The sequence below is a fragment of the Latilactobacillus graminis DSM 20719 genome (assembly GCF_001436415.1).
Taxonomy (GTDB): domain Bacteria; phylum Bacillota; class Bacilli; order Lactobacillales; family Lactobacillaceae; genus Latilactobacillus; species Latilactobacillus graminis.
Genome location: NZ_AYZB01000003.1, coordinates 1 through 57,671 on the forward strand (window position 1 = coordinate 1; position 57,671 = coordinate 57,671).

Here is a 57,671-nt window from a genome sequence, read left to right on the forward strand (position 1 = left end):
AGGGCGACCCTACACATTTGGTTTGTCGAAACTTTGTTCAGTTTTCAAAGGTCTACCTCGGATATAAATCGCTTGTCTACTGCGTTAGAAGTCCACAAGCAACAGAAAATATCTTATCATGCACAAAATTAAATGTCAATAATTATTTCAAACAATAATTATTCAATATTTTGCAACATTCTCATCTCTCGACGACATAAAATATCTTACCATCCTAGTAGGACAACGTCAATCATTAATTTCAAAAAATTAGGAATACTGTATAAATATTGAAAATCCAATTAAGATTAGCCAAACTTTCCGACTTATATTCGCCTTTGACTGTTCTTTATAATACTTTTAAGCTAAGCTTTATTCCACTTTTTTTAAAATCGGTATAGATAAAAAATGCTGCATTATTCTGCAACATTCTTATACTTAATAGAAATCTTCTAAATATTCATAGTCTAATAACCTAATTTTTCGCCCTTGTCGTTCAATTAAACCATCACTTTCCAAATGTTTCAACTTTCGTGATAAAGTTTCTGGTGTTGTTCCAATATAAGTAGCCAATTCTTTTAGCTTCATTGGAATTGTTACATGTGTTTCACCGTTCGCCTTTGTTAGATCAATTAAATACGTAACGATTCGCGATTCAATCGACTCAATATTGATTAGATTCGCCTGCTTTTCTAAACGAGCCATCTTATCAGTAATGGCTTCCAGCAATTTTAAGCTGATTGCTGGATAAGTCAACAGTAACTTCTGAAAGGCCGCCCGTGACAAGGTACAGATTACACTATCTTGTAAAGCTTCCCCGTACAACGGTTCATCTTGTGCCTTAAAAAGTAATTTCTCACCTTCAAAATCACCCGGTTCCATAATGCGCAATAGTTGTTCTTTACCAGCTGATGAAAGCTGATAAACCTTCACCTTACCCTGTGCTAGAATCACCAACCGTTTTTGATCGGTCGGGCTCATCACCAATGCACCCTTGCTAACTTGTTCATGGCGTGTGATTGCTGAGATTTTAACCAAACTATCTTGATCTAAATAACTAAAAATCGGTACTATTTCGGCACAAATATGTTGTTCAGCAACCACTTCAACCACTTCCTTCTATATTAATCGTCGTCTTCCTCTAAGCCTTCACGAGCATCTTTACCAAGTTGACTCTGCCATACGCGGATTTGGTGTTGTTGATATCCCATTAGCGCCACCATATCAGCCGCCAACGCGAACCGCTCTTCTTTTTGGGCTAGCTTGATTGCCCGTGAAACAAACAAGTTTGCTGTATTGAAATCAGTAATCAGCTCCGCAATCATCGCTGATATATCCCAATATTTAATCCGAGGATCTTCAGTCAACATCCCATACTCGGTGTACTCTGCTTGCGTCGTTGGGATCACTTCATCTTCGTCCAAAAGACGTTCGGCCGTCTTTTCCAACAGCATATCATTTTCCACCAATAATGTGGCTAATTGTGCCTTAAAATCTTGATTATTGCTTCCTTTAGCGTACCACTTCATTTGTTGTAATTTGCGCCGCTGAATGGTTAAGTTAGCCATAATATGGCCAGTCATCGCACCTGCGGTTGGTACATGATGATCGATATCCGCTTGTTTGATTTCCGCTTGATAGCGATGTTCAATTGATTCGTTTGTTAACATTTAATGATCCTCCTATTTCACTTTAAAGCTTTGCACGTTGTAACCTAAATCGGTCACCACTTGTGTCAGTTGCTCTGGATCGGTAACGAGCGCATCATATTCCGCTTTAACTTTGCTAGCATTAAAGAGAACTTTAACCGATTCGACTCCAGTTTGTTGACTAACACCTGCTTGAATTTTTTGCATACATGATGGACATGATAATTCATCCAATTGCATAACTAATTTTGCCATTTTAATAACCACCTTTTAATTGATTAACCTTATTATACTGCCTAGCAAATCGTTAAAAATTGATGACTGTCAATTTTTAACGTATTTTAAATCGCATTAAACGCATTGCGTTGAATATCACAGCTAAAATACTAATTTCATGCACAAACATTCCACTGGCCATCTGAACATAGCCTAAAATTAAGCCTAATAGAAGTAACACAACTGTCCCGACTGCAATGACAATATTTTGTACCGTATTACGGGCCGTCGCCTTGGCGAGGTAATCAGCGTATACGACTTCTGAAAGGGTTGAGCGCATCAACACAATATCCGACGTTTCAATTGCGACGTCTGTCCCCGACCCCATCGCAATCCCAATATTCGCTAAAGCCAGTGCGGGACTATCATTAATGCCATCACCAATAAAAGCAACTTTTTGACCTTGTGCCTGATAATCCTGAATGAAATCGACTTTCTCTGCCGGTAAAAGATTGGCATGAAACTCAGTAATTCCCACTTCATGTGCAATTGCGTTGGCCGCTTGTTCATTATCACCGGTTAACATGACTAGCTGTTTAATACCATTCTTTTTTAAACTGGCGATAGCAGTTTTTGCTTCCGGCTTAACTGTATCGGCAATCCCAATAATAAGCACAATTTGTTGCTCAACGGCGACTAACACCGTTGATTGACCAGCGATTTGGTTTTTCGTGACGGTTGCAGCTTGCTCATCTGTTAGTTGGAGACCTGCGTCAGTCATCAACTTCGCCCGACCAACACGGATTGTTTGACCATCAATCACCGCTTGCACCCCTAACCCCTTAAGCGTTTCAATATGCGTAACGGTTGGCAAATCATGCAACCCTTGTTCTCCTGCGTAGCGGCTAATCGCCTTACCCAAAGGATGATCTGATTGTGCTTCAACGGCAGCAGTACGCGCAAGCACTTCGCGCTGTGCTGGTGTATAAAATTTGACGTGTGATACTGCAGTATCACCTTTAGTTAACGTTCCTGTTTTATCAAAGACCACCGTGTCGATACCAGCCATTGTATTGACGACTTCGCCACCTTTTATCAGGACCCCATTTTTGGCGCCATTTCCAATACCCGCAACAATCGAAACTGGTGCGCCAATCACTAAAGCCCCAGGACAACCGAGCACAAGAATTGTAATAGCTAGTTTAAAATCATGGGTCATGAGGCCAATTATGACTGCCAATCCCAAAACAGCTGGCGTGTAATACGTCGCAAACCGATCAATAAATTTTTCCGCCGATGATTTACTGTCTTGGGCCTCTTCTACCAGTTCAACAATTTGGGCAAACGTCGTGTCATCTCCCACTTTTGCTGCCATAACAGTTAATGTCCCATTATCAACAAGCGTCCCGGAATAAACTGCATCTCCAATTTCTTTGGCGACCAACTGCGCTTCGCCTGTGATACTAGCTTCATTGACATAAGCGCGACCTCGGGTGACTTGTCCATCAACTGGTACCTGAGCGCCTGCTTTGACCAATATTTGTGCACCAATTGTAACTTCATCAACAGCAACTTCAGTTATGGTTCCATCTACATTCAATACTTGTGCTGTTTGAGGTGCCATTTCTGATAATGATCGAATCGATTCACGTGTTTTCCTCAATGTCCGTTGTTCAAGATAACTACCAAATAAAAAGAGGAACGTAACAATCGCCGATTCATTAAATTCACCAATAATAAATGCGCCAATCACGGCAATTGTCACTAATAAATCAATACTAATAACTTTTACTTTTAACGCTTGGTAAGCTTGCACAAAAATCGGTGCGATACCCAGTATAGAAGCCACCAATAATAAACCACGCATCACAATTGGTACCCCACCAAGCCATTGCCAACCATATGCGGCGGCAATCAGTATCCCAACAATTAAGGCAATTTGATTCTTAACGGATTGAATCCATCTTTGCAATTTCAATTAACAACCTTCTTTCCAAATACTTGATCATGCTTCCTATTATAAAAAGAAGGCCATCAAAAGAACTTGATGCGTGTCAAGTCCACAAAAAAAGATGACTCACTCGAGTCATCTTTTTAGATTACGCTTCAAAGCCGTTCTGGTCAGCAACTTGTTTAAACCAATACCCTGATTTCTTGATAGTCCGTTGACAATCATGGTCCAAATCGATTGCAATTAAGCCATACCGATTCTTGTAAGCATTCGTCCATGACCAGTTATCCATACATGTCCACATGTGATATCCCAGACAGTTGCTACCTTCTTGAAGTGCTTGGTACACGTATTTCAAATGATCCTGTACAAATTCAATCCGATAGTCATCTTCAATTTGGCCAGCTGGATTACGATACCGTTCCTCACCTTCAACCCCCATTCCGTTTTCAGAGATAAAGCAGGGCAGATTTCCATAGTTTTCACGAACGTTGGTTAAAATATCGTAAATCCCTCGTGCATAGATTTCCCAACCACGGTACGGATTAACTTTCTTACCTGGCATATCATAATTATCAAAGAAATCATCTGGCATCGGTCCATTGGTATGATCGATTGGTGTTTCCTTAGCTTTCACTCGTCGTGGTTGGTAATAATTAATTCCTAATAAATCTACAGTATTAGCTTTTATGAGCGCTAAATCGGTTGGTTGGTACGTTGGCAGTATTGCTAGATCTTTCAAAATCGCCACTAAATCTGCTGGAAATTCACCTTTTACCGCTGGATCTAAAAATGATCGATTGAAAAAAGCATCGGCAATTCGGGCCGCCTTCACATCCGCTGGATTCGTGGCATCTCTTGGATAACTGGGGGTTAAGTTGAGGATAATCCCAATTTGACCATCTAGGTTGAGCGCGTGATATTTTTGAATTGCTAACGCACTTGCTAATGTCTCATGATAACCAACTTGCACAGCATGGGCTAGGTTGACTTCAGCCGGATAGTGGAATTGATATAAGTATCCACCTTCCACTGGTACAATTGGTTCATTGTGCGTAAACCATTTTTTAACCCGATCACCGAACAGCTTAAAACACGTTTCTGCATAATGGCTGTAAGCGTCAACTGTCTCCCGGTTGCGCCAACCACCCTTTGCTTGGAGTGCTAGGGGCATGTCAAAGTGGTATAAATTCATAAATGGTTCAATGCCATTTGCAATTAGTTCATCGATATATACATTATAAAAATCAACCGCCTGTTGATTAATCGCCCCCGTACCTTGTGGAAACAACCGGCTCCATTGAATTGATGTTCGAAAACTATTGTGACCGGTTTGTTTCATTAGTTGGACGTCACTTTTGAATTGCTGATAAACATCCGAGGTGCGCCCTGGCCCCACTTGATTAAAAAATTTCTCTGGTGCTTGTTGATACCAATAGTCCCAAATATTATCACCCTTACCATCACCATCAGTGCGGCCTTCTGTTTGAGGACCACTGGCCGCTGAACCCCACCAAAAGTTTTGGGGAAAATTATAAAAAGTCATCACTAGCACTCCTTGTCGTTTGAATAATCTCAGTATATCAACTCCACTAATAAAAACCAACTCTTTTATTTAAATGTCTAGACTTTTTAAAAAAAGCGTGCTATATTTGGGATGTAATCGATTGCAAACACATTTAAAGGACGGTGCTCTACGTGAATACTTTTATGGACACGCTTAGCAAGAAAATCATGCCTTTTGCAAACAAACTGGGACAAAATCGTTACCTAACTGTTCTGCGAGACGCATTTATGCTTTCATTCCCATTGACAATGTTTGGCTCAATCATCGTCGTCATTACTAACCTGCCATTTTTCAACGATGCCACCAAAACAACCCTGACGCAACTGCTTGGTAACGGTCAAAACGCCACTATGTCAATTATGACAGTCTTCGTTACTTTCGGAATTGGTTATTATCTATCTAATTCTTATGATGTAGACGGTATTTTCGGCGGTGCAGTTGCATTCGCAAGTTTCCTAATTCTCACCCCATTTATGATGACTACCGATAAAGGCGTGGCAGTCAGCGGGGTTTTAAGTCTTGATCGTCTCGGTGCCAAAGGGATGTTTATCGGCATGATTGCCGCGTTTATCGCAACAGAAATTTACTGCCGAATTACTAAAAAAGGTTGGCAAATTAAAATGCCCGATGGTGTTCCACCTGCAGTTGCTAAATCATTTGCAGCCTTAATTCCCTCAATTTTAACGTTAACTATTTTCTTAGCCGTGCAGGCCGCTGTTACTGGATTGTTCCACGTTAACTTACACGACGTCATTTATGAAATTATTCAAAAACCATTAGTCGGATTAGGCGGCAGTCTACCAGCAACTTTAATTGCATTATTCTTCGTTCAATTGCTTTGGTTCTTTGGCCTTCACGGGCAAATTATCGTCAACTCTGTAATGGATCCCATCTGGAATACTTTGATGCTTGAAAACTTAGAAGCTTATAAAGCCGGTCATGCATTGCCACACATTGTTACCAAGCCATTTATGGAAACCTTCACCGTTGGTCTTGGTGGCTCTGGGATGACATTAGCAGTCGTCTTATTGATGGCCTTTGTCATGAAGAAAAAGCAATACCGAGATGTTGGTCGTTTAGCTTTGGCCCCAGCGGTCTTTAACGTTAACGAGCCAGTCATCTTTGGATTCCCGATTGTTTTGAATGCCACAATTTTCATTCCTTGGCTGATTGCTCCTTTGATTGTCACGGCAATTAACTACACCGTAATGGCCATTGGCTTAGTTCCTGCACCAACCGGGGTTTCCGTACCATGGACGGTGCCTATCTTCTTTAGTGGTATGCTCGCAACTAACTCAGTTCTCGGTGGAATCTTACAACTTGTAGATGTTGTGCTAGTTGGCCTCATCTGGTTCCCATTCATTAAACTACTTGATCGCCAAAAAGATCCATTAGCAAACTAAAGATTGTTTTACCCTGCTATTTCTACTAAACTATAAATAGAAAGCGGGGTATTTTTTTGCCAAAATACGAAGAAATTGCCAATATTATTCGACAACGGATTAAACAAGGACGCTACCCTGCCAATACGTTGTTACCCAATCAAACAGACTTAGTTCAAGAATTCAATGCCAGCCGAATGACCATTAAAAAAGCGATGACCATTCTCACGATGGAAGGCCTTGTACTATCACGGCGGGGAGCCGGCACAAAAGTATTAGATCATTCATTTTGGGACAAATCAACGGCCCCTGCAGACCAGTATCACGGGATGTCGCATGATTTAGCCGATATCGGCAAAACCCTTTCGAGTAAAATTATTATGTTCGAGGTTATTTTTCCAACTCCGGAAGTTAAGGCGCGTTTAATGCTTACTGAACAACAACCCGTCTATCAAATTATTCGCCTCCGGATTATCGATGGCATTAACAGTGTTTTGGAACACACCTACATGCCAGTAAGTCTTGTCCCTGGATTAACCGACGAAGTCCTCAAAAATTCAATCTACACGTATCTTAAAGAATCCCTGCATCTCACCTTTGCCGGAGCCTTTCGGAATATCCAAGCCGACAAAGCTGACGAATATGATCAAGCGTATCTCGATTGTGCACCGACTGACCCAGTCTTGGAAGTCGAACAAGTCGTCTATCTTGATAATGGTCAACCAATTGAATATTCTAAAAGTCGCAATCGTTATGATCGCCGCGGATATACTTTTTTAGACGTTAAAAATACCTAAACATACAAAAAAAGAGCCCGTTAGCTACATGCTAACGGGCTCTTTACTTACTTATTTTTCGACAGCTTGTAATTCTTGATTGTTATCAATCTGTGAACGACCAGCGTTGCCGATTTTTTGTAAATGATTCATCCCTAACCATAATAGAACTAATGCAACAACAATGATGGCCAAGAGAATCAAGAATGATTGCACAATCTGGCCTGAACCTAGCCCAGATGTAATGGCCTCTCTGAAGCCCAAGATTGAGTAGGTCATTGGCAAGAATGGATGGATGACATTATAGAAATGGTTCGTAATTTCCATTGGGAAGGTCCCACCTGAACCCCCTAATTGTAACATCAAAAGAACCATCGCGACAAATCGACCTGGATTGTCAAACGTCATTGATAAGAACATGATAATCGACATCGATGCAAGCGAGAAGGTGATCGACATTAAGAAAAATTCTCCTGGGTGATCGACCGACAAACCAGCAACCATCATCAATGCTGGTTCAATAATTGCCATTCCGGTAGCGACTAAAGCGCCCACCGTAATTTTACTTAAGAACCATGCTGTTGATGATTGACCAGTCATTGAGATCTTCCGAATTGGATAAGCAAAGTTGAAGACGATTGCGCCCACAAACAATGCCACTGAAAGAACATATGGTGCTAGAGCATGACCATAGTTTGGTACATAACTGTAATTTGCATGTTTTAATTCCGCAGGGGCAGCAAACATATCAGCAGTCTTATTCGTTAATTTAATATTATTGACCTGGTTAGCCCCCGATTTTAATGCAGATGCCAAAGTCTGATTACCATCAGTTAATTGACCAGCACCGTCAGTTAATTGACCAGAGTTATCGGTCAACTGATTAGTTCCGTTAGCTAACTGATCGACACCACTTGTTAACGTTGGAATTTGACCATTTAATTGACCAAGACCATTGTTCAAGGCTGTTGAACCAGTCGCTAATTGACCAACACCACTCGTTAATTGCGGCACTTGGGCATTTAAAGCACCAGTCCCAGCAGCAAGTGCAGACGAACCATTTGCTAATTGACTCACACCACCTGTTAAGGCAGGAATTTGACCATTTAATTGGTTTGTACCAGCAGCAAGTTGTGAACTACCTGAAACAAGTTGTCCATTCATACTTGTTAGCTTATTAGCCCCAGCTGCGGCTGTTGCAACACCGGTTGTATATTCGTTCAATCCTGTAACGATGGCTTGTGAGCCTGTTTCTAACTCACCAATTCCGGCATCTATTTGTTGGATACCCACTACTAATCCAGGGTTAGCACTATCTTGATAGTTTAAGCCTGTTTGAATTTGTTTTAAGTTAGAAAGCATTGATAATGAGCCGTTAACAGCTTTGGTTAACTTAGCATATTCATCAGCAGTTGGTTTTTGAGCGTCAATCTTAGCGTTAATACCACCAACAATTTGTTGTGCTTCGTCTTTAGCAGATACTTTAAGTTGTTCTGACAATTTGGCTTTAATGCCGGCTTCTTGTTGTGCCGTAAAGACAATTCCAGCTTGCTTTTCAGTATCAATGATGCCTTGTGCTTTTGCGTCGAAATCGGTCGTTGTAGCAACTTGATCTGGAATAGCATTCAAATCACTTTGTAAAGCTGGAATTGTAGCTTCTACCTGTGAAATGAGTCCATTGATTGATGAATATTGGGCCACAGCCTCGTTATATGTTGCTTCATTTTCAAATGTTGGATTCTCATTTAATTTCTTTTGCATAGTTTGTAAACCAGCAGAAATTTTTTGACTACCAGCTTTTAATGCTGTGACACCAGCAGGTAATCCACTAATTTCTTCATTTATTTTACTATTACTATCCGCCAATTTCTTCAAACCAGCATTTAAATCAGATGTCCCATTCGTATATCCTGTTACGCCCGCATTCAACTTATTGGCACCGTCGTTTAATTGGCCAGCACCTGATGCTAACGCACCTGTCTTACTGTTTAATGTTTGTAGACCAGCGTTTAATTGACTAGCACCATTATCTAATTGGCTTGCGCCTGATGCGAGTGCACCCGTCTTGCTATCTAATAATAGTAAGCCGTTGTTAAGTGTGTTTGAGCCATCAGCTAACTGCTTAACCCCGTCTGACAATGGGACAACGCTGGTTTTCATCGTCATGATACCATCGTTAACTTGGGCAACACCGGCTGTATAAACGTTCAAACCATCTGACAAGGTTACCGAGCCGTCCGTTAATTGTTTAGCACCCTTGGCAGCCGTACTGAACCCTTTACCGGCAGTTTTCACTTGTTTGAACATCACTTTAGCGTAAGCATTCGTGACAGTTTCCCGAACTTGGGTGTTCAATTCCTTAGCACCCATTTCACTAATTACTTCACCGATAAAATTCAATGAATCGTTAGTTTTGTATTGGATCTGCATCTTCTTAGGATTCTTGTCCAAAACCGTAGCAGCGTTAGCAGAGAAATTCTTCGGTAAGGTAACAACCGTATAGTATTCCTTATCTTTAAGTCCTTGTTGTGCTTTTTTAGCTGAAACAAAGCGCCAACCAAGTTGGTCATTTTTCTTTAATTCTTTAACCATATCGTCACCAGCGCTTAACGTTTCACCGTTGTAAGTGGCTGGTTGATCGTTATTAACAACAGCAACTGGCAGCTCACCAGTACTACCATATGGATCCCAGACAGACTTGAGGAAAAAGATACTATACAGGAATGGAATAAACACGATTGCGATTAACGAAATCATGATTAACCGATTCTTAGCAATGAACTTAAATTCATTTTGGATCATTTTCATGATAAAATCTCCCTTTTTCAAATAGCTTATTTAATCAATTACATTTAATATCCATGATAACTGAATTAGTTTAACCTTTTTCCGGCTAAAATTCAAGTCTTCTAGAGCAAACTATTCTTTATTCACAACTATTTTTAATTTAACAAAAAAAGAGTAATGATTAAAACTCATCATTACTCTTTTTAGATAATTTATTTTTAGAGGGTTGCCCCATTGCTAGCAATGACTTTCTGATACCAATCAAAAGAACGTTTCTTGTAACGATTGAGCGTCCCATGTCCAGCATCATCTAAATCGACATAGATAAAGCCATAGCGTTTCGACATTTGCCCAGTTGAGGCACTCACTAAATCGATACAACCCCAAGGCGTATAGCCCATCACATCAACACCATCGGCAATTGCTGAGCGCATCGCTTCAATATGTTCCCGTAAATAATCAATTCGATAGTCATCATTAACTTCATGCTGATCGTTAATTTGATCGATTGCACCTAACCCATTTTCGACGATGAATAGTGGCTTTTCATAGCGATTATATAATTCGTTAAGTGCGATTCTTAAACCGATCGGATCAATCTGCCAACCCCATTCACTAGCCTTTAAAAATGGATTCTTGACACCACCAATTAAATTACCTGATGCTAATTCAGCATCAGCCGCAGTTTCGTTAATCGTTGACGACATATAATAACTAAAGCCAATGTAATCAACCGGATTTTGTTTAAGTAATGCTAATTCTTCATCGGTCCAATCCAAATCATTGAATTCAAATCCAAAATGATTCATTAAGCGATTGGTATAAGCCGGATACTCACCACGCACTTGAACATCCCCACAAAAGAAGTTGAAATCTTGATTATGCTGCAAAGTTGCTAGTTGATTAACTGGATTGGCGTCATAGCTATAGGCCGTTGCATACAATATCATGCACCCAATCTGTAACTTTTCGTCTAATGCATGACCCATTTTTACTGCTAAGGCACTCGCCACAAATTGGTTATGCCATGCTTGATAAATATTTTGCATTTCATTAGCCCCATTTGCAGGAACCAATCCTTGACCCATTACTGGAAAATGAAACGCACTATTAATTTCATTAAAGGTCATCCAATATTTCACTTGTTTGTGATAACGTGTCAAAACAACATCAGCAAATCGTTCGTAAAACTTAATCAGTGCCTTATTTTTCCAACCACCGTAATGTTGTGCCAAATAAAGGGGCATTTCATAATGCGAAATGGTAATCACTGGCTCAATGTTGTATTTCAAACATTCTGCAATAAGCGCATCGTAAAATGCCAACCCCGCTTGATTGGGTTCCGTTTCATCCCCTTTTGGGAAAATTCGCGACCATGCAATTGAAAAACGATAGCATTTAAAGCCCATTTCAGCAAAGAGCGCGATGTCTTCCTTAAAACGATGATAATGATCAATCCCGTTGTGGTTCGGATAGGTATATTGTTTTTCATCCAATGTCCAATTGAAGTCAGGTTGGTTCACAATTTTGAAGCGCTCTGGGCCACCGGGTAAAGCGTCCGCAATTGATAAACCTTTGCCACCTTCTTGATAGCCGCCTTCTAGTTGATTAGCGGCTGTTGCGCCACCCCATAAAAAGCCTTTTGGAAATTCTGTCATTTAAATCAGCCTCCTTAAACAGTATAGATAACTGTATCTTGATTTGAAACAGTTGTCTTTTCACTTGGAACAACTTCTACAAATTCATTGGTGTTCGTAACAATCACTAAGGTTGTTGGATCATACCCAGCCGATTTAATCGCCTTAAAATCGACCGTCATCAACGGTTGGCCCTTTTTGATAACTTGCTGATCCGTAACATGCATCGTGAATGGCTTACCCTTTAATTCTACTGTATCTAACCCCACATGTACCAACAATTCGATTCCAGAATTACTGGTTAATCCAATCGCATGCTTCGTAGGAAAAATAGTTGTTACTTTACCATCAAATGGTGCATAGACTTGGTTATCTTGTGGAATAATGGCGACCCCTTCACCCAACATCTTTTGCGCAAAAGTTTCGTCATTCACACTTTCTAAGCCAATCAGCTCACCACTAATTGGACTGGCAACCCGTTTAGTGTCCTTAGCCCCTGATTCAATTGGCGTTTCAACTGGCACTGCTGGTGCTGATTCTGGTGCCACCACTTCTTCGTCAAATCCCAAAATATAGGTTAAGATAAACGTCAAAATAAATGCGACTACTAATACAATGATAGCATTGATTAAATTTTGCCCATCGGCGGGGTTAACAAACTGTGGCATCGCAATCACAGACGGTACTGCAAACGCAAATGATTTTAGATTAACAATTCCCATAAAAATTCCGGTTAATCCTCCTGAAATCATGGCTGCGTATAACGGCTTCTTCAATTTAAGGGTCACCCCATATAATGCCGGTTCAGTGACACCCGCTAATAACGCTGAAATACTTGCAGCACTGGCAACTTGACGAGTTGTTTTATTCTTAGTTTTAACAGCTACGGCAATACTTGCTGCGCCTTGGGCAATATTAGCGGCTAGCATTGCTGGTAAGATTAGCGTATCTGGTGAACTGATCGAAGCAGCTAGAAAAATCGGAGCAAACGCCCAGTGCATCCCAGTCATAACAATTAATGGCATAAATGCTGCCATCAAGCCCATTGCTAACCAGCCAGCTTTACCTTGAATGAAGAGGATAATATCTGAAAGTAATTTACCCGCGTAAGTGCCAATTGGTCCTACAATCACTAAAGCCAATACTCCCGAAATGAAAATCACTAATAACGGCTTTAAAATACTTTTGATTGAAGCCGGGCAAAACTTGTCAACGCCGCGTTCAATGTATTGCATCACCCAGACCATCATTAAGATCGGAATTACCGATGACGAATAAGTCGCTAAAGTCACTGGTAATCCCATGAAAGTCACACTCTTCCCCGCTGCGACCATTGCCGTAAAATTCGGGTGAATCATAATACCAGCAACTGTAATCGCAAGCATTGGGTTGACTTTAAAATACTTAGCAGCAGTAAAGGCTAACATCATGGATAAGAAATAAAATGGTGCATCACCAAAAGTACTTAACAACGTGTAAGTTTGACTTTTATCACTTAACCAACCGAACAATGGTAATAAAATCAAAATTACTTTAATCATTCCACCACCGATTAGCGCCGGAATTAATGGTGACATACATGACGAAATAAAATTAGCAAAACGATCAAAAAGATTCATTTTTTCAGTTGTTTCCGGAACCTCTTCCTCAACATCAAAGTGACCTAATTTCACTACTTCTTGATAATAATTGGCAACTTCATTGCCCATAATCACTTGATATTGGCCAGATTGATGATTAACTCCGATGACGCCGGGAATAACTTTAACAGCCTGATCGTCAACTTGCCCTTCATCTTTTAATCTGAATCGTAATCTTGTCATACAATGCGTTAATGAATTAATGTTGGCTTCACCACCAACCGCTTGATAAATTGATTTTGCAGTTTTTTGATAGTCCATTTTTATGCTCCTTTTCAATAAAAAAATGACCTGAATAGTCTGAATCAACTACTCCGGTCATGCTCCCATAGGATAACACCCTGTTTTATAAATTTTTAACGAGCCGCTTAATGTGCACCGTTAAATATAATAATTCCGTTCCACTAATTTCATAATGATACTTCTGATCAATAAAAGTTTTGACTTCCTCCGTACAACGGTAGGCATCTGCATAGCGTTTTTGTAATGTCTTCAACAAATCATCGTCTTCGTCATCGTAATGTTTTCCCAACAATAGCCGCTGTGCAAAAAATTTCAAATGTGTAATAAATCGATAATAATTCAAGGATGATTCATCAAACTCAGTATGATAATAAGCCTTGACGATTCCTTCAATTTCTTTAACGATATCTGTTATTTCATACGCTAAATTTTGATCCGCTGCCGTTTCTGATTCAGCATTCACAAAGTGTAACGCGATAAAGGCCATCTCGTCATCTGCGAGTTGTGTGCCTAATTCATTTTTAATCACTTCCACCGCTTTTTCACCGATCTCATATTCATCGGGATAGAAACGTTTAATATCCCATTTAAGCGGATTTCTCAAAATAACGCCCTCTTGGTACCGTCGAATGGCGGTGTGGATATGGTCCGTTAGATTGACATAAATAATATCACTAAATTTTTTGCCTAATTTAATTTTAGCAAAATTAATAATTTTTTCGGCGACCGAAATTTCAGACAAAGGCACATCAATCACTAGATCTGTAAATTTATTGAGGGTTTCCTTATCTTTTATGATGAAAGTTTTTTCAACTTTGTCCATATCAATCGGTTGGCCTTGTTTCTTACCAAATGCGATACCAGCACCCATCAATAGGACGTCAATCCCATTATGATTCGTTGAAATTGCTGTATTATTATTTAAAACGCGTTTAATTTCCATGAGATCCCACCTACAAAAAAAGACTCATTGTTAAATAGGATTGTCCTATCCATCAATCAGTCATGCTCAAAATTTTGATAACACCTTGCTTGATTCGTATTCAATTAACCCCCACACATGCTTACCATTATGTAATAACATTGTGGCTACGAGTATTAGAATAGCAGTCAATGTATCCGCTGTCAAGCTTATATCAATTAATTCCAGATAAAAAAAGACGATGTTCCCATCGTCTATCACCCTTATTTTACATCAATCTTTGTCATTCCACCCATATACGGTACCAATGGTGCTGGGATTGTGACACTGCCGTCTGCATTTTGATAGTTTTCCAAAATCGCAGCGACTGTGCGGCCAACCGCTAGACCTGAACCATTCAATGTATGAACCAAGTTGACATGCCCGTCTTCATCCCGGTAGCGGATTTGTGCGCGCCGTGCTTGGAAATCAGTGCAATCAGAACAGCTTGAAATTTCGCGGTAGGTGTTTTGAGCAGGTAACCAAACTTCAATATCATACGTCTTGGCTGATGTGAAGCTGGCATCGCCAGTTGCCAATGTAATGACATGATATGGTAATTTCAATGCTTTTAAAATATTTTCAGCATCAGCGGTCATTTTTTCTAGTTCTTTAAATGATTCTTCTGGTTTGGTAAATTTCACCATTTCAACTTTATTAAACTGGTGCATCCGAATCAAACCGCGGGTATCACGACCGGCACTGCCTGCTTCAGAACGGAAAGCCGGTGATAAGGCGGTGAAATAAATTGGTAATTGCGCGCCATCTAAGATTTCATCACGGTAGAAATTCGTCAATGGCACTTCAGCAGTTGGAATTAGGGTCATTGGTTCACCTTCATTAGTCATCGTGTAAACATCCTCGGTAAACTTAGGAAATTGACCAGTGCCAAACATCGATTCGTTATTCACCAGATATGGCGTAATCATTTCTTCGTAACCTTCTTGGGCATGTTGATCGAGCATGAAATTATATACAGCGCGTTCTAAGCGTGCACCGGCACCTTTGTAATAAACAAAGCGACTACCTGCAACTTTAGCAGCACGTTCAAAATCTAAGATACCTAATTTTTCGCCGATATCCCAGTGCGCTAAGGGTTCAAAATCAAATTCACGCGGTGTTGCCCACTGGCGTTCCTCACGACTGAAACTTTCGTCTGGGCCAACAGGCGCTGAGTCATCCGGAAAGTTTGGTAAGCGCACCAAAATATAGTTGACCTTTTCTTTTACTGTCGCTAGTTCACTATCCAAAGTCTTGATTTGCGTCCCCACATTTTTCATGGCAGCAATTTGTTCGGTAGCATCTTTTTTATTCCGCTTAGCAATGGCAATTGCTTCGGAAGCGGTATTCCGTTTTTTTCTTAATTCTTCAGTTTTGACAATCAACGCACGCCGTTGTTCGTCCAATGCGATAACCTCATCAATTTCTGTCGCTTGTACGCCACGGCTGGCTAGCTTATCCTTTGCCCATTGAACATTTTCACGGATGACTTTAATATCTAACATTGCACGCTCTCCTTTTAAAATGACTTTATTTAACAACAACCAAAAAAGTCTTCGCATCCCTCAATTGGGACGAAAAGACTTCAATTCGCGGTACCACCCAAGTTCACCCACTACAAATAATAGGTGCCCTCAATTACTGATAACGGCCAGGAACCGTGTAGCTCATCACTACCCACTATTGCGCTGGAATTTTGGACTCAATACCTTCCACCAACCGATATCTCTCTGTCAATCCAGATAGGCGCTTATTCACGTGTTTAATTCTTAAAATAAGAATACCGCATTTAACCTTTAAATTCAAACAACAATAACTGATTTTTGGTATTCACGGCTAAAATGGTCTGCCTATGTTTTGATTGTCTAAAATCTAAGATTGCTTTTTACCATAGAAATGCTAGAATATTTAAGTGATGTTTCGACGACAAAACACCATATATTGTATATCGATGCTACTTTAAATACATTTTATAGTCAAAAGAGGGAGATTGATGACATTGCTCGTACTTGCTGGCACAATTGGTGCAGGAAAAACTAGTTTAACCAAATATCTATCTGATCACTTAGGAACTGAAGCTTTTTATGAATCAGTCGATGATAATGAAGTATTACCCCTATTTTACAAGGATCCAACTAAATATGCTTTTTTACTGCAGATTTACTTTTTAAATAAACGATTTGCCAGTATCAAACAAGCCTATACAGACGATAATAACGTCTTGGACCGCTCCATCTTTGAAGATTCATTACTTTTCCACCTGAACGCTGATCTTGGTCGTGCCACGGACACTGAAGTGCGTGTTTATGACGAATTATTAGCTAACATGATGCAAGAATTACCCTTTGCTGCCCATAAGAAACGGCCCGATTTATTAATCCACGTGCGTGTGAGCTTCGAAACAATGCTCTCACGGATTCAAAAACGTGGCCGTTCTTACGAACAATTAGATGCTGATCCAACCCTCTACGACTATTACAAAGAATTAAACAGTCGTTACGATGCCTGGTACGAAGCCTACGATGAAAGTCCTAAGATGCAAATCGACGGTGACGTCCTCGATTTTGTTGAAAACGACGCTGATCGTCAAAAAGTTATCGAAATGATTGATGATCGAGTTAAAGAACTGAACTTACAACATTCTAAAACTATGTAATCAAAGAGCAGCCCACTTTTAAGTTTTAAAAGTGGGCTGCTCTTTGATTTGGTGATCCTCTCATTATTAACACAGTGTTTAGTTGGCTTCAGAATTTTCGATATGGGATTTTTGAATCCATAGTTCGCGGATAATTCCGTAAAGTCGCGCAAAGTGATCACTGTTAGCATTCAAACGCCAAATAAATGGGACTGCTGCCGGATTGGTATAATCCGGTAAAGCGATACTTGAGGTAGTTACCACTAAATCAGCATCCCGTAGCGCATCATCACTAGTACTAAAATCGACATATTGAATATTTTCCAAAGCTGCTAAAAGATCCATATAACCTAAATAATCTTGTTCAACAACTAAAGCAACCTTGACTCGATTCACCGGACGATATTGTTGGACCAATTGGCGAATCAAATTATAATAGGCCTTTACCAGTGCATCCCGATTAGCGGCAAATATCCGCGCCTCAGGTTCAAATAATAAATAATCAATAGTTTGACTGATATCAGCATGTAACTGTTCGTTCGGTCGTAAAAGTTTGACGCGCTCCATTAATTGATGCGATACCACAGAAGTCATATCGTTGCCCAATACATGAATATTAGTCGTCACTACAGATAACGCATTTTTAAGTTCATGGTAAACCCTTTCGGAAATATTCAAATAGCATTGAATATCAACCGGTGTCCGTTCAAGAAAATGATTAACAAACCAATAAACTTCTGGTACATAGCGTTTATAGATTTGGCATTCATCAATTTCAAACCGGCCTTTTGATTTTAGCGGTACGGGGCCATATTTCAAAATAAAATAGAGTCCTGCTGATTCTGACCGCGATTGAGTGGGTGACAATTGCGCTAATTTGGCGCGCAAGTCACTTGAGCCCTGCGTAAAATCAGCGACTAGATAAGCATGCGTTAGATCTGGATAAGGATAACGGATTAACTCCATTCGATCATCTGCTTCAATCGTCTTACCTTGCATCACTCGATAATAAGAGATAGCAATCATATAAGCCCCAATTTCACGTGTTAATAAGTTGGGTGTCTGCAATTGATAGGCTTCAACCGCATAATCAAACGCTTCATGTGCCGCTTGTTGATCGATCTCATCAAAAACCCAAGTATGACCACCGGCCGCTAACCAGTATAACATCACTAGTACGATCCGAATTGCTTTTTCGTCGCCTTCCAAATGAATCGGATCATAGGCAATCCGCACATTAAATGCCCGAATTAAATCCCGAACCTGTTTTAAATGTCGTAAGGCAGTTGCCTTACTACTATGATGTTGCTCCCAAAATGATTGAAAAGAAACTTGTCCACCATGTAATAAGATCTGAACAAAATCGTAGACATCTGAATTTTTAACCATATAAAAATGATAGACATCACTCGGAATTTTAAAGAGTTGGCGGGTATCATCCGTTTTCTTACCTAATACACTCTGCAAGTCGCTGACCATACTCATATACATATTGTATAAACTTCCGTAACTACGATCCAAAAGGGCCGCAACCTGCTTTAAGTTCACATCATCAATCAAATAGTCAACCTGTCGGGCCATACTAATCCGCTTTTTTACTGGAAGTTCGTCCCATTTAACATTCGTAACATCCAAGAATAATGCATATTTTTCTTTCTCGGCTTGCGTCAAATAAACACTATTCGTATTCACCTTAACCATCCTCCAATCTAATCAAACACCACTAAAGAAACTGATGTATTAGAATTTATTTTATATTAATTTGAGACTATTTATTATGTAGTTTCATTATACGCTTATCAAAATATAATTAAAGTTTATTATAATAAACCATATTTCAAGTTATTAGAATAATGTTCACACCATTAACTAACAGCTAGCATTATTTGCCGAATTTATATCATCAGTTGTCAAAAAGACAACAAAAAAGAACTTAGGCACACATTGCTTGGCCTAAGTTCCATTAATTTTTTATAAATCTAATTGCCACCCCATTGGCGCTTCATACACCTCCGATGACACTTTGTAAGTATCACTATACGGCAAATGAAGCTGTAGCGAACTACTTTCAAGAGAGATATCACTGATTTTAGTGATTAAACTCTGTGGTGTCGAATCACGTTTTAAGACACCATCGATCCACTCACCATCCGCTTGATCTGGTGCTAGCGGAAGTGGTACTGCATCATTAACGTTATATTTAAAATTATTAGTGATATAAAACGGATTTTGCTTCGTATCATTAGCATCCAGATAAGCTAATTTTAAATTAAAACCGCTTAATAACGGATTGTAAACCACTACTTTCGGCGCTTCCGGCGTACCGGTATCAGCAATCGTCTTTTGCGCAGTTTGAATCTCGTTGATTGCAACAGTCCTTTTGGCTTCTCCAACAGATTGGCCTAAGGTTTCTGTTCCAAACGAAATTCTAGCTGGGACAGTCACTTCAAGGGATGCAACTACTTCCAACGTAAATTTAAATGTCGCTGTGGTTTCAATTTCATCAGCGCCAATCGTCGCTGCATTAGCGTCAGCTGTCGTCGCAAATTCGATACTACTTGTTTTAGTGAGTGGGTAGCTAATCTGCTGGGCTTCAGATTTTACGGCCCCCACATTAAGCTTACTTTGATTGTTTAAATCAGCCAACAACGTCTCATTTAACGCGACGGTATTCTTAGTTTGGACACCATCAGAGTACCGATGCCAGTCACCCTGACCGTTAAACCGGTAATACAAGCCATATTGAGCAGGCATATTGGTTAGCTGTAACGTCCCCGTAATCCCAAGGTTGGGCGCGGGGGTTAAAGCCCCATCAGCGTAATCGAACTTCGCGGTTTCATTATTAGCAATCTGTTGATGGTTCGCTTTTTGATCAACCAAGTCAACTGCATCAATGGCCGGCTGTTTACCACCACCACCACCTTCATTCATGTCTGGAAAATCATGGTCGCGGCCATAAACTGATTTATCATGATCGGGTGAAATAATTGCATTGTCTAACGTAATATTATTGGCTGCAACCACCCCACCAATATAAAGGCCCCCTGAAGCGCTACCTGCATAATATGATCCATGCGGAATCAACATTGTGCCAAACAACATTGTCCCTGGGCTACGATTAGTATAACTAACCGCTGCCGTTTGACCCGTTATCCCCGCATTATCCTGTATCTCTTGATTATATGATTCTGGATAGTTGTCAGAATCATAAGTATCTGTAAAATTATTTACTAAATGGGCCCCAAATTTTAAAACATCACGATTATTCCAATCTTCTGGGCTGTTGCCCCCCACTTCAGTTGCAATACTTTTTACATAGTTTCCGGTTCCGGTCGGGTTGGCCGTAAATACGTGATGATCAAGATCGCCAATATAAAAACCGTCCCCTGATTTAAAATCAAAGCGTTTATCACCAAAGCCACTATAATTTAAAACAATATACGGAATCTTATCTGCATCCAAAACCTTCTTACCCGCCTTTTCCGTATAAAAGCTATCCGAAAAATGGAAGTCAATATTCATATGTTGGGCGTTGGGATTATAATCCAAGACTTTCGCGCGATCAATCGAAACAGCCACCACTGGCTTTTTCCCATCAACTTTAACAGCATAGGGTTTCGTTTTATCGCGAACTGTTTGATTAACGGTTGGATCGTCTTTTTTAGCCACGATATTAATCACGATATCAGACACCGCATCCCATGGATCAGTAATATAAATTGGATTAGACTTCTCTCTAACCGTCGTATTGGGCCAAGCATCGGTATATGATTGCTTTAAATTCATAATATCATCTGTACTCGACCAAAAATCAGCGTCCCCAGTTAAGCTAGCATAGAAATGACTGATATCTTGGATATTTTGTTGTAAACTATACTCATTACTAGCTGGATCCTCACTGATTTCATATTTATTAATCCCATTATCAACATATTGAGGTAAGTTGACCAAGTTTCCGTTGGTCCCTGGCACCGATTTGTTAGCCCATAAATTCGTAAACTCCTCAGGAGCAATATAATCCGGTTGGCCTTTATCGGCATCCTTAGAATATTCAGCAATAACATCTTTCAGCGGAGTATCTGTTGCAAACTCGGCATTTTTCGAAAGCCCTCCCCCCGTAAGATCATTACGTTGCCACATCTTACTCAGATTCGATAACTGATTTTTCATCCCAGTCGTCTTATCCAGTATTTTGCCATTACTTTTATTGAAATCATTAATAATCACGGCTGGATTTTCTAAACTCGTAAAATAGTCATCATAATCTGTATCATCAGCTGCTAGACTTGAACCATTTAACCCTGGTGTCCCAATATCCTTGCTTTTTAAAACAATCGAATTGGCCATAATCCGGCCACTAAATGGCGACGTATTATGGATGAATTGATTCCCAGTAACCATCATAAAATTAGAGGCACCACTCATTGGATATTCTGTATCGATACGGGCCTTGTTCTCAATGACTGTATCAGCTGCCTGTACAGCTTGATGATTAACAAAAATACTCGTTATCACACAACAACTGATTAAAAATGCTATTAGCAGATGCTTTCTTTTAATCATTTATTTGCCTCCAGGCCCTATTGGTCATAGTAAATTCGATAAGACCGTCTCTGAGTTAGTCTTTTTCTAGCGTTTTAATTTGTTGGGCATCTTGTTTCTGGCGACGATGATACCCTAGATAATACATTACTAGTAATAAGATAATGAAAATAATAATTAATAACACAATCAGCCAAATCCACCATAAAGACTTGTTCTGTTGATTTAATTTCATTGCTTGACTGACTGTAATCTCGAAATCACGATCAAATGACCAAGTTTTATGCGCCGATTTAGCCACTAGGTGTAGGTGATGCTTCCCAGGATTAATCCAGGTATCCCCTAGCGGAATCCCATATTCAAAACTAGAATTGGTCGCCATCGTAATTCCTTCACGCCGATTACCAAAAAGCGGCTTATCACCTTTGTGTTTTGAAACAGTTGCCCTAATCGTCATTGCTCCCGGTGTCGCGGGGGCGGTATTTTCTAATTTTACCAAAACTGCAGGCACATTTAAATAATTTGTCTTGCTCACGCGGATTCGCCGTAATTTCAATTCTGCCGGTACATGAGTATCGGGATGCTCACGCAAAATCACCCCGAGCGCCATTGCATAGTAATTATCGATACTAAAGCCCTGCTGATTGGTTTCTTGCCGACTTTTGGCTTTCGTATCTTTAAAGTATAACGCGCCTTTTAAAACGCCATCATAAAGTTTGGGTGGCATTGTTACTTTAAAATTAACGGTCTTTGTTTCACGCGGTTTTAAAGCCACCATCTGCGGTTGGTCAAAAATTTGACTAAATTGATATTCAGCCTGTGATAAATGTCCTGGATGATGTTTATCAAAAGCTTCTGCCCCGGCGATCGTCGTGTAACCAGTGTTGGCAGTGGCACTGATCGTTTTGGGCGTATCTTCTAAGTTTTCAAGGGTGACTGCTAACGTTTCCGTTTGACTAGGTTTCATGACCAAATCAAAACTCGTTTGTTCTTCATCATATTGATTATCCGGAATATTAGCGCTTACCGTAAACCCAGCGCTAGCACCATGAACCATTTGGCTGTTAGTGACCATTATTAATAGCAATAAAACTCCCATTAACGGCCATATAAATAATGTTCTTTTTTTCATATACGCTCCTTCACGAAAAAAAGCTGGGTCCCCCCAACTTTTGCTTGTTATTCACAAATGTCTATGTTTAACCAGCTGCTACCTCTGATGCAATTCCGTCAGATAATGTCCAAGTAATTGCCGCATTATAAGTACCAGCTTGAATATTTTTTAAATCAGCGGTATTCAACTTTAAGGTTGAACCAGCAGCCAACGTATCACTTACCGTTGAAAGACCTTCAACGTTTTTTTCACTGGCAGCTGCAGCCGCTGCAGAGGTGAGCAGATCAGCTGATGCGTTCGTTGAGATTGTTTTAGCGTTCAGGCCTAGTTGACTACCACCTAGCGTAATGACTCCACCAACAGCGGTCTTTGTCGTCGCGTTTGTAAATTGGCTCATGTTAGCTGATAATGTCCAATGATTTCCTGCACCACGATAGTCACTAACTTGCAGTGTATCAACAGCAGCTTTATCAATGCTACCATCAGCATTATGGCTATCGTCATGTGTCCCTGATACTTTGTTGTCAACTTGTTTCAACGCATCGCCTTTGATAATCGCTTGCATGCTCGTTTCGCCAAAATTAAAATCAGGGGCGGCATCCAAAGTTAATTGGCCAGCTTTAACTGAAAATTCAGCAGTAGTTGTCGCTTCGGCTGCCTGATCAGCTGTTGCTGCGACTCCTGAACCTGATTCGACTGCGGCTTGAGCCACAGCAACATTCATTAAAGTTGTGCTTGCTAAAGTAACGGCTGCTAATAATACGAATTTTGATTGTTTCATGCTAATTTTCTCCTAATAGTTCATTATTTAGTGGTCATTAATTCCCTAATCCATTGACTGCTTGAAGCTTATTTTAGTTTATAAAACCCCAAATAACAAGTTTCCAGATTACCACGCACCCAATAAATTGCTTATCAATTTATTGGTTAAAAAGTATTTAATAGATGTTTTGTTTTATACTATTCACCATATTCAAAAATATGTATTATTTAAAATTTTATAACTTAGAACACTGATTATCCGGTATTCTGAGTTGCTAATAAATCCAGCAATTCTGTATAAAACGCCAGACCTATTTATTACAAAAATTACATGATAGCTAATTTCAATATAATTATTCTATTTTTTTGAACTAGCATTTGTTTGTGTATGCTGCCGCGCGCTCTAATTAGCAAGGTTAGCGCCTGGTCAGCGCAGTCAATTATTATCGTCTATTAGCAGCTAGTTCTACGATTTAAACCACCATCATCACTAATTTTATTCAACCATAACTTTATGCGACACTTTTTATTAAAAATTTTTTCATCTTTTTTCAAAAAGCGTTCAGCGATGTTAACTTTTATTATACTATCATTAATTATTTTAATGTTTATTGAACTGAACTGTTTTTATTCATGATTTATCGGCCGAACATTGCTTTCAAAGTTCATCTAAATTCAGTATACTAATTCTAGATCAACAAATTTACCGGAGGAAATCATCCATGCGGACTTGGCAAAAATGGACTTTAATTATTTTAACACTCTTATTAATTCCGATTATGTATTTTGAAAATCGCTATTTTATGCAAGAACAGTTTAAACTGACCAAACACAATATGCAACAAACCGCATTAAGCAATTTCAATGACCAAGCCCGCAGTCAATATGCAGCATTTAAAATTTACGCGGCCACTAAAACGCACGGAAAAATCTACTACTTTATCCCACAAAATCAAAATGGTGACGATATTGATTTACAAAAGCAAGCCGTCACCCTTGGCAACCAGCTCTATCAAAAAGTGCGCCAAGAATCTCCTGATATTAGCCGTGTCACATTATATATTAGTTATACTGCAAAAAATTTACAAGATAATACCTATGCCTTTAAACCAACTGCTGAAGCTTACGGTTTTGTAAAATCGCGATTTAATATTCGTTATCAACGCTTGTTTACCCAAACTGGTGCCGAGACCATCTACGATATGCAACAACATACGACCCCGGTATCATTTAAAGATTTACAAAAAAACGCAGCGACTATCCCAATGATTCGCCAATTAGCGATTGATCAGCAACTTCAAGAACACCATTACACCCCGGAACAACTTTCACAACTAGAAGCACTAAATTTTCCGGAAAATGCCCAAGCAACGAATTTTAAATTTACAACAGCTGGTTTAACCTTGCAATTTGTAAAAAACCCCCTCGCTATTGAGAAAATCACCTTGCCAATGGCAAAAGTTGGGCCCTATCTTAACCCCAACTTAGTCCCTGAAGAATATCAAATGCCGGCTGTAAAACCCAGTAAAAGGCAAATTGCACTCACCTTTAACACCACTTTAAACCCTAGCACGATTACTAGGATTATCAAGCAATTAAGTATGCTACACATCAAAGCAACCTTTTTCACTACCGGAAAAGCAGCTAGCCTATACCCTGAGCAATTGCAACAATTGCTTAACGCCGGCCATTCCGTCGGCACGCAGGGCTACAATAAAGATGACAACTTAGAAGCAATGCCTGCTTCTGAAATTGCAAGCAACCTCAAGGAAACCGACGCGGCTTACTTTAAAGCCTGTGGGCAATTACCTCATTTTTTACGGGTAACCACCGAAACACCTAGTACCGATCTAAGTGCCACTGCTACGCGACCGTTAATTGCTTGGAGTGTTGATTCAGAGGATTGGCGCTTAACGATTGACGCGGCGACCATCGCCAAAAACGTTAACACCCGGATTACTGGCGGTGATATTGTTTTACTTCACACCAATCAAGCAACAATTGACGCACTCCCCACTATCGTTACAAATCAAATTAAGCAAAAGCGCCATTTTGTCACGCTAGACAATCTTTTCAAACAACGCTTAACCCCTTACCAGCAATATTTTAAGGCTGATGATCAACGAACACTATCGTAATCCTCAAAAAAGTCCCGACAACTTAAATTGTCGGGACTTTTTTATTTTTAATGCTGATGTTTAGTTAAATCAACCTCGGTTAATGGGATGACCTTAGTCTTATACCGTATTTTATAGTATCCGTACAGGATGATAAACAGCGGGATACTCATATAACTAATTCCAATGGCCATCCAATCAAAGCGCTTGAAGGATTGAATGTCTTGGCCTACGATCACTAATAAACAAAGAATAAAAGCGAAAATCGGGCCAAATGGGAACCAACGTGCGTGATATTTCAATTCACTTAATTGATGTCCTTGTACCTTAAATGCATGCCGGAATCGATAATGTGAAACAGCTATCCCTAACCACGCAATAAAGCCGGTTAAACCACTAGCTGCTACCAAGAATAAGTAAATCCGGGTACCAAAAATACTGGTGATAAAAGTAATTGCACCCACAATGGTGGTGCCTAGTAATGCCATTACCGGAATACCACGTTTGTTAGTCTTTGCAAAAATCTTAGCCGCGTAGCCATCTTCAGCCATGGACCATAACATCCGCGAAGAAGCATACATTCCAGAGTTAGCTGCTGATAGCACTGAGGTTAAAATAACAGCGTTCATCACACTGGCTGCTGAAGCAAGGCCCGCCCGTTTAAAGACTAATGTGAATGGGCTAACTGCAATGTTGGTTTCACTTGCCCCCAATAACGAATGGCTATCATAAGGAATTAAACAAGCAATCACGAAGATTGAGAGAATATAGAACAATAGAATCCGCCAGAAAACCTGTTTGATTGCCTTAGGAATACTCTTCTCTGGTGTTTTTGATTCACCAGCTGTAATCCCAATTAACTCAGTCCCTTGAAAAGAGAATCCCGCCACCACAAAAACACTCAACATCATTGGTAACCCACCAACAAATGGTGCTTTCTTATACGTAAAGTTACTCAAACCAGTATGATGGCCACCCATAATACCAAGGATCGTCAGTAACCCGACCCCTAGGAAAATAACCACAGTTACCACTTTAATCAACGCAAACCAATATTCGGTTTCACCAAACGATTTCACACTGGTGATATTGATTAAGAAAATTAATAATAATGCTGCAAGACTAAAAACCCAGCCTGGCATATCTGGTAACCAGAATTCAGTCACAAGTGCTGCCGTACTAATATCAACCGCCAAGGTGATTGCCCAATTAAACCAATAGTTCCAGCCTAATGCAAACCCTAAAGCCGGATCAACAAAGCGGGTCGCATAAGTTGAAAACGAACCCGAAACTGGTAAGTATGTTGCCATTTCGCCCAAACTAGTCATTAAAAAAAAGACCATGATCCCAATCCCACAATAGGCTAGCAAAGCGCCGCCTGGACCGGCTTTAGCAATCGCCGACCCACTTGTCACAAACAAGCCGGTCCCAATACTACCACCTAGCGCAATCATCGAAAGGTGACGCGTCTTTAACTCCCGTTTCATTTCATTTTCTGCCATAATACTTCGCTCTTTTCTCTATGTTTTCAAGAAAAAGCCCTCAACCACGTTTTTGACAAACAAAAAAGTCTTTTTGTCTGCTAAAAACGACAAAAAGACTAATAGCCTCATAATATCCGTTGATAGCGCCCCGTAACGTTTCGTTACGACAGTCCTTGATTTATTCAACCAAGTCCCAACATCAAAATGAATAAGCAAATTGACATTTCGGCAAATTCCCCTTTAATTATCCCTCATCACTGCTTAGTCAGTTCAGGATAACGACTGATGGTTTTTGCGACCTCTTATCTTGTTAGAAATGAGTATACCGAATTCCCGGAATTACGTCAATTATTTCCAAAAAAACACGACTATTTCGATCGTGATTTTCATATTGGCTATCCTTATTGATTTTTCTTGATTCTATCGTAACCGGATAATTAGGAATAAAATAATCGCAATCATCACCACGAAAATCGCGTATAACCACCAATTATTGTTCCTTGGCAGTTCAACAGCTTGGTCGTTATACTTGGCCACCATCTTACGCGTCATTACAAAATCCTTTGAAAGTCGCCAGTGACCTTTATTCGACGACACATGTAATAAGATGTTGTATCGACCTACTGTCAACGAATGACTATTCAAATCAACGCCATAATTAAAGTTTGAATTGGGTGCCATTTCCAAATCGTGCCGTTTATTTTGATACAGAATCTTATTCGATCCTACTTTACGAATCTCAGCTCTAACCTTCATCTTACCTACTGCATTTGCTTTGAAATTCTGAATATTCACCAGAATTGTCGGGTGGCTGTTCACAAGTCCCGCACGGATTTTCCTTAATCGTAAACTAGGCCGAACTATTTCATCAGATTCTGTCAACTTGGCCGCTAGAACATAAGCATATCGGTTGGTTAACGTTGCACCACCTTTTCTTTTTATCGCTTGGTCAGCCTGATTATTGGGCACTTGGGTGATGTAAAACCCGCCTAAGATCTGTCCTCTAAAAGGTTCGTCTGGTGTCTTCAAGTTAAACGTTATAGTTTGACTACCATTGGCTGGTACCTTAACCTGTTGAGGACTTGATATGAGATCCGTAAAACTAGCCTTGAGTGAGTAATCACGTTGCGACTTCGTTCCAGTATAATCAATTACCCCATTTGTATTCGTTGTCGCAGTCGTAGGAGTCACATCCACTATAATCGGCCGGGTGCTACTGTTTTGGATGCTCAACTCAAGTTCTTGCCGATGACCGGGTGTCACTTTTAAATCATAATATCCCAAATCAGCATCTGTTTGATTGGCAGGATAGATCGGCATTACTGAATAAGCCACTTGCTCTGCTTGAACGGGTTGATGATCCATCATCAACCCTAGGATAAAAGCAACGCATAACGCTAATACCAGTCCAGATTGACGCTTTATCTGTCTCATTTTATTCAATCCTCCTTCTAATTAAGGATTCGGTGTCACACCTTGTAATATCCAGCTTATTCCGCCGTGCTCCCTTTTAACATGCACCACCATTGACTTTCAATAGTACCGTTTAATTATCCTGCCAATTAACTGACGTAATTTCCTCATCAGCGGTAGTCGTTTTAGACGCGACCTGCACTGGTACAGATCTAATATTAGTTTGTTGGTTATAATCATTGACGTAAACTAACCCACCACTAGCTTGAAGCCAGTTGTATCATTAAAAAGATTCCGGTAATCGTCATTAATGTCTAGCGATTGAAACAAAAAAGGGTCATCTTCATGAAGATGACCCTTGTTAAATTGTCTAAACATCTTATTTTAAATTCTTTATTATTTTTTGAATTAATAATTCACGTTGCTCAGCGGATTGGTTCCAATCAATGACCGGAATCGCCTGGTGTCCAATCGTTTCGATAATCAACCCTGCCACGGTTTGCCGCTTTAATTCATTTGCCCACAACATATCTGCCTTATGAAAAGCAGCGTTGATAATCAGTGTCCCTTGTTTAGCAACTGGTTGAAAGTCATTGAAGACCGTATCCAACTTACCGGTATCTGGATAAGACTTGATCTGCCCCTCAGTTGCCAACACCACATCATAAATCGATACTTCATCAGCCGAACGGGCCAGCGTAAAACCACCGCTATTCCCGGAAGTTGATTTAACTAACCCCGCCACAACCAATTTGCGCATAATTTTGCGCAAATAGGTTTGAGAACCGCCTAACCGATGATGAATAACTTCAGACGAGATCGTATGTTCAGGATCTTGTGTCGCCAAAAGTACGATAATACAAGTTGCTTGTTCAAACGCCCGTGTTAAATGCATCAATCTATCTCCTTCTAAACGGTCGTGCACTTATGCCTTTTTGGTCTTAATGAATGCACCAGAGGATTGGCTTGCATCCGTTTGGACTTCAAAGCCATATTTTTCAAGAATATGTGCTACTTTCTTAAAGTCATCGCTATCAAACGTACTGATGTTGCCATCAATCGTTTCAATCTCCAATTTATTAGCTAAGTTACAAAATGCCTTGACTGCTAATTGGGCTAACCCTAAATTTTGGAAGTCGTAGACCGCTAATCGTGAAGCTGCCCCTAGTGTTTCAAGAACAGTAATGTGCATTTCCTTTTTCCATTTATTCGTTTCAAATAAGAGTTGTGCTTGAAAATCAACCATCGAATGTCCAAAACGGTCAACGTTAGCGTACGGTGTATAGACAAAAATCGAGTTTGTTGATTCTTGTTGACCATTTTCGCGATAGTCGGTATAAACAATATACTGCTTGACCTTTTCATCATTAACCTGGTTCATACTTAACAAAATTGTCAAATTTTCATTTGCTTCAATTTGTGCTAATTTGCGTGCATAAGCTTGGTCATTTTCGTTTGCCATTTGATTAACCCCCATTTGTCTTTCAAACCGATTATACCATAGCTTACTGATTAAAAACTGATTTATTATGGTTAAGGGCCTGTTATTTTATCGACTTGGAAGCGCTCACTATACAACGGTAATATTGCACGCGTTGACCACCCAAATAAGCAGGTAATTGTGTTTGGTAAGTTTTGGTAAACTGCGCTTTTAGTAAACTCGCTTGCGAAGCTTGATTGGTTAAAAAACAGGCCGCATTATAGGTTTTAACACCGGTTGTTTGTGCATAGGCTTGTAGTGTCGCTGGTAGAATTGCACTGATAATTCCTTGCCGTTGGTAAGCTGGTAAAATTGCAAAACTCAATTCATAAGCCACTAATGTTTGCCCATCATCACCCAAAGTCGGAGCCAACATTATCAAGCCTTTAACAGCCCGCGTTATACGATCAACAATCGCCCATGCGTCCTCATCAGCCATTAACATTCCTAAAAACGATTGTGTCTCTTGTTTTGATTGGAAAGCTGGCATGTTAAGTTGCGTCACAATTTCCTGATTACAGCCAATTTGATAAACGGTTGCTTCATCGGTTGCTTGAAAATGACGTAATTCATTTTTTTCAGTCTTAATCTGCATCCACAACAACTCCTTAGTATGATTATCACTTATAGTAACCTACTTATTAATTTACGCCAAGTGAGTTCTTACTTGACTTTTATTCCGGACTACCGTAGATTGAATAACAATCATAAGTCATCTTAATTCAAACTAAGTAGCACATTATCTGGGTGTCAGAAAGTCGGTGGTTGCTGCGAACCGATCAGGGTCAATGTCGCAAAATACTGAATTGATGATTCGGCTAACTAACAGGACCGTTATCACCTGTAAGAGTGGTGGGTTGCTTAAAAACAACCTACTAACTGGGTGGTACCGCGGTTTTCTGATCGTCCCTATTCGCATAAGCGAGTAGGGATTTTTTTGTATTATCATTTTCAATCCGAATTATGGTTAAGCGCCAGTACCAATTTAAGAAACATCTTTTAACTAGCATCATTTTATCTAAGGAGGGATTTTCATGTTCAAGCTATCATCATGCGGGGGAATCCTTCGTTATCAGCCTTTTGTCGTACCAATCTAATCATTAAATGCAAAAGGATGCGATTCAAATGACAAATCATAAAATTAGTTTATTAGAAGCAAGCACTGTCTTAATTATTCTGTTAGCTATCATGGGTAGCGGCGTGATTATTTTCCAACTTTCTCCTCAGACACCGGTCTTAACAGCCATCGCCTTGTTAATCCTATGGGCGCGGTGGCGTCACTTTAGTTGGCCCACCATTCATCATGGCATTGAAGAAGGTCTACAGAGTGGAATAATTCCGATTATTATTTTCATGCTTGTTGGGGCTTTAATCAGTATTTGGATTGCCGCCGGCGTGATTCCCAGCTTAATGGTTTGGGGCTTTAAAATGGTCAGCGTACACTGGTTCATTCCCTCAATTTTCGTCGTCTGTGCCCTTGTTGGTAGTGCGATAGGAAGTGCTTTTACCGTCATTTCAACGGTTGGAATTGCTTTTTTCGGGATTGGGGCCACACTTGGTCTTAATACAACAATTGTGGCGGCTGCCATTATTTCTGGAGCAATATTTGGTGATAAATCATCCCCACTTTCACAATCAACCAACCTAACTGCCGCCGTTACAGAAACCGACCTATTCGCTCACATTAAAAACTTGATGTGGACAACCATCCCCGCTTTTATCGGCTCATTAATTTTATATGCCATCATCGGACACACATCCAAAAATATTTCGCTGGATAAAATTGACACCACCATTGGGCTTTTAAAAGCTCATACTTCTGTCAGCTTATTGGCATTAATTCCAATTCTTTTGATTTTCGTTTGCGCCCGGTTAAAAATGCCCGCAATTCCCACTCTTTTTTTAAACATCGCCAGTTCAATCGGTCTCATCTACTGTCATCAACCACATACGGCGCTTGCTAAAATTGCCAGCTACATCGAACATGGCTTTGTGGCCCACACCGGCGATAAAAATATCGATACACTTCTTTCCCGTGGTGGTATTAGCAGTATGTTAAGTACCGTTGCACTGATTATCTTAACGTTAACGCTTGGCGGTCTTTTGATGAAATTGGGCCTTATCGAACGCGTAATGACGCCCCTTGCGACCCATCTGAAGACCCCTGGTCAACTGGTCAGTGCCGTGATTATCTCCGGGATTAGCGTCAATCTCTTTATTGGTGAAGAATTTCTCTCAGTGATTCTACCTGGCAAAGCGTTTAAACCAACTTTCGAAAAATCATCATTGAGCAACCTTGCCTTAGGCCGAGCCCTCGAAGATGGTGGTACCGTGATTAATTACCTTGTCCCTTGGGGTGTTGCCGGTGTTTTTGCCGCCAATACACTGGGCGTCCCCACATTAAGCTACCTCCCATTTTGCTTTTTCAGCCTCCTATCACCGATTTTTTCAATCCTCAGTGCCTTTACTGGGATTGGTTTAAAGAAGAAAACCCCATAACCATTAAAAAACCAGCAAAGATAAAATTCATCCTTGCTGGTTTTTTAGGGCCCAAATACGCCATAATTTATTCTTAAAATAACTGCGCTAAGAATTGTCCACCATAGACTAACGCGAAACTGTAAGCCAAAATTGAGGCTGGTTTACACAAAATAATGATCCAGGTAAATTGTTTCAATGACATTTCGGTTAAACCGGCCATTAAACATAAAACATCGTCTGGTGCAACTGGCAAGAAAATAGCAAGCGCGAAGAACCGTGTAAAGTTTTTCTTTTCCGTGATCGTACCGATATACTTGTCATACGTTTTTTCACTAATAACGTGCAAAATGAATGGCTTCCCAAATCGGCGGGCCAACAAAAAATTACAAATCGAGCCAATCCCGATACCAACATAATTATAAACAAAACCCCACAACGGGCCAAATACCAAGACACCAGCTGCCGTACTAATGCCACCTGGAATGACAGGAATCACGACCTGAATAACCTGAATTAAGATGAAAATCAGTGGTCCAATCAGCACTGAATGCCCCAAGTACGCTTGTAACGCAGTCGTATTATTAAAAAGGCCTAACCGCGACCAATAAACGGCCAATAAAATGCTCCCAATGAATGCCATCAGCGACGTTGCGTTAATTAAACGTCTTGAAGTTGTTCTACTCATCTGCTGAATTCCCTTCCAATTTGACTTTAATTATAAATTACCACATTCAGCATTATTTTATGTCAGTCAATGGTCTGATTTACAAAATCTTAATTTTCTAAGAATGCCCGAAATGGTTTCAAACCTTGTGCATGATACTTTTCAACGAAAGCAGCTACTTTTTCTGGATCTTGTGTTTGCTCATCAATCACAAGTTGTTCAACGGGTAGTGGCCGTTCATTAGCAATCTTAACATCAATCACGACCGGTTCTTTAGTCCCCATAGCTGCAGCAAAGGCGGTTTTTAATTCAGCCAATGTCCGAACAGTAAAGCCTCTAGCACCCATTGCAGTTGCGGCTGCCCCATAATCGGCACCTTGGATTGCAACTCCTGAACGTGGTTGGCCTTTATCATCTTGTTCTGCTTCAATAAACCCAAACGAATCGTTACTTAAAACGACATTGATGATTGGCATTTGATATTTAACTTGCGTAATAATGTCTTGCATCACCATTGAAAAACCACCATCGCCACTAATTGACCATACTTGACGATCAGGATATGTGGCTTGCGTCCCAATTGCTGCGGGCACAGCACATCCCATCGTTGCATACCAAGCAGATAATGTCATTTTTTGACCCGGCCGCATCTTCAAGAAACGGACACCATCAATCGACACATTACCAACATCAAGGTTAAAAATTGCATCAGCACTTGCCATATCATTAATTTGCTTAAAGACTGGTTCAACTCGTAACGGTGATTGATCATCTTCTTCAAAGCTAGCTGTCCATACATCCCAGTTAGCTTTATTTGCAATAGCTGCTTTATAAAAAGTGGATTGATTAGCCACTGGTTGACTCGCCGTTAATAATGTTTTAAGTGCTGTCTTTGCATCGGCTAAAATACCAACATCAACGTGATGACGATGCCCCAATTTAGTTGGATCAATATCAATTTGAATGAATTTAGCATCTGGGTTAAAGAAATATTGGCCAAATTCATAGTTACTACCAACAAACAGAATTAAATCAGCAGCTGTAGCTAAGTCAACCCCTGGTTTAGTTGCTACCCGTCCAGCCGAAAGCATATAGGCAGGATAGTCATCCGCCACAATTCCCTTTGCAAGAGCCGAAGACATCATTGGTATCTTTAGTTGTTCCGAAAGTGCCACTAGTTCTTCACCAGCTGCACTAGCACCTTGACCGAAGTAAATAATTGGCTGTTTAGCCTCTTTAATCAACTGCAGAGCACGTTCAATATCGGCATTTCTTGGTTCAGGATAATTACCAATTTGGAACAGATTAGCAGTCGCTTCAAAATTATCTTCGATTGGTTGCCAACCCAAATTAGTCGGAATTGTCACAACAGCAACGCCGTGATGTTTATACGCCTGCTGAATTGCTTGGTCAACCACTAGTGGCATCTGTTCAGCAGTCATAACGGTCCGATTATAAACCGCAACATCAGCAAACATTGGATTTTCATTCATTTCTTGGAAATAGTCAGTATTCATAACCCCTGTCGCCACTTGTCCAACCAATGCCAATACCGGGACGTGATCATATTTAGCATCATAAAGGCCATTTAGTAAGTGGACTGCCCCCGGGCCTGCCGATCCAAACGTCGCTGCAATCTTACCAGTTGCTTTAGCTTCCCCAGCAGCGGCCAATGCCCCAACTTCTTCATGTCGAACCTGAATGTAGCGCATAATTGCCTTTTGATTGTGTAAAGCATTCATTGTTGAGTCAAATGAACCACCAGGTAATCCGAATATATGATCAATTCCCCAATCTGCCATGACTTTTAACATTGCATCTGATGCATTTATTTTTTGTGCTACCATTTCGTAAGAACCTCCTGATTATTTTATTCCACCGAACCAATTATAACGCTCAAAATGTAAGCGTTACAAATAATAAGTCTTTTTAGCTATTTTGACTGGTAACCAACCGCTTTTTTTGTTATGCTTACATTGAGCTAGATAATAATGATTATTAATAACCAATCAATTACTTTGGATTCCTATGGAGGTTTTTAACATGGCAATTACACCGACAGATGCACAAGACGTTTTTAAAGATGCAGGCGAAAATATTATTTTTACGACACAAAAATTAAACCGACAAGATGCTGATTCTGACAAAGCCGCAGTGGCTGAATTGGCTGCACGGATTCCAGCCATTATTAATAGTATGAATATCCGTTACCCCGACGCCCACTTACGGGTGGCATTTGGGATTGGTTCCGATGCTTGGGACTACTTGTTCCCACATGCTCCAAAGCCCCAAGAACTCGAACCCTTCGAAACAATTCCTAGTCCTAAGCATGCCGCAATAGCAACTGGCGGCGATCTTTTCTTCCATATTCGGGCTAAAGAAATGTCCGTTTGTTACGAAGTGATGGACCAGATGATGCACTTTATTTCTGAAAATGCCACCACCATTGATGAAACACATGGTTTTCGTTACTTCGAAGGGCGTTCAATTATTGGCTTTATTGATGGTACGGAAAATCCAGCCATCGATGAGACAGCCGAATACGCGCTAGTTGGTGATGAAGATCCTGAATTTATCAACGGTTCATATGCTTTCGCTCAAAAATATATTCATGCGATGGATAGCTGGAACCACACACCAACCGAAGAACAAGAAAAAACAATTGGCCGCAAGAAGTTCTCTGATCTAGAACTCGATGATGACCAAAAACCAACCAACGCGCATAATGTTGTTTCTCAAGATAATGAAGGGGGCGTTGAGCACAAAATTGTCCGGATGAATGTTCCGTATGCCAACCCAGGTGAAAAGATGACTGGGACATATTTCATTGGTTACTCTAGAACCTGGTCGGTAACTAAACGCATGCTAACCAATATGTTCGTTGGTAAACCCGCTGGTAATTACGATCACTTATTAGACTTTAGTGAACCAACGACTGGCGCCCTATTCTTTATTCCCTCTAAAACAACTTTGGCCAAAATTGCCGAAGCCGAAATTTAGCAGCTGGTTTACCGGCGCAACGCCCCCATCGTAGTTGCGTATTCTAAAGTACGTAATCAAATTGATTACGTACTTTTTATTGTCCTTTAAGGACTTGATAATTGACTTAACGGCTATTTCCTTGTTACACTGCACTTACTAATAATAAGAAAAAGAGGTCCCTAATATGCCAGAAACTATGCAGGCGGTTGCTATCGAACAATATGGTGATGCCCACCAACTTAAAATGCTCACTTTACCAATTCCCACAATCAATGAACACCAAGTCCTCGTCCAAACAAAGGCCACAGCAATTAATCCGATCGATTGGAAGCTCCGTGAAGGCCACCTGACAAGTATGTTTCAATGGACATTTCCCATTGTACTTGGCTGGGATTTGGCGGGAGTGATTGTTGCCGTTGGATCTGCAGTAACACAATGGCATGTTGGCGATGAAGTTTTTGCGCGCCCTGCGACGACTAACCGTGGTACTTATGCCGAATATGCTGCCGTTGATGATACCTTACTGGCCCCCAAGCCAGCCAATCTGTCGTATGAAGCAGCCGCGGCTGTCCCATTAGCTGGTGAAACTGCTTGGCAAGCCCTATTTGACCACGGTCACCTACAACCAGGCGAAACTGTCCTTGTACAAGCCGGCTCTGGTGGCGTTGGGTCATACGCTATCCAACTCGCTAAATCAATTGGAGCACATGTGATCACCACCACAAGTGCCAAAAATTTTGACCTCGTGCGCGATCTTGGTGCCGATGAAATCATCGACTACCGCACTGAAAAAGTCACTGAAAAAGCTCGGAATGTTGATTTGGTCGTCGATACCATTGGTGGTCAAAGCCAAGTTGACGCTTGGTCTGTACTGAATCCAACAACCGGTCGGCAAGTATCAATCGTTGGCCAAGCTCCGGAAACAGCAGCTAGCATTCAGAATACAGAAATGACTTTCAAAGCGATTTGGTTGACCCCAAATGGCGAACAATTAAAGCGCATCGCACAATTAATGACGGATGGCAAAGTTAAATCAATTATTGATACTGTCTTCCCATTTTCAGCAGAAGGCTTGATTAAAGCCCATAAACTCAGTGCCACTAACCATTCAACTGGTAAAGTTGTCATTAAATTCTAAGAGCATTCATCATATAAAGCCACTGACCAAATAAAATTGGCCAGTGGCTTTTTTAGCCAATACCCTTACTTTAAATTTTGGTATCACTTAAAAATAAATTGATTTCACTTGTTAATTAATGGTATAATTTATCTGCTAACAAGGAGGACTATATTATTATGGACATTGAACATCAATCACGCGCTTCATTAAAAAGAACGGTCAAAAAGTTATTTTCCGGCCATTGGGGTAAAGCCGTTACGTTAAATCTTATCCCGACAATTTTATCAATCTTGAGTGTCATCGTTATTGGTGCGTTTGTGCTATTTCTAATTGTCCTTTTTGCAGATACCTCTACGATGACTTCAAATAGTGCTTTCTCAGATTCAAGTGTATCAAGCAATAACTTTACTAGTTACATACCTAGTTTTATCTTGGGACTGATTACCGTAGGCATTAATTTTACTTTTTTAGATTGGTTACGATCTAAAGACGCTAATTTCAAGACACTCCAGGGGGCCTTCAGCGTCTTCTCAAAGCGCTATTTCTTAGGCGTTTTCCTCACTCGTATTTTAGGTAGGCTATTTATATTTCTTTGGACGTTATTACTCATTATCCCAGGGATTATTAAAGCTTATGCTTACTCGCAAGCCCTTTATATCTTCAAAGATTTAACCGATAATCCCCAACAAGAAGAAGTTAACTATCTTGATTGTCTCACCAAAAGTCGGGCGTTAATGAAAGGCCATAAATTCCGATTATTCGTCTTAAAACTGAGTTTCTTAGGCTGGGATATCTTAGCTACTCTTTCACTTGGGATTGGCTATCTCTGGCTAACCCCATATAAGAATGCAACTTATATGGCTTTTTATAAAGATTTAGCCGGAAATCAATTCTTACAAACACCTTCAACAGATATACCCGTTGAAGTCGCTTAAAAAACATAAAGACGTCACCACATGGTGCGTCTTTTTTTGTATTCGCGGATAATGAACGTTAAACTTAGCTTAAACTTTTTATTAGAAAGGATTGATCTAAATGACTACTAATCAACAAATCAAACTTAACGCGGACCATCAATGGTCTGCTACTACCGGTAGTAAACCAACCCCCAAGGCAAATGAGCTATTGATTAAAGTTCAGGCTAGTAGCATCAACCCGGTCGATCTAAAGCGGCGTGCAATAACCACGACCATTTTAGGTTACGACGGTTATGGTACCGTTCAACAAGTCGGCGCTGCAGTTACCACTTTTCATCCCGGTGATGTTGTTTTCTACGCTGGTAGCACGCAAATTAATGGAAGTTTTCAACATTATCAATGTATCCCAGCTGCCATCTGTGCCATTGCGCCCAGTTCAATAAGTGCTACCGATAGCGCTGGCTTGCCGCTTGTTTCATTGACCGCTTACGAACTACTATTTGAAAAACTAGGCTTCACCGCCCAACCAAATGCTAATCAGGGCCAGCATTTATTAATTATCAATGGTGCTGGTGGCGTGGGTTCGATCTTAAGTCAACTTGCTAAGTGGGCCGGATTAACCGTTTCTGCAACAAGTAGTCCCTCTCATTTCGACTGGTTAACTGCAAATGGAGCTGACCACTGCCTTGATTATCATTCGCCAAGCAAACATGCTAACTTAGCGCACTTACCTAATAATCATTTTGATAGTATTGCTGTCCTTTATGATATTGAGCACTATTTACCAACAGTTACCCGGCTGATTAAACCATTCGGTCAAATCGGAACTATCGTTGGTAATTCACATCCACTTGATTTAGCGCCCTTGAAAGCTAAATCGGCTTCTTTTTCGTATGAATACATGTTTACCAAGACCGACTATCAGTTTCAAACTGCAAGCCAAGGCGCAATCTTACGGCAAATTGCGCAACTCATCGACACGCAAATTCTACATCCAATTACAACTGCTCACTACAACGGCTTAACAGTCACTAATCTACAAGCAATTACAGATACACTTTTATCTAGCCATACCGTGGGTAAACAAGTCCTGCTTTACTAAACCGCAAAAACTGTCACTATTTTAATATCTGCTTTTACAATTCGCCAGTTAGAAATTGCGCTTTTCCAGCAACAAAACTTAATAAGTACTATCGAGAACTTATTTAACTATGTTTCTTGCATAATTTATAATTGCTTGGTTTTATTTACTATGTAAAGCTTGTCACTGGAATTTTTTTAATAATTGTCATTTACTTGCCTTAGAGTAAGGTCTAAGGTATATACTTAATTTTTGAGAGTGGTCATTAAGGTGATCACTCTTAAGATTAATATTAATTTGAAAGGAATTGAACATCAAACAATTTAGGGTGTTCAAAAAAATACTTATGAAATCAACAATTTTTGAAAAATCTGGTTTAGTAACGGTCCAAGATGTTGAAAAACCCACTCTACAGGCTAGTGATGATGTGATTATCAAAGTGGTCCGTGCATCTGTGTGCGGTTCTGATTTATGGTCTTATGCTAATGGTGATAATAAAGAAGCCCATTCGATCAATGATGGTCATGAAGCGCTCGGCATTGTTGAAGAAATTGGTTCAGCGATTACCACAGTTAAACCGGGTGATTTCGTGATTGCCCCCTTCACTCACGGCTGTGGCGAATGTGCTGCCTGTCTTTCCGGTTTTGATGGTACTTGTGATCGGCATTTGGGTGGTACTAATTGGTCGAATGGTTTTCAATCAGAATATATTCGATTCAAATATGCCAATTGGGCATTAATCAAAGTTCCCGGCCAACCGACCAACTATACAGAAGGGATGCTCAAATCGCTGACAACTTTGGCTGATGTGATGCCAACTGGTTATCATGCTGCCCGTTGTGCTAATGTTCAAAAAGGCGATAAAGTAGTTGTTATCGGCGATGGTGCAGTTGGACAATGCGCCGTTATCGCTGCCAAACTACGCGGTGCTTCACAAATTGTACTGATGAGTCGCCATGCAGATCGGCAACAAATGGCACTTGAATCAGGCGCGACAGCGGTTGTTGCTGAACGCGGTGCGGAAGGGATTGCCAAAGTACGTGAACTTCTTGGTGGTGGCGCCGATGCAGCGCTGGAATGTGTCGGTACTGAAGCAGCCATTGAGCAAGCACTTGGTGTACTACACAATGGTGGACGCGTTGGTTACGTTGGTGTACCACATTATAATAACCATGCGCTAGGTTCAACATTTGCACAAAATATTTCAGTTGCTGGCGGTTCTGCATCTGTTACAACTTATGACAAAGAATTTTTACTTAAAGCAGTGCTTGACGGTAATATCAATCCGGGGCGCGTCTTTACACAAACTTATGCGTTAGCAGATATCAATCAAGCGTATCAAGATATGCAAGCCCGTAAAACAATTAAATCAATGGTCGTTGTATCTGATTAATCTTGTGCTAACTACCTATCGATTAAGTTCAAAAACAATTAATAAATTTAACAATCGGCAAAACAAAAAAACCTCACTAAAAATTTTAGTGAGGTTTTTTGTTTCATATTTACTCATCCTCTGCTAATAAACCGTACTTCACTTTGAAGCGACTAATAATTCGATACCACGATTGATAAAAGAAGAAAATGAAGAAGACATTTGATAAGGCATGAGCCAAGTCAAAATAAAAACTCGCGACATAGGCCGCAATAAAGGTCTTAATCGTCAATGGATTGACATATGCAACAAAATACCACAGATTCATAATCCACCCAAATATAAAGCCCCAGAAAAATCCAAAAATGCAAAGTAAGTATTTATTCTGTGCCCACTGATGGCGACTAATTAAGCCCGCCGTAACACCCATCATGCCCCAGCAAAACATTTGCCATGGGGTCCATGGCCCTTGTCCCAAAAACATATTAGAAACAATGGCCGCAGTCGATCCTACAATAAACCCGGATTCTGGACCAAGGACCAACGCCGACACGATAATCACAAAACTAGTTGGCTGAACACTGGGCAATGGTGCAAATGGTACCCGCGTGACTGCCGCAATTGCCGCTAAAACCGCGATGAAAATAATTTCACGGGCGCGAATATCCCGGGTTTCAAACCGCCAATAAAATGGCAACATACTGGTAATCAAACAGATAAAACTGAAGATTAGAAAATGCTGTCCTTTTAAAGTGACGATAAACAACATGAAAATCGCCATAATCAAAAAAGCCAAGCCAAACGTGGTCCAACTATTTTTCAAAGCCTTCATGCGTGCACCTCTTCCCAATTCAAGGCTTCGGGCAATTGACTGCGTAACATTCGGTTAATCGTTGTCGTATAGAAGAAGTTATGCGCGAAAAAGGCGTAGGGTTCTTCCTCTGATACAATCGTCCCATCGAATAATAAGGCACACTGACTAGCAAACCGGGCACTAAAGGCCATATCGTGACTTGCCATAATCAACGTTAAGCCTTCTGCTTGCAGACGTGTTAATAATTCACCCAACGACCGTTTGCGAATCGGATCCAGGCCCTTTGTCGGCTCATCCAATAAGAGTAATCGCGGCTGCGCTAGCAATACAATCCCGAGTGCAATCAATTGCTGCTCGCCGCCACTGGCATCTTGCGGGTTACGTTCGGCAAGGGTTTGAAGGCCTAGCTTTATTAACATCTCTTCTGCCACTTGTTCTGGTGTTGCCCGTTTTAACTGCCGCGCCCGTTCGATAAATTCTTGACGGACACTGTCATAGCTGAAATGATCGCTCGGTGTTTGTGAGAGATAGCCCACTGTTTTGAAAAGTTCAGCTTGCACCCACTTACCGATCTTCTTCCCCTGTAACTTGATTTCACCGTGGCGCGGTTGTAATAAACCAATCAAAAGCTTCAACAACGTTGATTTACCAGTCCCATTTTTACCAACAATTGCTAACCAATCGCCGATGTGAACCTCTAGATTGAGCTGATCTAAAACATAAGGGTCATTTTTTTCATACTGAAAACTAACATGTTTGGCCTTCAGAATTGTTACTTGGTCGTTCACGGCTATTTCACGTTTAACATGCGTTAACTGCCAATGTTGCCGCTCAATCAATTGCTTCCCGCTGACAACGGTTAATGGTAATGCCGCGATATCAGCCGGCGCAATTAATTCATTTTGTAAAAAAACGTGTGGGACATCTGGCACGAATTCGCGTAATGTCGGTTGCGCCCAAATCGCTGCTAAGCCGCCGGAAACTGGTCCTTGATATGTTATCTCACCATCATCCATCAACCAGAGCTGATTAGAGAGCGGTAAAATATCATCCAACTGATGCTCACTGATAATGACTGTCATTCCTAGTTCATCGTGTACCCGCTGTAATAGACTAATAAATTCTTTGGTCGCAATTGGGTCGAGTTGCGCCGTCGGTTCGTCTAATAGTAGGAGATCTGGTTGTAAAATCAAAACCGATGCTAAATTGACAAGTTGTTTTTGACCACCCGATAAATCATGAACGGAAGCATACAGCAAATCTTGGAAACCTAAAAAACTAACTAATTCGGCAATTCGTTTTTGAATATTCGCACTCTTTTCACCAATATTTTCGAGTGAAAAAGCGAGTTCCTGAATGACCGTATCCATCACTAATTGGTTATCCGGATTTTGAAAGACCATCCCAATTTTCTGCGCACTTACTCCTTGCGATAAATCAGCTAACGGTTGGCCCTCGAAAATAATCTCACCCGACCGTTTACCAACGGGCCAGAGTTCTTTTTTGAGTTGGCGCAATAAGGTGGTCTTCCCGCTACCCGAGTTTCCTGCTAACGTAATGAAGTCGCCCGTCTGAACGGTCAAATTAATCTCTTTCAGATTCTGCTGAGTTGCTAGTGCATACTGAAAATTAAATTGTTTTATTTGCGCAATGTCCACCATAAATACTCCCATCCTTCTAGTAATAGTGGCAAACTATCAATTAATAAGACTAACACTAAACATAGCCAGCCAATTTGATCTAAATGAATCGATCCAAGCATTGGGTAAATTGCTAAACGGCCGATCCCCTGTTTAGCAAAATAAAAGCAAAGCCCACTGCCTGCTATTAAGAGTGTCAATAACCAACCATCTCGTTGGGTAAAACGATAACGTTGATAACTGGTTCGCTTTTGTGATCCATAACCGCGCGCCGTCATAGAATCAGCCGTTTGTAGTGCATCGACCAACGAATTTATCAATAACACTTCCATCAAGCGCATCCCCGCGTGTGACCGGGCTCTCACACTCCCTATTTCCATCTGCACACCACGCGTTCTTTGGACATTCTTGATATTGGTAAACCGCCGAATAAACAAGGGCACAAACCGCATCGTAATCATCGTCAGTAGCGTTAATTGCGGCGAAATGCGTACAAATAAATATAAGAACTTATGATTCGTCATACTCTGATTGTAAGAAACAAAAATCAACATCAAAATAGCTAATGAAAGTGCCATTAAGAAACCATACGTTACAGCTTCTGCTGTAATCACCGTCCCACCAAATGTCACAATGACGTGCGCACCATGATTATTCATGATGGGATTCATCACGACAATAAAGAGCATCATGAACAACGCACCTTGTAATGTGCCCAATGTTTTCTTTTGGTTCTTAGCAAGTAAATTCACCGCAATGATCATCAATAATTCACTTACTAAGTAAGTCGGATGAATAAAAACCATTGAAAATGCAATTGCAATCACGTAATACGCAAAGATGACGATTGGATTTAATTGATCAAAAACCAGTTGCGACTTTAGCCCTGAGGCGCGTTGCGATCGTGCCCGAGATCTTCCGTATACATCCAATCGATAACATCTCCACTCTTAACAGGATAATTACCACAAGAATGATCTGGAAATACGCCGTTGACACGATACAACCAGCCACTTTGTCCCCCACGATCAAATTCAAATAAGCCTTTAATCCCTCTAACATAAACTGTAGCACCCGTTCCTTTATAAGAAAGTGCTATTCCCTTACTTTGTAAATCACGTTTCAAAACATCAATTACCATATCGCCATCTTTGATTTCAACATCATCCCCATTAAGCCATTTCTGGTCTCCTTCACTGATGGGCCCATAAATACTCAGTTTAACAGATTTAGTGACAGCTGGTTGCGGTGCAGGTGTTGATTCAACAGGCTTGTTGGTATTGGCCGTCTGATTATTTTGAGCTGGTTGGTCACCTTGTGCTTGCTCTGCTACAGGTGCTGCGACTACGTCGGATTGCCCATCAGCCTGGGTCTTCTTTTCTTCCGCTTTTTTAGCTTCACTTTTTTTAAGCTTATCTTTTTTGGCTGCTACTTCTTTAGCACTAGCTTTGTGACTAGCAGACATACTTTGAGCTGATTCTTTTTTCTGTTTTGCCTTCGTTAAGTTTGCTTTTTTCTTTGTCTTACCCTCTAAAGTAACAGTCGTTGGTTTTGCGTCCCCTTTAGATGAGTGACTTGAATTTGCTTTTGCAACTTGATTTGTTTCTGAGCCTTGACTGACACTCGCGTACGCACCATAACCAATACCACAAATAATTAATAAACTGGTTACAATCGTGATTATTCGTTTCTTAGACATTTCAAAGCCTCCTAAGCTTTCTTCGTATCATTCTTAATCCATACGCCAACTACACTAACAATTATGATTAAACCAACTACAACACTTATTACAGCTGTTTTAACGCCAGTTTGTGGTAACGTCGTCTGAGAATCGTCTTCATCGGTCCGATTACTTGGTCGATCGCCTTCATTTATTCTTTGACTTGATGTTTTTGCATCTTTGTCACCCATTGAAACAACCTGTTTAACATACTTGAACTTGACGGTATTGCCTTCTTTAGTAATCGTAATCGTCTTGGTATCATCATCTTGCAACATATAGCCGTCAACTGATAACTGACTTGCTTTAATTGTAATTGTTTGCCCAACTTCTAGATGATCCATCTTAACCGTTTTAATCGCTTTTCCGGTTGAATCAATTGCTTGAATTGTTACATCAGCATATTTAGTGGTTGGTTTAATATCAGTTGTGTGTTTGTTATAAACGAATTTAACAGTTGTACCTGCTTTTGCTACTTTTACATTTTTAGTAGTACTATCTTTCAAGTCGTATCCATTAACTGCTACTTGATCTGCTTTAACAGTAATTATTTGACCTACTCTTTGATGCGCAATTGTTGCATGCTTCAATACTTTACCATCTTGGTCTACTGCTTGAACTGTCACATCTGCATATTCTGCAATTGGTGTTGGTACATATTTAACAACCGGATTCTTAACGAAGTCATAGAGGCTACCTTGCTTTGCAACGTATAGTTGGTACGCTTTTAGGCCTAATAATGCCTGGCCAGTTGCCATTGAAACTGAATAATCCGCTTTGAAACTACCATCTTCATTTTGGAAATTCATTAATGAATTGATTGCTGAACCTTTTTTGTATTCAAATATCTTATTAGTATCTCGATTCATGAGTGATAGTGCAGCAACCCCTAAAGCAGTTGTATTAGCATTCCCTACAAGTGAGCCATCATAGCCATAACTACCATCAAGTTCCGCTGATGATTCAATAAAATCTGATGCCTTTTCCAATAATGTATTTGTTTTATCAACAAAAGCATCATCTAAATGATAGGTATCATTAGCCAGCAAGGTTGTCTTCAAAGCAAGAATACTAATTGCTGTTGTATCAACATCCTTAATCCAAACACCGTCATTTGAGTAACCCCAACCTTCGTTACCATAATTTTCACTTTCCGTAACCATCATTTTCATTAAATCTTTAACGGTAAAAACAGCCTTCTTAGGGGCTTCATAATGCCCACTGACTAATGCCAATAGAACATTGGCATTCATATATGCCCCCATCGTCGTTGCTGTTTTTGATTCATAAAGTTCATTGACTAAATTACGACCATCGAAGTTTGTTGGATCAACTCCCATAGCTTGTAAATTTAAAATAACACGCGCTAAATCATTGGGACGAGTAATTTCGCCAGCTTTAGATTGTGCAACTATTTGTTCATATAGTGCTTGAATTTGCGTTTTTGATAGTTGATCTGTCCGACCAGCACCAAAAACGATATCGGAGCCTGAGAAGTTTTTATCCCCCATTTCGGTTCCAATCAATGATTTAACTGAGGTTTTCGTTAAATCTAAGCTCTTTTGAACCCGTTTATCAATATCATCTGTTGGGGTTACTGGGTCTGTTGTATCACTACCACCAAAATTATAGATTGACCCTTTACCCGCTAAGAAAAATTGATATTGATCTAATGTATAAACAGCTTGTTCTGTGGCCATCGATAATGCGCCAGTATCGCTATCAAATAACCAACGAAATTGACCATCTTTTTTTTGATAAGATAAAAGCCGTGAAATTGGGTTAACACCATTATCTCCAACAAATTCTTTAGCAGGATCAATTCCAGCAGATAACAAACCCATAATAGTTTGCGAAATACTATTTGAGTTTTCTTTCGAAGTAAAAGCACCTGGAATTAAAAATCCACCGGTTGTTTTGTCAAAAGCTTTTTCTTTTAACATTACAACTGCTTTATTCAATGCATCTTGGACACCTGGTACATCACGATGCATCCCCAATGCTGTCATTGTCATCCCGGTAATATCTAAATCACTCTTAGTCCCAAAGAGAGCCCAACCATTTTCCGCATTTTGCTCTTTTAGTACAACCTGAATTAAATTATCAACCGCTGTATCGGCTTTTTCGCCGTAATCTTTCATACTCAAAGCGATAATACCATAGATTTGACCGTTAATTCCGGTATACTTATCCGTTGCTTTTTCAATTATCTTATCCACTAAGTTTAAATTGCGGAAATTTGTCGCATCTTCACCAAGCGCAGTTAAAGCAATCGCTGAACGCTCTAAGTCAGTCGCTGAGAAATGGTCATCAGCAATCATCCCATCAATATCTTCACTAACCGTATTCACAAAAGCTTGACGTTGTGCATCCGTCATTGAAACACCGGAACGAGATACTGCCAATGCTTGCCAGGGACCTACCCCGTTCGTACTTAGAATTTGGTTAACCGCAACGGTAACTGCCTTTTGATAATCCATATTAACTTCTGCAACAGATGCAACTTTTTCTTTGGAAGCACTATTAACTGCTACTTGAGCAGTTTCCGTCGTTGGTTGTACCGGTTTTGTTAGTGCAACGCTTGGAGCCTGACTACTTGATTGACTCTGACTGTTTTCAACTGAACTCACTGATGTCGCTGAACTTGAGATAACTTGGCTGCTTTCTGCTTGAGTCGTTGCTGCTTGCACGCCACTAAACGCCGTTAAAATCGGCGTTGTTAATAACACTCCGGCGCACAAAACTGTATATATTCTGTGATTTTTCTTCATTATAACTATCCCCAATCCTTTTTTAATCCAATAATTACCAATTTAAAATTGCTGTAACATCTTAATCCGATGATATGCCGCCGGAGTTCCCGCAATCAAGTGACTCGTCTTAAATCGATTTAATTGATTACCATTAGCTGCACGAACCTTAATCCCCAATGTTTCGGCTAGTATCCGACCAGCCGCAAAATCCCATGGATTCAGCGTTGCAAGATACGCAATGTGCTTCCCATTCATTAACTCTATAAATTCTAACCCAGCGCTACCCATTACACGTATTCCGGCACTATTTTGAGCTATCTTAATCTCATTAAACCGATTACCTAAAAACTGCCGCCACGAAACACCAACTAAACCATCTTTCAAGGCAACATCTGTTGGTGCTGGTAAACGACGACCGTTACAAAAAACACCGATATTCGGGCCACCCCAATAAAGTTGCTCCTTCATCACATCCATAATGGCACCACAGACTGGTCGCTCTCCGTCGTAAACCCCAATCATAATAGCAAAACAGTCATGTTTTTTAACCAAGTTCAATGTCCCATCAATTGGATCTACGAAAAATGTCAGTCCTGTAGGTTGGTGAAGACTCTTGACTGTTGCCTCCTCACCAATAATTGAAGCTTCCGGATAGTGTTTATGTATCTGCACTTCAATTTTTGCTTCGATATCAGTATCCAAATTTGTTACTAAATCGTATTCTCCGTTTTTTTGTGCAATATTTTTAATCTTCCCCAGATTACTTTTTGCATAGTCTGCACATTCAATAACCCAAGTTGTCACATCTTGCATAATCTGATGTTCGTCTATCATTCAACCACCGTCACTCTAAATATTTTATTAACGTATCGACTCCCTGATTAGTCTTAGACGAAATCGCAAAAATCTGTTCAGCACCGGCTAGCCTTAATTGCTTTTCAATGTAATCCAAATCTTCCTTAGATTCTGCTAAATCTGTTTTAGTGATTACCCCAACAGCAGGTTTATAAAACATATATGAAAAACCAGGTGAAAATATTTGTCGTTTATCTTTCACACTTTGCATCATAACAATGATATCGGCCTGGTTTGCCGTTACGTTTAAAGCTGAATAAAGGCGTCGATGCTCCGTAAATTCGCCTGGTGTATCAATCAGACTATCAAAAAACTCAATAGCTTGTGTCTTATCATACGTTTGTTTTTGCCCAAATATTCGTTGTCGAAATGTTGTCTTGCCACAACCAACTGCGCCAACTAATAACGCTTTTTTCATACTAATACACCTCATTTAATACTGTTTAGCTGATTTTAAAAAAATGGGTACACTAAAGAGTGCACCCATTAAAACAGTACGACTCTCACTTTTTTATCCCGAAAAAGCAAATCTATGGAAGTATCTGACTCACGATTTAGCATCGTTTACAGTTGCGGGAACAGCACTGGGTTTACACCAGTTTCCTTCTTTTGTAATAGTACTTAATTAAGATCTTGTTATTATTTCAGGGATTGTAAATCCCAATTGATCTCGTAAAAAACCACAGCCAGCGATTATCGCTGACTCAATATCATCAACAGCACCAGATAGGACTAATGAACCACTAAACCGGTCAATGAATTCAATATTAACTGCACCAGCCTTAGTAGCAACATCCGAAACAATTGCTGCTGCTTCCGGTGGTGTAATTGTCATAATTCCCAATGAAATCTGGCGCCGTTCAATACCAATACTCTCTAAAATAGCTGTTTCAGGATTAGCGATGATATGTGACAAGGTAATTTGTTTGCCCGGCACCGATTCTTGAATCACCCGTTTTAATTGATTCATCATCTTTTTACTCCTTTCTGGTGTTGCTATTCAATACGAAAAATGCTGATACGTATCTCGAGCAATCATAATTTCTTCATCAGTCGGAATAACAAGTACATTAATTGCACTATCTCGTTGACTAATAACTAATTCATTTGCTTGATTTTGCGTTTCATCAATTCGTACACCTAAGTAAGCAAACTGTTGCATAATCTTACTACGGATGTAGCTATCATGCTCACCAATTCCTGCAGTAAAAACAATGGTTTCAACACCGTTCAACTCAGCAGCATAAGCACCGATATAAGTTTGAATCCGATGAATAAACATTGCTAACGCCAATGCAGCCCGTTGATGTCCTTCTTTTTGTGCCTTTTCTAAATCTCGAATATCATTTGAATACCCTGAAACCCCTAATAATCCGGATTTAGCATTCAACAAATTCTTTATTTCTTGGATATCTAGTCCCTCATGTTCCTGCAAGAAAGGAAGTATTTGTGGATCCAAATCGCCAGAACGCGTCCCCATCATCAAGCCAGCCAATGGGGTGAATCCCATGGAATTATCAATTGTTTGCCCATCCTTAATTGCTGAAATACTAGCCCCGCTACCAAGATGACAACTAATAATCTTATGACTCATTGTTGGAAATCGTTCTTGCACTTGTTCCGTAATATATTGATGACTAGGTCCATGGAATCCATATTTACGAATGCCATATTTTTCGTAGTAGTCATAGGGAATAGCGTACAGTGCATTAGCTTGCGGAATCGTTGCGTTAAAAGCTGTATCGAAAACTGCAACTTGCATTGCTTGAGGAAGCAATTTTTTAAACGCACGAATTCCTAATAAATTGACTGGATTATGCAATGGTGACAATGCGGATAATTCATCAATTCGTTGCTCTACCAACTCATCAATTACAACTGCTTGACTGTAGTAGGCACCGCCATTTGAAACACGATGACCTACACCGCTGATTTCTGTCATTTCTTTAATAACTTGACGTGCCAATAGTTGATCAATCACTAATGAAACAGCTTGATCATGACTCTTAGCTTGGACGTCTTCATCAACCTTACCGGCTTCTGTCTTCATTGTAAAGTGGGCTTTTGCTTGACCAATTCGCTCAACCTGACCACTTGCAACGACAACTTCTGCTGGCATTAAATATAATTTAAACTTGAGTGATGAACTACCCGAGTTAATTGATAAAATTTTTGCGACCATTGTCAAACTCCTCTACCGATTGGTAATCTAATTAATTGCCAATAACTTTCTTATAAATAAGTGCTAATGCTTGATCATCTGGCACAATCGGGTTCCCTGGGAAAGTTCCATCACTCTTAGCCCCTTCAATAATCCGATCAACCATTTCATTTGCATCTGCTGCTTTTACACCGAATTTAACGAGTGATTGAGGACAATTCATTGCCCGCATCATTGCTTTGATTTGATGAATAATCTTCTTAATGGCAACTTGATCACTTGTGCTGCCACTAATTAAGCCTGCTTTACGTGCGGCGGCTGCATATTTTGCTCGTGCTTTTGGATTTTGAGCATTATATTCAACAACGTATGGTAAAGTCATTGCACAAGCTAAGCCATGTGGTACATGAAATATTGCGCCTAATTGATGTGCAATCGCATGGGTAATCCCCAAGCCTGCTTGATTAAACGAAATTCCAGCTGCACTTGATGCTTGATGAACCAATTCCCGCACTTCATAGTTGTCCGGTTGTTGATAAATCGTCGTCAAGTTATGCGTAATCACATCGATTACTTTTTCAGCTAGGGCATCCGTGAAGAGATTAGCATCTTTTGCAACTAAAGCTTCCAACGCATGGGTTAAAACATCTAACCCTGAAAATGCAGAAACTGATTTAGGCGCACTCATTACTAATTCTGGATATAATAGCGCGATATCTGGAATTAAATAATCTTCAATAATTGGAAATTTGGCGTTGTTCTTTTCATCAGAAACGACAGCAGTGTTGGTAACTTCCGAACCAGTCCCACTAGTTGTTGGAATAGCGATGAAACAAGCAATTTTTTGTTGACCAAGCTTTTCGCCAAAGAAACGAATGGCTTTAGCCGTATCAATGGCCGACCCACCACCAACAGCAACCATAATAGTTGGTTTGAATGTACTAAAGACCGTTACACCGGCTTCAATATTTTCCAATGGTGGATTAGGTTTCACATCAGCAAAGACTTCAATCGTATTGCTATGATTAAAATGATTTTTAATTTTTTGTAATTCTTGACTGTCATTCAAAAACGGATCACACACAAGCATAATCTGTTGATTTTGAACGTCATCAAGTTGATCCAAAGCTGTTTGTCCTGAATATATCTGCGTACCTACATGAAAGTCTGACATACAACTAATTCCTCCTTAACTTGTGCTTCACTATCTAAGTGAAAAGCCTTGTGGTGAATTCAATCTTCTCCGACGTGTAAAGGATTTAGCAGTTGTTGTCCCTTCACCAGTTGGTGTTGCAATTGTTAAGGCTGAAGCACCTGTAAAGCCAACACCTGTTCCTGAATAAGTAGGACCGTTAACAACGAAAATCGATGTGTTCATCTTGTGAGCAGCACGGTTAATTTGAACTAAGTCCCGTGAGTGAATTGAAGCTGTGTGGTGATAGCCTTGTTCTGCAATTAATGCAGCCTTCAATACGCTATCAAAATCTGGACAGCTAATAACTGGCACGATTGGCATTAACATTTCAGTCATTGTGAATGGATGATCTACGCTAGCTTCAAGAATGATAACTGTTGGGTGACCTGTGTAAGAAATGTTTGCTTGGTCTAAGATGAAAGTTGCATCTTTCCCAACAAATTTACGATCAGGATCGCCATTATCTTTAATTGTCATCTTCACTAAACGATCGATGTCTTGTTTGTTTTTAAGCAAGAAAGCACCTTCTTGTTGCATCTTCGTAATCAATTCATCTTTGATTGATCGTTCTGCAATGACTTCTTTTTCAGCAGTACATAAAATATCATTATCAAATGAAGCTGAATCAACGATGTTGTGGGCTGCTAATGAAATATCAGCTGTTGCATCAACCATTGCAGGCGGATTACCAGCACCAGCACCAATTGCTTTTTTACCACTTGTCATTGCTTGATGAACAACAGCAGGACCACCAGTAACAGCTAATAAAGCAACATCTGGATGCGACATCATTTGTTGAACAGATTCGATGCTTGGTTGATCAAGACTGACCATCAAATTTTGAAGACCAGTTGCTTCATAAACGAATTCGTTTAATTTTTCGATTGTCCAGCGAGTAATGTTTTTAGCACCAGGGTGAGCACCAAAGAAGACGGTATTCCCAGCAGCTAACATCATAATCCCGTTTGCAATTACAGTTTCAGCGGGGTTAGTACTTGGACCAACAGCACCGATAACACCATATGGTGCATATTCGTACATGATTAAACCGCCATCACCGGTTTCAGCATCTGGTTGTAAAATTTCTGTGCCGGGCGTATTATATAGTGCATTATTTAATTTAGCGATCTTTGCATCAACTGTTCCCATACCAGTTTCTTCTTTAATTTGTTTAGCCATCCATTCGATATGTGGGCGGAAACCTTCTTTAATAGCTTCAACCACTTTGTTACGTATTTCGATTGGTTGATCAACATAATCTTCCCAAGCAGCTTTAGCAGCCGCAATTGCGTCATCTACATTACTAAAGATACCATTGTGGCCTTTGCTACCAACGGTGCTTGGTTTGGATATTGAGTCAGACAAACTGGAACTTAATTCTTCTTCAAGGATTTTTCTGATTTTTTCTTCTAAGTTATCCATTCTATTGAACTCCCTCTAAAATTTTTGTCACAATCGTTTGGCAAATACTTTGATCTTCTTCAACAGATCCACCACTAACCCCTACACCACCAATAATAGCATTGTGGGTAGTAAGTGGTATGCCACCTGCAAATGTGACTAATTTACCCGATAACATTGTCGACATATCGTACAATGGTGCGCCTGGTTGCACTTGTTCACTGATTTCTTTAGTTGGCATCTTCATCGCAATTGCCGACCAAGCTTTTTTAGGCGCTAATTCAAGGCTGACAAGATTTGCATTGGGCATATGATAGAGCATGATGGGATTTGCGTTTGCGTCCGTCACACACATTGTCACCCCAACACAGAGTTCGTTTGCACGCGCTTCACCCGCATCAAATGCTGATTGGATGAAACTACGGCTAAAAATTGCTTGCCCAGATTGGTTAGTAATCGCCTGTTGAATCTCGGTTAAAATATTCTCAACTGCCATCGTTATTTACCCACCTTTTCTTGATACCGCCGAACAACTTCATCAACTAATTTTTCTTTTTGATCAAAATCATCTTCTGCTCGCGCTAAGATGTATAACAAGTCCGAAAGACGATTGACATACTTCAACAATCCAGATCTAACCGGCTTATCTTCATTTAAGCGTACAATTAACCGCTCCGCTCGCCGACAAACCGAACGACAAAGATGCAAATGAGCACCAGCAATACTCTTGCCGGGTAAAATAAATTCATGAACCACTGGCAAATTATCAGTATAGTAATCGATTGTCGTCTCCAAGAGATGGACATCATCTTCCGTTAACTGATGACTCTTACCGTAAAATTTATCCGTATTATCAGTTGCTAACTCACCGGCAACGATGAACATGTTATTTTGAATCGTCTCAAGTAGTTCGATATTTCGTGGGATCTTACAAAACTTTTGTGCAACACTCAGTTGACTGTTACATTCATCAATTGTTCCGTAGGCTTCCACGCGATCATCAAACTTTTTAACGCGGCGCCCGTCAAAAAGTGCGGTCGTTCCTTTATCACCTGTTTTAGTATAAATTGCCATTTAAACTCACCTACTTATCAAATCGATCCACAATTGCTACGATTGAAGCATCCGTTACATCTTGAGCAGATCTAGCAGTTTGTTGGAAGCTTCGGTGCGCCGCTGCCCCTCTCACAAAGAGAATTGTTTCGCCAATTCCCGCACCAACTGTGTCTGTTGCAACCTCTTCAAATCTGACCGGTTGTCGTTCGCTATTAATTGGTTGAATAATCATTAACTTCTTGCCAACTAACGATGTTGACTTTTGTGTGGCAACGACACTTCCCACAACTACTCCCATATACATCGACTGTCAACCCTTTCAATAATCTGTATCTGGCTCTTGGCTAAAGCATCAGCAGCAAGCGCCGTCAACTTCTGTTTTCTTAATTTTACTAATATATTGATCTGTTTCATAAACATGATATCGGCATACGTAATATATGGTTTATCAATCACAACAATTGGCTGTTGATCCTTACTAATCATTTGAACGGGCCATTTGGTTAACAATTGCCAAGGAATGAGATTTACGTCGGCAAACCCCACTCGAATTTCAAAATTAATCCCATAATTAAAGCCTTTTTGAAACCATTGTACCCAATCATTGGCAGTGGTATCTAGCGTGATTAACGTTTTGAGAAATAAAACATCGACATATTCTAGTATTACCGTTTGATGGGTTAGAAAGACTGATTCACCGGGACAATCATCTTCGATACTAACGGTTATCGGCTGTTCAGCGCGTTGCGCTAATATCTGCGTCACCGTTTTGATCAGCTGATTCAAATCGATTTGGCTCATCAACGCGCCTCCTTACTTGCATTCTGCACTGATTATTGTTCTGGTTTTGCTTCAACAATCCGTGCAACAGTGTTAGCTTGGATATTTGCAGCATTAGCTTCATCCGTATCAATATGCATTTCCAAAACAAAGTCTTCACGTGGTCGTGCTAAGACATCATCAAAGATTGTCCGACGACCTTCTGATTCGATTGCTACTTGTACATTGTCACCATACTTAACGCCGAATTTAGCAGCATCTTGTAGGCTCATGTGAATGTGACGTTTAGCAATGATGACCCCTTGAATTGTGATTTCTGCAAATTCTGATCTCACTTTAATCGATGGGGCACCTTCTAAATCACCTGATAAGCGAATTGGTGCATCAATTGCCAATTGGAAGGCCTCTGTTTTAGAGATTTCAACTTGGCTATGTTTACGTGTCGGACCAAGAATTCTAACGTTATTAATTTCAACGCCGTTTGGGCCAACCAATGTGACTTTTTGTTCAGAAGCAAAATCAGATGGTTGTTTCAACTGACGAAATACCGTCATCTTTTGTCCTGGGAATAAACGATCAAAATCTTCATCTGTTAGGTGAATATGATGGTTCGAAACACCAACCGGAATGCTTGGTGTTCCATTTAGTTCTTCATCAATAATTTTACGAATAATTGTTCTTAATTGGCTCTCGTCCATTATGTCTTGCCTCCAACTTAATTAACCTTTTAAAACGAATATTGCTTATTTGCTAGGCAAGATTTTTTCAACATCTGTGTGTGGACGAGGGATTACGTAGCTTGATACCACTTCGCCAACGTTTTCAGCTGATGATGTCCCTGCGTCTACAGCTGCTTTAACGGCACCAACATCCCCACGAACGATAACTGTTACTAAACCTGACCCAATTTTTTCGTAGCCTTCGAGTGATACGTTGGCTGCTTTAACCATTGAATCTGCTGCTTCGATTGCTGCGACTAAACCTTTAGTTTCGATCATTCCTAATGCGTTATTCATAATATTTTCCTCCTAGAAAACTGTTTTATTTGTTATTTTTTGATGATTTTGATTCTGTTTTAGTTGTCTTTGGTTCCATTTTTGATGCTACTTTAGCAGCTGGCTTTTCAGTAATAAACTTACCAAGCTCGTCTGTTGGTCGTGCAATCACTTTAGCTGTCACAAACTTACCTGCGGCTTCTGCCACAGCTTGCCCATCTGAGACTGCAGCTTGCACAGCGCCAACATCACCGTTAACATAAATTGTCATCCAGCCAGCACCTTTGGTTCGTTCCAAGCGACTAATCGTGATATCTGCTGTCTTAACCATTGAATCCGCAACATACACTGCTGTTGAAAAGCCAACAACTTCTACTAATCCTAATGCGTTCAAATTCTAACACTTCCTTTAATCGATTTCTTTAAACGGTACACCCTTGACTAGTCGTGCTGCATTAGCACCCAGTCGATCTAATTGATCAGGCCGATTTATCGCAACTTTAAATAGTGGTTCTGCCGCTGGCAAATTTTTGAAATGTAAATAGGTGTAATCTCTGTCATAGGCTAGCCCCACTGATAACTGCGATTCGATTGCACTTTGATAAGCACGTTCAACCGTTGTCTGACCATCTATTTCGGCAAATCGGAAAGGAATTTCTTCTTCTTCAATACCGTACAGAAGTGGTTGAATCAACGTATCATCAATTCCACTAGCAATAATGATTTCTGGTTTTTTAGTCATATCATCCACCGATGCTTTCTGCATAAGCCAGAATCAAGCCAGTCGCAACAGCATTTCGAGGGCCTTCAATAGCACGGATATTACCTCGTCCTGCCACTAAGTTGTATCGTGATAATTCATCCGTCACTAGTTGTGGAATTTCAAAATCTAAAGCCGATCCTCCCACGATGACTACGAACGGAATATCACGAATGCTACCGGTTGGACTAACATGCTTCAAAGCACGAATGGCATTTTCTACAAACACCCTTTTTTTGGCAGTTTGACGCACACGCTTAATCTTTTCAATGTTCAAATCACCTGGAATGGGAACAAAACCATTTGGCGTATCAACTACTGTTTTCGCAAATAAATTTCCTGGAAGAGCTTTATCAAAGAATTGAACACTGCCATCTTCATGACGGATAAAGAATAAACTTTCAACCTTCGCTAACGGGTATTTCTTAATATCTTCGGCTAAATACTGATCATCTAAACCTAATTCCGAATTAATAATCATCGTAACCATGTCGCCTGCACCAGCTAAATGAATTGCAACCGTTTCGCCAGATGCATTGATGATCGATGCATCTGTAGATCCGGCACCAAGATCAAGAATTGCCATTGG

General features: G+C 40.2%; 51 protein-coding genes and 2 riboswitches (1 of these 53 running past the window's edge). Of the genes, 10 read left to right on the forward strand and 41 right to left on the reverse strand.

All coding sequences use genetic code 11. The annotated features are described in order from the left end of the window. Positions 1-417: 417 nt before the first annotated feature. The 5 genes from FC90_RS01330 to FC90_RS01350 all read right to left on the reverse strand — a co-directional run bounded on the left by FC90_RS01330 (position 418) and on the right by FC90_RS01350 (position 5,341). Positions 418-1,083, reverse strand: a complete 666-nt coding sequence (locus FC90_RS01330; protein ID WP_057907513.1) for a Crp/Fnr family transcriptional regulator — start codon at positions 1,081-1,083, stop codon at positions 418-420. Positions 1,084-1,103: 20 nt separating this feature from the next. After that, positions 1,104-1,649, reverse strand: a complete 546-nt coding sequence (locus tag FC90_RS01335) for a ferritin-like domain-containing protein (protein ID WP_057907514.1) — start codon at positions 1,647-1,649, stop codon at positions 1,104-1,106. A gap of 12 nt (positions 1,650-1,661) precedes the next feature. Further along, positions 1,662-1,883 (reverse strand): heavy-metal-associated domain-containing protein, encoded by a 222-nt coding sequence (locus FC90_RS01340; RefSeq protein ID WP_057907515.1) that lies wholly within the window; start codon positions 1,881-1,883, stop codon positions 1,662-1,664. Positions 1,884-1,959: 76 nt separating this feature from the next. After that, complete coding sequence (locus tag FC90_RS01345; RefSeq protein ID WP_057907516.1) at positions 1,960-3,822, reverse strand: heavy metal translocating P-type ATPase; 1,863 nt, start codon at positions 3,820-3,822, stop codon at positions 1,960-1,962. 121 nt (positions 3,823-3,943) lie between these two features. Further along, positions 3,944-5,341 carry a glycoside hydrolase family 1 protein gene (locus tag FC90_RS01350; RefSeq protein WP_057907517.1) on the reverse strand — a complete coding sequence of 466 codons (1,398 nt, stop codon included), beginning with the start codon at positions 5,339-5,341 and terminating at the stop codon, positions 3,944-3,946. Positions 5,342-5,493: 152 nt separating this feature from the next. Here FC90_RS01350 and celB point away from each other — a divergent pair, with 152 nt between their 5' ends. Then, a complete protein-coding gene (gene celB / locus FC90_RS01355; protein ID WP_057907518.1) occupies positions 5,494-6,765 on the forward strand; it encodes a PTS cellobiose transporter subunit IIC in 1,272 nt (423 codons plus the stop codon). Between the two features lie 56 nt (positions 6,766-6,821). Beyond that, on the forward strand, positions 6,822-7,541 hold the full coding sequence (locus tag FC90_RS01360) for a GntR family transcriptional regulator (RefSeq protein WP_057907519.1): 720 nt from the start codon (positions 6,822-6,824) through the stop codon (positions 7,539-7,541). A gap of 51 nt (positions 7,542-7,592) precedes the next feature. Here the strand turns inward: FC90_RS01360 and FC90_RS01365 are convergent, their stop codons facing one another. The 5 genes from FC90_RS01365 to serS all read right to left on the reverse strand — a co-directional run bounded on the left by FC90_RS01365 (position 7,593) and on the right by serS (position 16,293). Beyond that, on the reverse strand, positions 7,593-10,328 hold the full coding sequence (locus tag FC90_RS01365) for a YhgE/Pip domain-containing protein (RefSeq protein ID WP_057907520.1): 2,736 nt from the start codon (positions 10,326-10,328) through the stop codon (positions 7,593-7,595). 197 nt (positions 10,329-10,525) lie between these two features. Next, on the reverse strand, positions 10,526-11,965 hold the full coding sequence (locus tag FC90_RS01370; RefSeq protein ID WP_057907521.1) for a glycoside hydrolase family 1 protein: 1,440 nt from the start codon (positions 11,963-11,965) through the stop codon (positions 10,526-10,528). Between the two features lie 14 nt (positions 11,966-11,979). Beyond that, the gene (locus FC90_RS01375) at positions 11,980-13,845 is read right to left on the reverse strand and encodes a beta-glucoside-specific PTS transporter subunit IIABC (RefSeq protein WP_057907522.1); all 1,866 of its coding nucleotides are present in this window, start codon (positions 13,843-13,845) and stop codon (positions 11,980-11,982) included. 85 nt (positions 13,846-13,930) lie between these two features. Next, entirely contained in the window at positions 13,931-14,770 is an 840-nt protein-coding gene (licT, locus tag FC90_RS01380) for a BglG family transcription antiterminator LicT (RefSeq protein ID WP_057907523.1), read from the reverse strand. A 242-nt stretch (positions 14,771-15,012) separates the two neighbouring features. Then, on the reverse strand, positions 15,013-16,293 hold the full coding sequence (serS, locus tag FC90_RS01385; protein WP_057907524.1) for a serine--tRNA ligase: 1,281 nt from the start codon (positions 16,291-16,293) through the stop codon (positions 15,013-15,015). Between the two features lie 488 nt (positions 16,294-16,781). Between serS and FC90_RS01390 the strand changes: the two genes are divergently transcribed. Then, positions 16,782-17,444 (forward strand): deoxynucleoside kinase, encoded by a 663-nt coding sequence (locus FC90_RS01390; RefSeq protein ID WP_057907525.1) that lies wholly within the window; start codon positions 16,782-16,784, stop codon positions 17,442-17,444. A 78-nt stretch (positions 17,445-17,522) separates the two neighbouring features. Here FC90_RS01390 and FC90_RS01395 read toward each other — a convergent pair whose 3' ends face one another. From FC90_RS01395 to FC90_RS01410, 4 genes are all read right to left on the reverse strand, one after another. Continuing rightward, entirely contained in the window at positions 17,523-19,115 is a 1,593-nt protein-coding gene (locus tag FC90_RS01395; RefSeq protein WP_057907526.1) for a helix-turn-helix domain-containing protein, read from the reverse strand. A 279-nt stretch (positions 19,116-19,394) separates the two neighbouring features. Further along, complete coding sequence (locus FC90_RS01400; protein WP_057907527.1) at positions 19,395-21,986, reverse strand: hypothetical protein; 2,592 nt, start codon at positions 21,984-21,986, stop codon at positions 19,395-19,397. Positions 21,987-22,041: 55 nt separating this feature from the next. Continuing rightward, the gene (locus FC90_RS01405; RefSeq protein WP_057907528.1) at positions 22,042-23,097 is read right to left on the reverse strand and encodes a WxLIP family cell surface protein; all 1,056 of its coding nucleotides are present in this window, start codon (positions 23,095-23,097) and stop codon (positions 22,042-22,044) included. Positions 23,098-23,164: 67 nt separating this feature from the next. Beyond that, on the reverse strand, positions 23,165-23,860 hold the full coding sequence (locus tag FC90_RS01410) for a WxL domain-containing protein (RefSeq protein WP_057907529.1): 696 nt from the start codon (positions 23,858-23,860) through the stop codon (positions 23,165-23,167). A gap of 703 nt (positions 23,861-24,563) precedes the next feature. Between FC90_RS01410 and FC90_RS01415 the strand changes: the two genes are divergently transcribed. Continuing rightward, on the forward strand, positions 24,564-25,979 hold the full coding sequence (locus tag FC90_RS01415; protein ID WP_057907530.1) for a polysaccharide deacetylase family protein: 1,416 nt from the start codon (positions 24,564-24,566) through the stop codon (positions 25,977-25,979). A gap of 47 nt (positions 25,980-26,026) precedes the next feature. On the opposite strand, the gene FC90_RS01420 is transcribed toward FC90_RS01415, so the two are convergent. The 5 genes from FC90_RS01420 to FC90_RS01440 form a co-directional block, all read right to left on the reverse strand. Next, positions 26,027-27,460, reverse strand: coding sequence for an amino acid permease (locus FC90_RS01420; protein ID WP_057907531.1), 1,434 nt, complete (start codon positions 27,458-27,460; stop codon positions 26,027-26,029). Between the two features lie 116 nt (positions 27,461-27,576). After that, positions 27,577-27,754: riboswitch (Lysine riboswitch) on the reverse strand. A gap of 108 nt (positions 27,755-27,862) precedes the next feature. After that, a complete protein-coding gene (locus FC90_RS01425) occupies positions 27,863-28,876 on the reverse strand; it encodes a WxLIP family cell surface protein (RefSeq protein ID WP_057907532.1) in 1,014 nt (337 codons plus the stop codon). A 358-nt stretch (positions 28,877-29,234) separates the two neighbouring features. Next, positions 29,235-29,750 carry an Rrf2 family transcriptional regulator gene (locus FC90_RS01430; protein ID WP_057907533.1) on the reverse strand — a complete coding sequence of 172 codons (516 nt, stop codon included), beginning with the start codon at positions 29,748-29,750 and terminating at the stop codon, positions 29,235-29,237. 30 nt (positions 29,751-29,780) lie between these two features. After that, the gene (locus FC90_RS01435; RefSeq protein WP_057907534.1) at positions 29,781-30,317 is read right to left on the reverse strand and encodes a hypothetical protein; all 537 of its coding nucleotides are present in this window, start codon (positions 30,315-30,317) and stop codon (positions 29,781-29,783) included. A gap of 82 nt (positions 30,318-30,399) precedes the next feature. Further along, positions 30,400-30,930 carry a GNAT family N-acetyltransferase gene (locus FC90_RS01440; RefSeq protein ID WP_057907535.1) on the reverse strand — a complete coding sequence of 177 codons (531 nt, stop codon included), beginning with the start codon at positions 30,928-30,930 and terminating at the stop codon, positions 30,400-30,402. 530 nt (positions 30,931-31,460) lie between these two features. On the opposite strand from FC90_RS01440, the gene nhaC reads away from it, so the two are divergent. Further along, positions 31,461-32,834, forward strand: a complete 1,374-nt coding sequence (nhaC, locus tag FC90_RS01445) for a Na+/H+ antiporter NhaC (protein ID WP_057907536.1) — start codon at positions 31,461-31,463, stop codon at positions 32,832-32,834. A 73-nt stretch (positions 32,835-32,907) separates the two neighbouring features. Here nhaC and FC90_RS01450 read toward each other — a convergent pair whose 3' ends face one another. Both FC90_RS01450 and spxB read right to left on the reverse strand, forming a co-directional pair. Continuing rightward, positions 32,908-33,501 (reverse strand): TVP38/TMEM64 family protein, encoded by a 594-nt coding sequence (locus FC90_RS01450; protein WP_057907537.1) that lies wholly within the window; start codon positions 33,499-33,501, stop codon positions 32,908-32,910. Between the two features lie 89 nt (positions 33,502-33,590). Next, the gene (gene spxB, locus FC90_RS01455; RefSeq protein ID WP_057907538.1) at positions 33,591-35,327 is read right to left on the reverse strand and encodes a pyruvate oxidase; all 1,737 of its coding nucleotides are present in this window, start codon (positions 35,325-35,327) and stop codon (positions 33,591-33,593) included. Between the two features lie 196 nt (positions 35,328-35,523). On the opposite strand from spxB, the gene FC90_RS01460 reads away from it, so the two are divergent. The 5 genes from FC90_RS01460 (at position 35,524) to FC90_RS01480 (ending at position 40,973) form a co-directional block, all read left to right on the forward strand. Continuing rightward, a complete protein-coding gene (locus FC90_RS01460; protein WP_057907539.1) occupies positions 35,524-36,480 on the forward strand; it encodes a Dyp-type peroxidase in 957 nt (318 codons plus the stop codon). A 178-nt stretch (positions 36,481-36,658) separates the two neighbouring features. After that, positions 36,659-37,600 (forward strand): NADP-dependent oxidoreductase, encoded by a 942-nt coding sequence (locus tag FC90_RS01465; RefSeq protein ID WP_057907687.1) that lies wholly within the window; start codon positions 36,659-36,661, stop codon positions 37,598-37,600. Positions 37,601-37,758: 158 nt separating this feature from the next. After that, complete coding sequence (locus tag FC90_RS01470; protein WP_057907540.1) at positions 37,759-38,517, forward strand: DUF975 family protein; 759 nt, start codon at positions 37,759-37,761, stop codon at positions 38,515-38,517. A 100-nt stretch (positions 38,518-38,617) separates the two neighbouring features. Further along, the gene (locus FC90_RS01475; protein ID WP_057907541.1) at positions 38,618-39,601 is read left to right on the forward strand and encodes an alcohol dehydrogenase catalytic domain-containing protein; all 984 of its coding nucleotides are present in this window, start codon (positions 38,618-38,620) and stop codon (positions 39,599-39,601) included. Between the two features lie 325 nt (positions 39,602-39,926). After that, positions 39,927-40,973, forward strand: coding sequence for a zinc-binding dehydrogenase (locus tag FC90_RS01480; protein WP_057907542.1), 1,047 nt, complete (start codon positions 39,927-39,929; stop codon positions 40,971-40,973). Between the two features lie 109 nt (positions 40,974-41,082). Here FC90_RS01480 and FC90_RS01485 read toward each other — a convergent pair whose 3' ends face one another. From FC90_RS01485 to FC90_RS01580, 20 genes are all read right to left on the reverse strand, one after another. Continuing rightward, a complete protein-coding gene (locus tag FC90_RS01485; protein ID WP_057907543.1) occupies positions 41,083-41,784 on the reverse strand; it encodes an ECF transporter S component in 702 nt (233 codons plus the stop codon). After that, positions 41,781-43,427 (reverse strand): ABC transporter ATP-binding protein, encoded by a 1,647-nt coding sequence (locus tag FC90_RS01490; protein ID WP_057907544.1) that lies wholly within the window; start codon positions 43,425-43,427, stop codon positions 41,781-41,783. Before FC90_RS01490 ends, FC90_RS01485 begins: the two co-directional genes overlap by 4 nt. After that, positions 43,406-44,338, reverse strand: coding sequence for an energy-coupling factor transporter transmembrane component T (locus FC90_RS01495; protein WP_057907545.1), 933 nt, complete (start codon positions 44,336-44,338; stop codon positions 43,406-43,408). Before FC90_RS01495 ends, FC90_RS01490 begins: the two co-directional genes overlap by 22 nt. After that, on the reverse strand, positions 44,287-45,105 hold the full coding sequence (locus FC90_RS01500; RefSeq protein WP_057907546.1) for a DUF4430 domain-containing protein: 819 nt from the start codon (positions 45,103-45,105) through the stop codon (positions 44,287-44,289). The genes FC90_RS01495 and FC90_RS01500 overlap by 52 nt, the downstream gene beginning before the upstream one ends. Before the next feature lie 11 nt (positions 45,106-45,116). Beyond that, positions 45,117-47,897, reverse strand: coding sequence for a prenyltransferase/squalene oxidase repeat-containing protein (locus tag FC90_RS01505; protein WP_057907547.1), 2,781 nt, complete (start codon positions 47,895-47,897; stop codon positions 45,117-45,119). 42 nt (positions 47,898-47,939) lie between these two features. Then, on the reverse strand, positions 47,940-48,713 hold the full coding sequence (locus FC90_RS01510) for an inositol monophosphatase family protein (protein WP_057907548.1): 774 nt from the start codon (positions 48,711-48,713) through the stop codon (positions 47,940-47,942). Between the two features lie 10 nt (positions 48,714-48,723). Then, positions 48,724-49,152, reverse strand: a complete 429-nt coding sequence (locus tag FC90_RS01515) for a EutP/PduV family microcompartment system protein (protein WP_057907549.1) — start codon at positions 49,150-49,152, stop codon at positions 48,724-48,726. Positions 49,153-49,250: 98 nt separating this feature from the next. Continuing rightward, positions 49,251-49,379, reverse strand: a riboswitch (cobalamin riboswitch). Beyond that, positions 49,360-49,704, reverse strand: coding sequence for a BMC domain-containing protein (locus tag FC90_RS01520; RefSeq protein WP_201781107.1), 345 nt, complete (start codon positions 49,702-49,704; stop codon positions 49,360-49,362). Its footprint overlaps the riboswitch before it by 20 nt. Before the next feature lie 30 nt (positions 49,705-49,734). Further along, on the reverse strand, positions 49,735-50,916 hold the full coding sequence (locus FC90_RS01525; RefSeq protein WP_057907551.1) for an acetate/propionate family kinase: 1,182 nt from the start codon (positions 50,914-50,916) through the stop codon (positions 49,735-49,737). 31 nt (positions 50,917-50,947) lie between these two features. Then, positions 50,948-52,069, reverse strand: coding sequence for a 1-propanol dehydrogenase PduQ (locus FC90_RS01530; RefSeq protein ID WP_057907552.1), 1,122 nt, complete (start codon positions 52,067-52,069; stop codon positions 50,948-50,950). A 30-nt stretch (positions 52,070-52,099) separates the two neighbouring features. Then, positions 52,100-53,512 carry an aldehyde dehydrogenase family protein gene (locus FC90_RS01535; RefSeq protein ID WP_057907553.1) on the reverse strand — a complete coding sequence of 471 codons (1,413 nt, stop codon included), beginning with the start codon at positions 53,510-53,512 and terminating at the stop codon, positions 52,100-52,102. Position 53,513: 1 nt separating this feature from the next. After that, positions 53,514-53,987, reverse strand: coding sequence for a GlcG/HbpS family heme-binding protein (locus FC90_RS01540; RefSeq protein ID WP_057907554.1), 474 nt, complete (start codon positions 53,985-53,987; stop codon positions 53,514-53,516). A 2-nt stretch (positions 53,988-53,989) separates the two neighbouring features. Next, the gene (locus FC90_RS01545) at positions 53,990-54,565 is read right to left on the reverse strand and encodes a cob(I)yrinic acid a,c-diamide adenosyltransferase (RefSeq protein ID WP_057907555.1); all 576 of its coding nucleotides are present in this window, start codon (positions 54,563-54,565) and stop codon (positions 53,990-53,992) included. A 10-nt stretch (positions 54,566-54,575) separates the two neighbouring features. Next, positions 54,576-54,851 carry a EutN/CcmL family microcompartment protein gene (locus FC90_RS01550; protein WP_057907556.1) on the reverse strand — a complete coding sequence of 92 codons (276 nt, stop codon included), beginning with the start codon at positions 54,849-54,851 and terminating at the stop codon, positions 54,576-54,578. After that, a complete protein-coding gene (pduM, locus tag FC90_RS01555; RefSeq protein WP_057907557.1) occupies positions 54,836-55,348 on the reverse strand; it encodes a PduM family microcompartment protein in 513 nt (170 codons plus the stop codon). Before pduM ends, FC90_RS01550 begins: the two co-directional genes overlap by 16 nt. A gap of 32 nt (positions 55,349-55,380) precedes the next feature. Further along, positions 55,381-56,025 carry a phosphate propanoyltransferase gene (locus FC90_RS01560; RefSeq protein ID WP_057907558.1) on the reverse strand — a complete coding sequence of 215 codons (645 nt, stop codon included), beginning with the start codon at positions 56,023-56,025 and terminating at the stop codon, positions 55,381-55,383. Between the two features lie 45 nt (positions 56,026-56,070). Next, the gene (locus FC90_RS01565) at positions 56,071-56,346 is read right to left on the reverse strand and encodes a BMC domain-containing protein (RefSeq protein ID WP_269746901.1); all 276 of its coding nucleotides are present in this window, start codon (positions 56,344-56,346) and stop codon (positions 56,071-56,073) included. Between the two features lie 22 nt (positions 56,347-56,368). After that, on the reverse strand, positions 56,369-56,716 hold the full coding sequence (locus FC90_RS01570; protein ID WP_083481986.1) for a BMC domain-containing protein: 348 nt from the start codon (positions 56,714-56,716) through the stop codon (positions 56,369-56,371). Positions 56,717-56,731: 15 nt separating this feature from the next. Beyond that, positions 56,732-57,064, reverse strand: coding sequence for a glycerol dehydratase reactivase beta/small subunit family protein (locus FC90_RS01575; RefSeq protein WP_057907559.1), 333 nt, complete (start codon positions 57,062-57,064; stop codon positions 56,732-56,734). A 1-nt stretch (position 57,065) separates the two neighbouring features. Further along, positions 57,066-57,671 carry the 3' end of a diol dehydratase reactivase subunit alpha gene (locus FC90_RS01580; RefSeq protein WP_057907560.1) on the reverse strand. Its footprint extends 1,227 nt past the window's final position, so the window shows 606 of its 1,833 coding nt (coding positions 1,228-1,833); its start codon lies beyond the right edge, outside the window — the gene reads right to left on this strand; it ends in the stop codon at positions 57,066-57,068.

Bases quoted from the DNA above. Each gene is read 5' to 3' on its own strand.
- FC90_RS01335 (WP_057907514.1), bottom strand. From the start codon at position 1,649: ATGTTAACAAACGAATCAATTGAACATCGCTATCAAGCGGAAATCAAA.
- FC90_RS01340 (WP_057907515.1), bottom strand. From the start codon at position 1,883: ATGGCAAAATTAGTTATGCAATTGGATGAATTATCATGTCCATCATGT.
- FC90_RS01350 (WP_057907517.1), bottom strand. From the start codon at position 5,341: ATGACTTTTTATAATTTTCCCCAAAACTTTTGGTGGGGTTCAGCGGCC.
- FC90_RS01365 (WP_057907520.1), bottom strand. From the start codon at position 10,328: ATGAAAATGATCCAAAATGAATTTAAGTTCATTGCTAAGAATCGGTTA.
- FC90_RS01370 (WP_057907521.1), bottom strand. From the start codon at position 11,965: ATGACAGAATTTCCAAAAGGCTTTTTATGGGGTGGCGCAACAGCCGCT.
- FC90_RS01375 (WP_057907522.1), bottom strand. From the start codon at position 13,845: ATGGACTATCAAAAAACTGCAAAATCAATTTATCAAGCGGTTGGTGGT.
- licT (WP_057907523.1), bottom strand. From the start codon at position 14,770: ATGGAAATTAAACGCGTTTTAAATAATAATACAGCAATTTCAACGAAT.
- serS (WP_057907524.1), bottom strand. From the start codon at position 16,293: ATGTTAGATATTAAAGTCATCCGTGAAAATGTTCAATGGGCAAAGGAT.
- FC90_RS01390 (WP_057907525.1), top strand. From the start codon at position 16,782: ATGACATTGCTCGTACTTGCTGGCACAATTGGTGCAGGAAAAACTAGT.
- FC90_RS01400 (WP_057907527.1), bottom strand. From the start codon at position 21,986: ATGATTAAAAGAAAGCATCTGCTAATAGCATTTTTAATCAGTTGTTGT.
- FC90_RS01405 (WP_057907528.1), bottom strand. From the start codon at position 23,097: ATGAAAAAAAGAACATTATTTATATGGCCGTTAATGGGAGTTTTATTG.
- FC90_RS01410 (WP_057907529.1), bottom strand. From the start codon at position 23,860: ATGAAACAATCAAAATTCGTATTATTAGCAGCCGTTACTTTAGCAAGC.
- FC90_RS01415 (WP_057907530.1), top strand. From the start codon at position 24,564: ATGCGGACTTGGCAAAAATGGACTTTAATTATTTTAACACTCTTATTA.
- FC90_RS01420 (WP_057907531.1), bottom strand. From the start codon at position 27,460: ATGGCAGAAAATGAAATGAAACGGGAGTTAAAGACGCGTCACCTTTCG.
- FC90_RS01425 (WP_057907532.1), bottom strand. From the start codon at position 28,876: ATGAGACAGATAAAGCGTCAATCTGGACTGGTATTAGCGTTATGCGTT.
- FC90_RS01430 (WP_057907533.1), bottom strand. From the start codon at position 29,750: ATGCATTTAACACGGGCGTTTGAACAAGCAACTTGTATTATCGTACTT.
- FC90_RS01435 (WP_057907534.1), bottom strand. From the start codon at position 30,317: ATGGCAAACGAAAATGACCAAGCTTATGCACGCAAATTAGCACAAATT.
- FC90_RS01440 (WP_057907535.1), bottom strand. From the start codon at position 30,930: ATGCAGATTAAGACTGAAAAAAATGAATTACGTCATTTTCAAGCAACC.
- nhaC (WP_057907536.1), top strand. From the start codon at position 31,461: ATGACAAATCATAAAATTAGTTTATTAGAAGCAAGCACTGTCTTAATT.
- FC90_RS01450 (WP_057907537.1), bottom strand. From the start codon at position 33,501: ATGAGTAGAACAACTTCAAGACGTTTAATTAACGCAACGTCGCTGATG.
- spxB (WP_057907538.1), bottom strand. From the start codon at position 35,327: ATGGTAGCACAAAAAATAAATGCATCAGATGCAATGTTAAAAGTCATG.
- FC90_RS01460 (WP_057907539.1), top strand. From the start codon at position 35,524: ATGGCAATTACACCGACAGATGCACAAGACGTTTTTAAAGATGCAGGC.
- FC90_RS01465 (WP_057907687.1), top strand. From the start codon at position 36,659: ATGCAGGCGGTTGCTATCGAACAATATGGTGATGCCCACCAACTTAAA.
- FC90_RS01470 (WP_057907540.1), top strand. From the start codon at position 37,759: ATGGACATTGAACATCAATCACGCGCTTCATTAAAAAGAACGGTCAAA.
- FC90_RS01475 (WP_057907541.1), top strand. From the start codon at position 38,618: ATGACTACTAATCAACAAATCAAACTTAACGCGGACCATCAATGGTCT.
- FC90_RS01480 (WP_057907542.1), top strand. From the start codon at position 39,927: ATGAAATCAACAATTTTTGAAAAATCTGGTTTAGTAACGGTCCAAGAT.
- FC90_RS01485 (WP_057907543.1), bottom strand. From the start codon at position 41,784: ATGAAGGCTTTGAAAAATAGTTGGACCACGTTTGGCTTGGCTTTTTTG.
- FC90_RS01490 (WP_057907544.1), bottom strand. From the start codon at position 43,427: ATGGTGGACATTGCGCAAATAAAACAATTTAATTTTCAGTATGCACTA.
- FC90_RS01500 (WP_057907546.1), bottom strand. From the start codon at position 45,105: ATGTCTAAGAAACGAATAATCACGATTGTAACCAGTTTATTAATTATT.
- FC90_RS01505 (WP_057907547.1), bottom strand. From the start codon at position 47,897: ATGAAGAAAAATCACAGAATATATACAGTTTTGTGCGCCGGAGTGTTA.
- FC90_RS01510 (WP_057907548.1), bottom strand. From the start codon at position 48,713: ATGATAGACGAACATCAGATTATGCAAGATGTGACAACTTGGGTTATT.
- FC90_RS01515 (WP_057907549.1), bottom strand. From the start codon at position 49,152: ATGAAAAAAGCGTTATTAGTTGGCGCAGTTGGTTGTGGCAAGACAACA.
- FC90_RS01520 (WP_201781107.1), bottom strand. From the start codon at position 49,704: ATGAATCAATTAAAACGGGTGATTCAAGAATCGGTGCCGGGCAAACAA.
- FC90_RS01525 (WP_057907551.1), bottom strand. From the start codon at position 50,916: ATGGTCGCAAAAATTTTATCAATTAACTCGGGTAGTTCATCACTCAAG.
- FC90_RS01530 (WP_057907552.1), bottom strand. From the start codon at position 52,069: ATGTCAGACTTTCATGTAGGTACGCAGATATATTCAGGACAAACAGCT.
- FC90_RS01535 (WP_057907553.1), bottom strand. From the start codon at position 53,512: ATGGATAACTTAGAAGAAAAAATCAGAAAAATCCTTGAAGAAGAATTA.
- FC90_RS01540 (WP_057907554.1), bottom strand. From the start codon at position 53,987: ATGGCAGTTGAGAATATTTTAACCGAGATTCAACAGGCGATTACTAAC.
- FC90_RS01545 (WP_057907555.1), bottom strand. From the start codon at position 54,565: ATGGCAATTTATACTAAAACAGGTGATAAAGGAACGACCGCACTTTTT.
- FC90_RS01550 (WP_057907556.1), bottom strand. From the start codon at position 54,851: ATGTATATGGGAGTAGTTGTGGGAAGTGTCGTTGCCACACAAAAGTCA.
- pduM (WP_057907557.1), bottom strand. From the start codon at position 55,348: ATGAGCCAAATCGATTTGAATCAGCTGATCAAAACGGTGACGCAGATA.
- FC90_RS01560 (WP_057907558.1), bottom strand. From the start codon at position 56,025: ATGGACGAGAGCCAATTAAGAACAATTATTCGTAAAATTATTGATGAA.
- FC90_RS01575 (WP_057907559.1), bottom strand. From the start codon at position 57,064: ATGACTAAAAAACCAGAAATCATTATTGCTAGTGGAATTGATGATACG.